Raw genomic sequence first — 56,399 nt, forward strand, 5'->3', positions numbered from 1 at the left:
GGTCGAGCTCGACCTCGTCCGCCGGTGCCTCGGGGTTGACGATGACCTCGCCACCGGCCGAGGAGATGAGCGCGTTGATCCACACGGTGAGCGACTCGGCCTTGGCGCCCTGGACGCCGAGCAGCAGGTCCTGGTCGGTGGCGGCCTCGATGAGCTGCTCCCAGGTGACGGGTTGCTCCATGTCGAGCCCGGCCTCCTCGGCGACGGACTTCCGGTACCAGAGGAGCTGGGTGTTGGCCCAGAAGGGGACGGAGACGAGCTCCCCGTCCCACGTCGCCGAGTCGACGGCGCCCTGGACGACGTCCTCGGTCTCCTGGAGCTCGCCAGGGACGGGGGCGAGGAAGCCCGCGGCCGCCATCTCGGGGATGAACGGCGGGTCCAGGCTCATGATGTCGATCGACTCGTCCGAGGCCGCCAGGCGGCGGGCCAGCTGCTCGCGCTGGGAGGCGGCGTCGCGGGGGAGCAGCGAGGTCTCGATGCGGTACTCGCCCTCGGCCTCCTCGGTGCACGTCTGGGCGAGGGCGTCCTGGCCGCCGTCGTCGGGGTTGATGTACCAGGTGAGCACGGGGGGTCCGGACTCGCTGGCGCAGGCGCTGAGGCCGGCGGCCAGGGCGAGCGCCAGGACCGTGATCGTCGTCCGCGGTCGTCGCACGTGCCCTCCTCGGCATGACGGTCGGCCTGCGTCGGCCGACGTGTGGGCCATAGACAACACCGAGAGCGCGGGCTTCGCATCCCGAGAGCCCCGCCCCTCCGGCGAGAGCCGACTTGTCGCCGACAGCCGACTTACCGGCGACAGCCGACTTGTCGTCGAGAGCCGACTTGTCGCCGACAGCCGACTTACCGGCGACCGCCGCTCGCCGGGCCGGTGTGCCGCTCGGGCCCCACCGGGCCCGTGGTGAGGTGAAGGAGCAGACCCGCGCTGAGGACGGTGACGGCGGCGACGCCGAGTACGGCGCCGCCGTAGGCGACGAGCAGCTCGGTACGGCTCGCGCCGGACCCGGAAGCCGTCACGACGAGCGAGAGGCCGGCCATCAGCGCGCCGACGCCCGCCCCGAGGAGGAGCAGGCGGCGCGTCACCGTCGTCGGGCGGTCGCCCGCGCGGCGCACGCCGGGCCCCGCGACGAGGACGGCGAGCGCTCCCCAGAGGAGGACGACGAGCATCGCCGCGGCGACGTCGGAGGCACGGTGCCAGCCGTTGACCATCGTCGCGAGCCCGGTCCCGCCGGCGTACGCCCAACCGGCCAAGGTGGCCGCCCAGCGCCAGCGGGGCGGCGCGACGAGGACGGCGACGGCGGCCACCGTTCCCGCCACCGTCGTGTGCCCGCTCGGCAGGGAGTTGGCGACCGCCTCGGAGACCCCGAGGTCGGGGCGGGGCAGGACCTGGTACTTGAGGAGCTGCGTCGTGACGTTGGCTCCGCCGACGAGGAGCGGCACCGCGAGCGCGACGCGCCACTGCCGCTGCGCCACGGCGACGGCGACCCCGGCGACGATGACGACGACGAGGAACGGGACCGAGACGACGTCGAGCACCGTCTGGCTGCCCTCCGACAGGCGCCGACGGCCGATCCGCGAGCCCTCGAGGGCGGTGCTCTCCACGCGCTGGCCCATGGAGGTGACGACGAAGACCCACCACATGGCGACCACGCCCACCGCCGCCAGGACGGCGGTGAGGGCGGCGTCCCGGCGCAGCGTGCCGGCGGAGCGAGCGGCGGCGGGTCCTCCGCTCACGCTCGGGACGGCTCCCCGCCGTCGGCCGCTGCCCCCGGGGACGAGGCCGTGTCGTCCGCCGCCGGCTCCTCTGCCGGCAGGGACGGCAGCTCGGCGGTCGAGTTCGGGTCGGCGTCCTCGTCGTCGGGTGCGCCCGCCGCGTCCTCGGGGACGTCGTCGCCGCCCTCCGCCCAGTCCCCGGGGCGCCCGGGGACGACGACGGGCTCCCGGTGACCGATCGGCTCCGCGTCGGTGACCTGCTCGGCGAGGTCCTCGAGCATGTGGACGGCGTCGGCGACGACCTGCTCGTTGGCGGTGTTGACACCGTGCATGAGCCAGCGGGCCAGGGCGAGCTCCCCGACGAGCTGCGCGCGGTCGAGGAGGTGCGCGTCGGCGTTCTCGGGGCGCGCGAGGGCGTAGGCCTCCTCGATCGCGTCGAGGCACTCCTCGGGGGCGCTCGCGAGCAGCCAGGCGAGGTCCACGGCGGGGTCCCCGACGTGGGTCTCGGAGAAGCTGATGACGGCGCTCACCTCACCGTCCTGGACGAGGACGTGCTCCTCGGCGAGGTCACCGTGGACGGGGGTGGTGCGGAAGCGCCACAGGGCGACGTCCTCCAGGGCACGCTCCCAGCGGGCCAGGACCACGGTGGGCACGTGCCCGGTGCGGGCGGCGGCGTCGACCTCGGCGAGGCAGCGCTTGCGGTACTCGTCGGCGTCGTAGACCGGCAGCCCGGCGTCCTCGACGACGCGCACGGGCAGCTCGTGCAGCGCCGCGAGGCAGCGGCCGAGGTCCGCCGCGAGGCCCGGGCCGGGGCCCAGGCGCTCGAGGTCGAGCGGGCGCCCCCGCAGCTGGCGGTAGACCATGGCGCGCCCGCCCTCGGGCAGGGCGGCGAACCCGGCCGGTTCCGGCACCGCGAAGGGCAGCACCCCCTCGCGCACCTGCACCGCGAGGTTGGCGAGCAGCGCGACCTCCGCCTCGAGCGAGGCGCCGGCCGAGGCGTGCAGCGGGCAGCGGACCACCCAGTGGCGCCCACCGGAGTCGAGGACCCCGGTGACCTGGAAGTCGGCGGTGGTGCTCTGCGGGGAGCGGGTCGCGACGACGTCGAGGCCCGGCACCGCCGCAGTGGCGAGTGCCGCCAGGGCAAGGGGCGATCTCCGTGTCACGCCCCAACCGTAGGACGCGCGGGCCCTCCTCACCCGCGGCGCTCGCGGCGCGCCCCCAGATCGGGGTGCGGATACGGTGCCCGGGTGGCCCTCACCCAGCTCCCTCTCGCCCGGACGACCGTCGACGCCGACGGCGCCTCCCGCGCCCGCCCCGGCCTTCTCACGGAGCTGCGCGCGGACCCGGGCACGCGCGTCGTGCTCGTCCACCGCGGCCTCGTCGGAGCGGGGGAGGACGGTCTCGTCCTGCTTCCCGCGACCGACGTGCCCACCGACGCGTGGACGGTCGAGCAGGTCCACTACCTCGGCCGCGAGGGCGGCACGCGCTTCGTCGCGCTGGTCCTGCCCGGCCACCTCGGCTCGGAGCGGGACCTCGACGGCGCCCCCGTCGACACGGACGCCCCGCTCGTGGCCCTGCTCGCCGGCATGGAGGTGCGCCACCTGCGGGAGATCGGGGACCGACTGAGCGACCGGGACACCGGTCTGGGCACGACGGCGGTGGCGCTCGCGGGGTGGCACGAGCGCAACCCGCGCTGCCCCCGCTGCGGGGAGGCGACCGAGGTGCTCGAGGCCGGGTGGGTGCGCCGCTGCGTCGTCGACCACTCGCTGCACTACCCGCGCACCGACGCGGCGGTCATCATGGCGGTCGTCGACTCCGAGGACCGCCTGCTGCTCGGGCACGCCGCGCACTGGCCCGAGCACCGCTTCTCCACCCTCGCCGGGTACGTCGAGCCGGGGGAGTCGCTCGAGGCCGCCGTGCGGCGCGAGGTGGCCGAGGAGACCGGCGTCGTCGTCGGCGCCGTGCGCTACGAGGGCAGTCAGCCGTGGCCCTTCCCCTGCTCGCTCATGACCGCCTTCCGGGCCGACGTCGCTCCCGGCGCAGGTACGGAGATCGCCGTCGACGGCGTGGAGCTCACCGAGGCGCGCTTCTTCACGCGTGGGGAGCTCACCACCGCGGCCGCCGACGGGACGGTGATCCTGCCCTCGCTCTCCTCGATCGCGCGCTCGCTCATCGAGGACTGGTACGGCGGCCCGCTGGCGGCCGGCCCGTCCCGAGCATGAGACAAGGTGTGGGGTTCTGGACCGCTGAGGTCGAGAACCCCACACCTTGTGAGACGTGGTGACGCGGACGTCAGCCCAGGCGGGTCCTCACCTCGCCCAGGGAGGGGTTCGTCGCGGCGGAGCCGTCGGGGAACAGGACGGTCGGGACGGTCTGGTTGCCGCCGTTGACCTCCTCGACGAAGCTCGCGGCCTGCGGGTCCTCCTCGATGTTGACCTCGAGGTAGCCGATGCCCTCGCCGTCGAGCTGCTTCTTCAGCCGGCGGCAGTACCCGCACCACGTCGTCGTGTACATCGTGATCGTGCCGGGCTCGGGCGTCGTCGTGCTCATCAAGGTCTCCTTCTGTCGGGTTCGCCGACCATAACGCGGCCCCGCGACGGCGTATTTCCCGGCGGTCCTGGGGACGAGCGGGCCGCGTGTCGGCGGGGGCTGAGACACTGGCGGCGATGACGAGCGCGACCACTCCCAGCAGCGAGGAGCTCCTCGCCGCCCTCGACGACGACCAGCGCGCCGTGGCCCAGAGCCTCACCGGGCCGCTGTGCGTCCTCGCCGGCGCGGGCACCGGCAAGACCCGCGCGATCACCTACCGCATCGCCCACGGCGTGCGCGCCGGCGTCTACAGCCCGACGACGGTCCTCGCCGTCACCTTCACCGCTCGCGCCGCGGGGGAGATGCGCTCGCGGCTGCGTGACCTCGGGGTGGGCGGCGTCCAGGCGCGCACCTTCCACGCGGCCGCGCTGCGCCAGCTGTCCTACTTCTGGCCCGCCGCCATCGGCGGTGGGCTGCCGAGGATCCAGGAGCACAAGGCCCCGCTCGTCGCCGAGGCGTCCTCCCGGCTCGGCCTGGGCGTCGACCGCGTGAGCATCCGCGACCTCGCCGCCGAGATCGAGTGGGCCAAGGTCAGCCTCGTCACCGCGGAGGACTACGTGGCGCGTGCCGTCGCCGCCGGACGTGAGGAGGCGGCCGGGCAGGACCGCGCCACGGTGTCCCGCCTGCTGGAGATCTACGAGGACGTCAAGACCGAGCGCGGCGTCGTCGACTTCGAGGACGTCCTCCTCCTCATGGTCGGCATCCTCGAGGAGCGGGAGGACGTCGCCGCGGAGGTCCGCCGCCAGTACCGCCACTTCGTCGTCGACGAGTACCAGGACGTCTCCCCGCTCCAGCAGCGGCTCCTCGACCTGTGGCTCGGGGACCGCAAGGAGCTGTGCGTGGTCGGGGACGTCTCGCAGACCATCTACTCCTTCACCGGCGCCACCCCGCGCTTCCTCACCGACTTCCCGCGCCGCTTCACCGGCGCGGAGGTGGTCCGCCTCGTGCGCGACTACCGCTCCACTCCGCAGGTCGTCTCCCTGGCCAACAGCGTCCTCGAGCGCGCCGGACGCCACCGCTCCAGCGCCGCCGTGCGGCTCGTCGCCCAGCGCCCCTCGGGGCCCGCGGTACGTTTCGAGGCCTTCGACGACGACGTCGCCGAGGCCGCCGGCGTGGCCGCCCGGATCGCGGCGCTGGAGAAGACCGGGGTACCGCGCGGCGAGATCGCCGTCCTCTACCGGACCAACGGCCAGGCCGAGGCGATCGAGCAGGCACTGGCCCAGGCGGACATCGGCTACCTCGTGCGCGGCGGGGAGCGGTTCTTCTCCCGCCGCGAGGTGCGTGAGGCCGTCGTCCTCCTGCGCGGAGCCGCCCGGACGATGGCCGACCACCCCATGCCCGACGCTGTCCGCGACGTCCTCGCCGGGATGGGCTGGGCCCCGGACCCGCCCGCCGCCCGCGGTGCGGTGCGCGAACGGTGGGAGTCGCTCCAGGCGCTCGTCGCGCTCGCGGACGAGATCGCCGCCACCCGGGGCGCGGACCTCGCCGGCCTCGTCGCCGAGCTCGAGGAACGGGCCAGCGCCCAGCACGCCCCGACCGTCTCCGGTGTCACCCTCGCCTCCCTCCACGCGGCCAAGGGCCTGGAGTGGGACGCCGTCTTCCTCGTCGGGGTGAGCGAGGGCCTGCTGCCCATCTCCCTGGCCGAGACCGAGGACGCGATCGCCGAGGAGCGCCGCCTGCTCTACGTGGGGGTCACCCGAGCTCGTGAGCACCTCATGCTCTCCTACGCCCGGGCCCGCACCGTCGGCGGCCGGGCGAGCCGCAAGCCCTCCCGGTTCCTCGACGGCCTGTGGCCCGAGGAGGGCGCCGCCCGCCGTCGCCCTGCCTCCCGCGCGCCCCGGCGCGACCGCATCGCCGAGCTCACCGAGTCCGACCCCGAGGGCGCCGCCCTCGTCGAGCGGCTGCGCGCCTGGCGCGGGCAGGTCGCCACCGCGATCGGCAAGCCGCCCTACACGGTCCTCCACGACACGACCCTCGCCGCGATCGCCGAGGCCAGGCCCAAGGACCTGCGCCAGCTCGGGATCCTGCGCGGCGTCGGCGCCGCCAAGCTCGAGGCCTACGGGCCTGCCGTCCTCGCCGTCGTGCGCGGCGAGGATGTCGTCGTCGAGCCGCCCGGCGCCTGAGCCGGTCCCGGCCGCCGGATCTCGCGGATTCCCGCCCGTCGCGGCGATCGGGAAATTCTGCACGGTAAATACCTTGCCCCCCGTCACAGGGCAGGCGTAATGTCCCTCTCGTCCGTGACCGAGTCGGGGCCCGTGCCTAGCCAGCACACGAGGGCTCCCATGTGCGAAGGGGAGGTGAACCGCAGTGATCACCATCATCTCGATGGAAGCCGCCAGCCGTGAGCTGGGCCGAGCTATGCCCTGGTTCACCGGGGATCGCTCCCGCCTTCGCCCCGCGCCCGTCGGCTACGCCGAGGGCCGCGCGCTCCGGACGCCGTAGAACCGCACACGTTCTCCGCCGGACCGCGCAGCTCCCGACCGCGGTTCGCCCCTCCCGGGGAATGCCGCAGGTCTGTCCAGACCCGGCTTCGCACTCACGGAGACACACGTGCAACTCACCACCCTTCTCGACCGCCTCAACGAGGGGTCCTCGCTGTCGTGGCCGCTGGCCGAGGAGACGGCCGTGCTCGCGCTGGCCGAGCCCACCGCTCCGCTCGCCCCGTGCCAGGACGCTGAGGACCCCGACCTCTGGTTCGCCGAGCGCCAGGCGGACGTCGAGTTCGCCAAGACGCTGTGCCGCACCTGCCCCGTCCGCGAGGCCTGCCTCGCCGGCGCGCTCGAGCGCGCCGAGCCGTGGGGCGTGTGGGGTGGGGAGGTGTTCATCGGCGGCGAGGTCGTCGCGACCAAGCGCGGACGCGGCCGGCCCCGCAAGCACCACCCCGCGGCCTGAGCTCAGGCCCGGGCGACGGGCACCGCCCCCGATCGAGCCGGCAGGCCGGTGCACCCGCAGTCCGGGTGCACCGGCCACTGCTGTGTCCGGGGCACCGGCCGCCGCGCGTCGACGACCAGGCTCGCGCCCGCGACCGCGACCGGCTCGCCGTCGAGGTGGGCCACCAGCTGCCCGACGGTGACGGCCGCCGCGAGCAGGCAGGTGCACGCCTCCACACCACGGGCGGGCGTGCCGAGCAGCTGCGTGGCCACCGCCGGCCAGCGCTCGTCCGCCGCCGTGCGGTGCAGCTCGACGCAGCGCCCGCACGGGCCCGCCCCGGGAATGACGAGCGGACCGACGACGACGTCGACCTCCCGCGTGACGACGAGCAGGTGGACGACGTCCTCCCGCACGAGAGGCCGCAGCCGCACCGGGTCGCTGACGTCCTGCTCGACGAGGACGACAACGTCGGGCCGGGTGCGCGCCGGCGCCGAGGTGCGCAGGTGCGGGTAGGTCAGGCGCAGGACCGCCCGGCCACGCTCACCGCGCTCCTTGCCGACGTCGTGCAACCCGTAGCCCCCCGGGCCCACGTCGTCGCGCCGGACCCGGGCCCGGTCCTCCACGAGCAGCGTCCCCACACCCGCTGCCGCCAGTCCGGAGGCGACGAGCAGACCGAGCCGCCCCAGCCCGAGGACGGCGACGACCGCCCGGCCGCGGCGGGCGACGACGTCGCTCGCGTCCCGCTGTGCCACCCGCGACCAGTGGTCGACCTCCGCGCCGAGCCCCTGGTGGTCGAGGGACGGGTCGCGGGTCCGTTCCAGGGCCCCGCACGCGTCGAGCCGGGCGAGGAGCTCGCGGGCCCGTCCGGCGCGCACCCCGAGCCCGCGGCCGCGGGCGAGGAAGGTGGCCTCGCTCGTCTCCCGCTCCAGGCCGTCGAGCAGCCGCTGCTCCTCACCCGAGAGCCCGTCGAGGACGACAGCAAGGTCCGGGTCCGCGTGGAGCTGGCTGCTGCCCTCCTGGCGCCACAGCACGTGGGTGCCTGGTCGTAGTCGCATCTGCCCTCCCACCCCGAGGATGGCACCGGCGTGCCCGGCACCGCGCGGATACTCCCGCGGGCTGTGGACAGGCCCGCCTGTGGACGGGGACCTCCCGCGCGGCGTGGGTGTCGGCGGCCGGCCGTAGATTGGGAGACATGTCGGAGATCGAGGTCAGGCGCAGCCGTCGGCGCACCCGGACGGTCCAGGCCTTCCGCGAGAACGGCCGCACCGTCGTCGCCATCCCCGACCGCTTCACCGCGGCGGAGGAGGCGGAGTGGGTGGCGCGGATGGTCGAGCGGCTCGAGCGCACCGGCCGCCGGCGGCGACCGTCGGACGCCCAGCTCGCCACCCGTGCCGGGCAGCTGTCCGAGCGCTACCTCGAGGGGAGCGCCCGTCCCCGGTCGGTGGCGTGGGTGGGCAACCAGACCACCCGCTGGGGGTCGTGCACCCCGAGCACAGGCACCATCCGCATCTCGGAGCAGGTCAAGGGGATGCCCACGTGGGTGCTGGACTACGTCCTCGTCCACGAGCTCGCGCACCTGCTCGTCGGAGGCCACGGCCCCGACTTCTGGGCCTGGGTCGAGCGGTACCCCCAGACGGAGCGGGCGCGCGGCTTCCTCGACGGCGTGTCCTTCGCCCGCCGGCTCGAGGGCAACCCCGCACCCGAGCCGGGCGGGACGGAGGACTAGCGCGAGTCGCCGTCGTCGTCCACGTCGGGACGGCTCCCGTCGGTGCCGGTCTCGCCGGGGTCCTGCGGATCCGCGGACTGCTCCGCCTCGGCGAAGATGCTCGCGAGGGCGGCATCGACATCCTCGTCGGCGCTCGCGGCGGCGTCGCGGGCGGCGACGAAGCCCTGGGGGTCGTCGAGCTCCTCGGCCGTGGGCATGAGGTCCGGGTGGGACCACAGGGCGTCGCGCTCCTCGATGCCACGCTGGTCGGCGAGGTGCGTCCACAGCGCCGCGGCCTCGCGCAGCCGCCGCGGCCGCAGCTCCAGGCCGACGAGCGAGGCGAAGGTCTGCTCGGCCGGACCGCCCGCAGCGCGGCGCCGCCGGACCATCTCGCGCAGCGGCACGCCGTGCGGCAGGTGCGGGGCCACGGCCTGGCCGGCCACGACCTCCACCCAGCCCTCGACGAGCGCCAGGGCCGTCTCGAGGCGCACCAGCGCCGCGCGCTGGGCGTCGCTCTGCTCGAGGGCGAACACACCGCCGGAGAACGCCTCGCGCAGGGACTCGGGGTCGCTGGGGTCGAGGCCGCGGACGGCCTCCTCGATCGCCGCCGTGTCGATGGAGATCTCACGCGCGTAGGCCTCCACGGTGCCCAGGAGATGGGCGCGCAGCCACGGCACGTGCGCGAAGAGCCGCGCGTGGGCGACCTCGCGGACGGCGAGGAAGAGGCGCACCTCCTCGGCCGGGGCGTCCAGGCCCTCCGCGAAGGCGCTGACGTTGGCGGGGACGAGGGCGGCGTCGTGGCCCTCGACGAGCGGCAGGCCGGTGTCGGAGGCGCCGAAGGCCTCTCCGGCGAGCGTGCCCACGGCCTGTCCCACCTGCATGCCGAAGACGGCGCCGCCGAGCTGGCGGATCATCCCGCCCCCCGCACCGGCACCCAGGCCGGCGGCGAGCGGGTGGTCGCCGAGCTCCCGGGTCTGCTCCTCCAGGACACGCTCGAGCGCGCGCGCCACGGAGGTGGCGATCGGCTCGGCGAGCGTCTTCCAGGTCGGCAGCGTCTCGCGCGCCCAGTCCGAGCGGGACCACGCCCGGGTCGCACCCCCGCTGGGGCCCAGCTCGGTGACGGCGTCCAGCCACAGGTCCGCCACGCGCAGCGCCTCGGTCACCTCGGCCGCCTGGGCGGCGGTGACGGCGACGTCACCGGTCTGACGCACCACCTGGGTGGCGACGTCGCCGGCGAGGGCCCAGTTGACGGGGTCGCTGCCTCCGGCCGCGAGGATGTGCTGCATCTGGCCGAGCATCATCGCCAGCTGGTTGCGGTCCTGGGGGAGGCCGGCGGCGTTGGCCATCGCCTCGGGGTCGAGGCCCGCGGCGCGCATCGCGGCCATGGCCTCGTCGGCGGCCTGCGGCCCGAGCATGGAGCGCAGCAGCGCCTCCCAGCTCTCCTCACCGGCGGGGTCCTGGCTCATTCGAACAGCTCCGATCCTTCGGGGGGCACCACGGTAACCCCGGCGCGCGACGCGTCCGAGCGCGGCCGGAGCGGTTTCGCCCAGGGCGTGACCACGCCGGACGGTTCGGCGTGCCGCCCGGCGGGGGTGATGATGTGGCGGTGCCCCTGCGACCCGACCAGCCTCCGGAGACCGGTGACGACCGGCCGCTGCTCACCCCCCGGACGGTGACCGCCGCCGTCGCCGGGGCGGTCACCTTCGTCCTCGCCCTGGCGATGCTGTTCGTCACCCCGCCGTACGCGGTCCAGAGCCCCGGCCCGACCCTCGACACGCTCGGGGACGTGCCCGACGGCTCCCCGCTCATCACCGTCGAGGGCACCGAGACCTATCCCAGCGACGGGCAGCTGCGCCTCACCACCGTCTCCACCCGTGGCGGCCCGGGCTACCCGGCCACCGCCGCGCAGGTGATCGGCGGCTGGCTCTCCGGGACGACGACGGTCCTGCCGCGCGAGGCGGCCTTCGACCCCGAGCAGACGCGGGAGGACGTCGAGGAGGAGTCGACCATCCAGATGACCTCCTCGCAGACCAACGCCACCGTCGCGGCGCTCACCGAACTCGGTTACGACGTGCCCACCGAGCTGCGCGTCGCCGGCACCAGCCCCCACGGCCCGACCGCCGGGCTGCTCGAGGAGGGCGACACGCTCGTCACCATCGCCGCCGGCGCCGGTCCCACCGAGCTCAGCTCCTTCGCCGTGCTCAGCGAGGTCCTGGCCGACACCCCGCCCGGGTCCACGGTCACCCTCGGGGTCGAGCGCGCGGGGCGGGAGACGCCGGTGGAGGTCGTCACCGCCGACGACGGCGACGGCGGCAGCCTCCTCGGCGTCATGATCTCCCCGGAGGTCGACCTGCCCGTCGACGTCGGCTTCGCCATCGAGAACATCGGTGGCCCGAGCGCGGGCCTCATGCTCACGCTCGGGATCGTCGACATCCTCACCCCCGGCTCGCTCACCGGCGGGGCCGTCGTCGCCGGCACCGGCACCGTCGACCTCGCCGGCGACGTCGGACCGATCGGGGGCATCGCCCAGAAGATGGCCGGCGCGGTGCGCGACGGCGCCGAGTGGTTCCTCGCGCCGGTGGAGAACTGCGGTGAGGTCACCGGCGCCGTGCCGGACGGGCTGGAGGTCGTCGCCGTCGACACCGTCGCCGACGCCGTCGCGGCGCTCGAGGCCGTGACGGAGGGACGGACCGGGGATCTCGAGCGCTGCCCGGCGGCCCCCTGAGCGGCTAGGAGAACGTCGCGCGCAGCGCCTCGACGAGCCCGGGCACGGCGTCCGGGGAGCCGCCCACGGCGTCGTCGGAGTCGTTGTTGCGCGAGCGCAGCGCGCACCACGACTCCCCGGTGCGCAGGACACCCGCGACGATCCGCACGTCCTGCCGGTCGGGGTGCGCCTCGAGGTAGGCGACGGCCTCCTCGGGGTCGCGGGGCATGTCGGTCTCCGCCTCCGGCGGGACGACGATGCGCTCGACGACGATCGCGGCGCCGTCGACCTCCTCTGGCCAGCCCAGCTGCGCGAGGAGCTCCTCGAGGGTGTCGGCCTGCGGCAGGCCGTCCTGCTCGATCGACAGCAGGTGCTCGGGGTCCAGCCGCGCCGACTCCTCCGCGCCGTCGGGCAGCTCGGGGGCGAGCGCGGGGTTGACCGCCAGCGCCGAGGCCGTGCGCACGAGGGAGAAGACGAGGACCGGGGAGTCCCATCCCAGCGAGCCGACGTGGCGCTCGATGTCGAGGACCGCCTCGGCGAGGGCGCGCTGGCGGGGGGTGGGGTCGGTGGGGGAAGCCGTCATGCGCCCATGATCGCGCACGTCAGGACGGGGAGGCGAGCGGCGCATGTGGGAACCTAGGAGGTGGGCGGCGCGTTGTCCCGACAGGGGCGACCTCACGCCGCCTCCCGACAGCTCCACGACCGAAGGTGCCACCACGTGACGACTTCTTCCGTCCCACGACCACCGCGGCCCGCCGGAGGCCGACGACGGGGCGCGCTCGTGCCCACACTCGTCGTCCTCGCGGTGCTCGCGGCGATCCTCATGCTCACCGCCCAGTTCTGGACGGAGGTGCTGTGGTTCTCGCACCTGGACTTCGAGGAGGTCCTGTGGCGGGAGTGGACGACCCGAGCCGTCCTCTTCGCCATCGGGTTCCTCGTCATGGGCCTGTCCGTGTGGCTCGGCCTGCGCCTGGCCTACCGCTCGCGCCCCATCTACGCGCCGGTCACCCCTGAGCAGCAGAACCTCGACCGTTACCGCGAGAGCGTCGAGCCGCTGCGCCGGATCGTCATGATCGGTGCGCCGATCGTCCTGGGCGTCTTCTCCGGCATCTCCGCGAGCGGGAACTGGCGCGCGGTGCTCATGTGGCTCAACCGTGAGCCCTTCGGCACGACCGACCCGGAGTTCGGGATCGACATCGGCTTCTTCGTCTTCACCCTGCCGGTGCTGCGCACGCTCATCTCCTTCCTCATGACGGTCGTCCTCATCACCCTCGTGGCCTCGCTCGTCACGCACTACCTCTACGGGGGCATCCAGCTCGCCGGCCGCCCCGAGCGGGTCACGCGGGCGGCGCGGGTGCAGCTGTCGATCATGGCGGCCGTCTTCGTCCTGCTGATCGGCGCGAACTACTACCTCGACCGCTACTCGCTGCTCGTCGGGCAGAACGACCGCTTCGCCGGTGCCTCCTACGCCGACATCAACGCCAACCTCCCCGCGCGCACCATCCTCGCGGTCATCGCCGTCCTCATCGCGGTGATGTTCGTCGTCGCCGCCTTCCGTGGCAGCTGGATGCTGCCCGCCGCCGGCGTGGGCCTCATGATCCTGTCCGGAGTCGTCATCGGCGGGATCTACCCGGCGATCGTCCAGCGCTTCCAGGTGACGCCCAACGCCGTCGAGTCGGAGTCGCCCTTCATCCAGCGCAACATCGACGCGACGCTCGCCGCCTACGGGCTCGACAGCATCGAGAGCCAGACCTACGACGCCGTCACCGAGGCCGAGGCCGGGCAGCTGCGGGACGACACCGAGTCGACCGCCAGCATCCGCCTGCTCGACCCGAACATCGTCAGCCCCACCTTCCGCCAGCTCCAGCAGAACCGGCAGTACTACGACTTCAACTCCACGCTGTCGGTGGACCGCTACGAGATCGACGGCGAGAAGCGCGACACCGTCATCGCCATCCGTGAGCTCAACCAGGAGGGCCTGGGCAACGACCAGCGCACCTGGGTCAACGACCACACGGTGTACACCCACGGCTTCGGCGCCGTGGCGGCCTACGGCAACACCGTGTCGGGCGACGGCCAGCCGGCGTTCTTCGAGTACGGCATCCCCTCGATCGGTGAGATCGGGGAGTACGAGGAGCGGGTCTACTTCGGTCAGAACACCCCGAGCTACTCGATCGTCGGCGCCCCGGAGGGCACCGAGCCGTGGGAGCTGGACTACCCGAACGACGCCGCCCCGCAGGGGCAGGTCAACACGACCTACACGGGCGACGGCGGCCCGAGCCTGGGCAACCTGTGGAACCAGCTGCTCTACGCGATCCGGATGGGCTCGGAGCAGATCCTCTTCTCCGACCGCGTCAACGACGAGTCGCAGATCCTCTACGACCGCGACCCGCACGTGCGCGTCCAGAAGGTGGCGCCCTACCTCACCCTCGACGCCCGGGCCTACCCGGCGATCGTCGACATGGACGGCGATGAGTCGACGCCCAAGGAGCTGGTGTGGATCGTCGACGGCTACACGACGACGAACGAGTACCCGTACTCCGCACGCGAGTCCCTCGAGGACGCGACCACGGACGCCCTCACCGACGAGCTGGGCGGTGTCGTCGTCGGCCCCGCCCCGGAGGAGGTCAACTACATCCGCAACTCCGTCAAGGCGGTCGTCAACGCCTACGACGGTGAGGTCACCCTCTACGAGTGGGACGAGGAGGACCCGATCCTCCAGACCTGGCAGAACGTCTTCCCGGACCACATCTCGCCGATGAGCGACATCAGCGGTGACCTCATGAGCCACCTGCGCTACCCGGAGGACCTGTTCAAGGTCCAGCGTGAGCTGCTCAGCCGCTACCACGTGACCGACGCGGCCTCGTTCTACTCCGGCGGCAACTTCTGGAACATCCCCAACGACCCGACCGCTGGGGAGGGAGTGCCCCAGCCGCCGTACTACCTCACGCTGCAGATGCCCGAGCAGGAGAGCGCGGAGTTCTCGCTGACCTCGAGCTTCATCCCCGGTGGCCAGACGGACCGGAACATCCTCACCGGCTTCCTCGCGGTCGACTCCGAGACCGGGAACACGCCCGGCGAGGTGAGGGACGGCTACGGGCAGCTGAGGCTGCTCGAGCTGCCCTCGGACGTCACGGTGCCCGGACCGGGCCAGGTGCAGAACACCTTCAACTCCAACCCGACGATCTCCACCGAGCTCAACCTGCTCCAGCAGGGTGGCTCGCAGGTGCTGCACGGCAACCTCCTCACGCTGCCGGTGGGCGGCGGCCTGCTGTACGTCCAGCCGGTGTACGTCCAGGCCTCGGCCGGTACCCAGTACCCGCTGCTCCAGTACGTGCTCGTCGCCTTCGGTGAGGAGATCGGCTTCGCGCCGACACTGACCGAGGCGCTCGACCAGGTCTTCGGCGGTGACTCGGGTGCCGAGGGCGGGGACGCCGACGTCGTCGACGAGACGCCAGAGGGCGAGGAGCCGACCGAGCCCGAGGGCACCACCGAGGTCGACGCCGGTGCGCAGCAGCGCCTCACCGAGGCGCTGGCGGCCGCGAACCAGGCGCTGCAGGACGGCCAGGCGGCCCTCACGGAGGGTGACTGGACGACCTACGGCGAGGCGCAGGCCCGCCTCCAGGCCGCGCTCGCGGATGCCGCCGAGGCCCAGCAGGAGCTCGATGCCGCGGCGGGCGAGGTCCCGGCGCCCGAGGACGGCGAGACGGCGCCCGCGGGCGAGGAGGGCGAGGCGCCCGCCGACGGCACACCGCCCGAGACCGGCGACGCCGGCGGCGGCTGACCCGGCACGGCGGTCCGGCGGGCGGTGAGTCACCTCACTGCCCGCCGGATTGCCACCGGGGGTCCCCGCCGCGTAAGGTGGTGACTACCGACGCGGGGTGGAGCAGTTCGGTAGCTCGCCGGGCTCATAACCCGGAGGTCGCAGGTTCAAATCCTGCCCCCGCTACCAGCAGAAGGCCCGGACCATCAGGTCCGGGCCTTCTGCGTTCCCCCGGGAAGTCCCCGCTCAGGCGGGGCCGAGCCAGGACAGCAGGAGCAGGCAGACGTCGTCGTGCCCCTCGCCGGGCGGGAGCAGGCGGTCGGTCACGGCGTGCACCGCGTCCTGCGGCTCGAGCGCCCGGGTCTGCGCCCCGACCTCGACGAGCTCGTCGAGGCGGGTGGGCAGTGGGCGGTCGCGGCGTTCGACGAGGCCGTCGGTGTAGAGGAGCAGCCGGTCGCCGGGCACGAGGTCGACCACGGCCTCCGCCCGCTGGCTGCCCGGCCCTGTGAGCCCGAGCGGCGTGGAGCGCCCGTCCCACAGCAGACGTGCGGCGCCGTCCCCGCCGAGGAGCAGGGGCGGGAGGTGGCCGGCGCAGGCGAAGCGGAACCGGCCGGTGAGGAGGTCCAGCTCGCCGTACAGAAGGGTGGCCGCGGTGGAGCCCGGGACGCGCTGGACGAACCTGTCCAGAGCGCCGAGCACCTGCGCCGGGCCGACGCCGGGGCCGGCCACCGCCCGGCCGGCGCTGCGCAGCTGCCCCATCGCGACGGCGGCGTCCAGCCCGCGGCCCACGATGTCGCCGACCGCGACGGCCAGGACGTGGTCGTCGAGGTGGAAGGCGTCGTGCCAGTCCCCACCCACCTCGAGGGACTCCACCCCCGGCCGGTACGCCGTCGTCACGACGACGCGCTCGTCCTGCGGCAGCGGGGCGGTGAGGAGCGCCTGCTGGAGCTGGTGGGCGATCGCGGCGCTGCGGTCGAAGAGACTGGCCCGCTCCAGGGCGGCGCCCGCCTGCTGCCCGACGGCGGTGAGCACCGCCAGGTCCGGAGGCTCGGCCCCCGCGCCGTCGTCGGGCAGCAGGGACAGCACGCCGAGCAGCCCGGACCGCCCGTGGAGGGGGACGAGGACACGGCCGTCGGCGACGAGGGCCGCGCGTGGCCACGACCGCGCCGACAGGGGGGCCGAGGTGCCGGCCTCCTCACCCGTGGCCGAGTGGGCAACCAGCCGGCCCTGTGGGTCGGTGAGCCAGCACGTCGCCGCGCGGGCGGCGAGTGACGGGGTCGCGGCGAGCAGCGCCGCGGCCACCCCGTCCAGACCCACGGCGGCCGAGAGGGCCGCGGTGACGTCCTGGAGCACCTGGGTGCGGCGGGCGGCGGCGTCGGCCTCCTTGCGGGCGGCCAGCAGCTCGCGTTCGTAGCGGGAGCGGTCCCGGGCGCTGGAGACGGACACCCGGACGCCGCCGTCGGGGGCGACGACGGCCGTCACGAGCACGGGCATGCGCCCGCCGGCACTGCGCAGCTCGAGCGCCACCTCGTCGGCCCGCCCCTCCACGTGGAGCAGCGGGGACAGGTGGGTCTCCCAGTAGATCCGGCCGCCCACCGAGAGGAGCTGGCTCAGACGCACCCGCCCGACCACCTCGTCCGCCGGCCGCCCCACCCACCGGAGGAAGGTGGTGTTGGCGTCGAGGACGGTGCCGTCGTCGGCGAGGAGGAGCAGGCCGGCGGGGGCCTGGTCCCAGGCGGCGGCGCGGTCGTTCACGCCGCCAGGTACGTCTTCATCGCCGCGACGAGCTGGTCGGGGGCGCTGAGGTTCGGGCAGTGCCCCACGGCGTCGAGCACGGCGAACTCGCTGTCGGGGAGGTGGTCGCGCACGTACTCGCCCACCTCCATGGGCGCGATGACGTCCTCGCGGCACTGCACGACGAGCGCGGGGGTGGTGACCTCCGCCAGGTCCGCGCGGTTGTCCGACAGGAACGTCGTGCGGGCGAAGCGGCGGGCGAGCGTCGGGTCGGTCCGGCAGAAGCTCGCCGTCAGCTCCTCTCCCAGCTCGGGGCGGTCGGGCACGCCCATGATGACCGGGGCGATGTGGGCGGACCAGCCGAGGTAGTTGTCGTCCATGGTCTCGAGGAGCTCGTCGATCTCCTCCTGGCTGAACCCGCCGCGGTAGTCGCCGTCGTCGATGTAGCGGGGGCTGGGACTCACGAGCACGAGCCGGTCGAAGAGCTCGGGCCGCTCGCGGGCGGCCAGGACGCCGATCATGGCGCTCACGGAGTGGCCGACGAGGACGACCGGCCCGGTGCCGAGCGCGTCGACGATCTCGACGACGTCCTGCGCGTACCCCTCGAGGCGGGCGTGGCGGGCGGCGTCGTACGCGGACGGGTCGGAGGCACCGGCACCGACGTGGTCGAAGAGCACGACCCGGTGGGTGGCCTCGAAGTGCGGGGCGACGAACCGCCACATCTGCTGGTCGCAGCCGAAGCCGTGGGCCAGCACCATGGTGGGTCCCTCGGCCGAGCCGCTCACCCTGACGTTGTTCCGCTTGAGCGCATCCACGAACGGGACACTACGGCACGGCATCCGGCCGTCGTGGCGCGGTTCGCGGACGGGCGCGACTCACGCCGGGGCGGGCAGGGGGAAGGACCGGTCCGCGAAGAAGATGCTCCGTGCCGCCTGCCGTCCCGGCACGGTGCGCAGGCCCGCGAACGCCACCTCCATGGCCGCCGGGGAGCGCACGAGGCCCATGGTGCGCCGCATCGCCACCCGTCCGCGGAAGCGCCGGCGCAGGGCCGCTCCGTCGTACGAGCGCAGGGCTCCGGTGTCGCCGCTCGTCAAGGCCTCGTCGAGGGCGTCCGCGGCGTGCTCGGACAGGCGCAGGCACGGGTCCAGGCCGCCGGCGGTCAGAGGGGACACGGCCCCCGCGGCGTCCCCGACGAGCAGCCCGCGCGGGGAGCTGATGCGTCGTAGCAGACCACCGACGGGAATGGGCCCGCCGCGCCGCTCGACGGCGGCCGGGCGGGGCGGTACGCCCGGCGCCAGCGCGGCGAGCTCCCGCACCGCCCGCCACACGCCCTCGGGGTAGCGGGCGGCGTAGCCGGCCGTGCCGAGGTGGACGTGCTCGCCGTCGTCGACCACCCAGCCGAGGTACCCCGGGGCGAGCCGCGGGTGCAGGACGCAGTGGAAGGTCGGCACGTCGGTACCGGCGCTCGGGACCACCTCCTCCGCGCCGACGAGGAGACGCCTGTTGCGGTCCAGGCCCAGGTCACGCGCCACCCGGGAGCGGGCGCCGTCGGCGCCGACGACGAACCGGGGCCGGATCACGGACGGTGCTCCGTCGGTGCCCACGAGCTGCGCGGCGCCGTCGGCGTACCCCGCGTAGCGGGTGCCGAGGAGCACCCGGGCGCCCGCCGCGCGAGCCCGGTCGGTGAAGGCGGCGTAGAGCCCGGGCATGTCCCCGACCCGGAACTCGTCGCGGTCGCTGACGAGGACGACGGGCCGCCGCAGGCTCGGTGGGTAGAGCGCCACCCGCCGGATGGGTGGGCCGAGGCGGTCCGCCGGGAGCGCGAAGTCGTCGAGGGTGCGGCGCACAAAGATGCCGGTCGTCCGGACCGAGCGGCCGAGGTCGGTGCGCTTGTCGACGACGCTCACCGCGTGGCCGCGCCCGGCGAGCAGCGTGGCCACATGGAGGCCGGCCAGTCCCGCGCCGACGACGAGGACGTCGGCGGCGTGTCCGCCCGGGCCGCTCACGGTGCCGTCCCGTCGGGCTCCCAGCGCAGCAGGTCGCCGGGCTGGCAGTCGAGCGCCTCGCACAGGGCCTCGAGGGTGGTGAAGCGGACGGCCTTGGCGCGGCCGTTCTTGAGCACCGCGAGGTTGGCCGGCGTGATGCCCACCCGCTCGGCGAGCGTCCCCACCGACATCTTCCGGCGGGCGAGCATGACATCGATGTCGACGACGATGGGCATCAGATCACCTCGTCGAGCTCGGAGCGCAGGTGCTCGGCGCGGGTGGCGGTCTCGACCGCCTGGACGAGCAGCGTCCGCATGACGTAGACGACGAGCGCCACACCGGCGACGACGAGCGCGGTGCCGCACAGGAGGCCGACGATGCCGGGTGGGACGACGTCCCCCGCCGTCGTGCGGTTGAGGACGACCGAGACGACGGCGACGGCGAGGACGAGCACCGCGCCCGTCGCGATGGCGCCGATGACGACGTCGACGTAGCGGAACGCGGCGCTGGAGAACACCGTGCCCCTGCGCACCATCCCGAGCAGGCGCAGGATGCACACCGCGATGACCTGGAGGCACACCACACCGAGGAAGAAGCTCGCGGTGAGCGCCACGCGTGGTCCGGTGGCGAGCCCGTCCGTGTCGACCCAGAGCAGCGGCAGCAGGACCGCCTGGACGACGACGGACCCGACGAGCGCGACCGCGATGACGAGCTGGAGCACGCGGATGACGTACCGGTCCATCGGAACCTCCTGTGATCGAGCGACGATGGGAAACTATCGACAATCGATAGGTGTTGGCAAGGGGGCCGTTATTCCGTTGCCTCGCGTCGTCGGTCGGGCGCAGGCTGTGAGACGTCCCCGCGGACCCCCCGCGAGTGTGAGGGACGGACGGCAGAGGACGAGCGATGACAGACCTGCGGAGCGCCGCCCCAGCGCGCTGACGCCCGCACGGGTGCTGCGCGACGTCCCGCCGCCCCGGAAGGTCCCACGTGCCCGGTCCCTCGTCCTCCGTCGTCCTCCACGACCTGTCCTTCTCCTGGCCCGACGGCACCCCGGCCCTCGACCGCGTGAGCGGCGCGTTCGGCCGCGGGAGCACCGGGCTCGTCGGCGCCAACGGCGCGGGCAAGTCCACCCTCCTGCGGCTGATCGCCGGCGACCTCGTCCCCACCCGTGGCACGGTCTCCGTCCGGGGTGCTGTCGACCACCTGCCGCAGCGGCTCACCGCGGCGCCGGACGCGACGCTCGCCGACCTCCTGGGCGTGGGCACCGCTCTGCGGGCCCTGCGCGCGATCGAGGCCGGGTCGACCGAGCCCGCCGACTTCGATGCCGTCGGCACGGACTGGGACGTCGAGGAGCGGGCCACCGCGGCGCTCGCCTCCCTCGCCCTGCCCGTGGACCTGGACCGCCGTGCCACCGCGCTGTCCGGCGGGGAGGCCGTCCTCGCGGCGCTCGCCGGCGTGCGGCTGCGCGCGGCCGACGTCGCCCTCCTCGACGAGCCCACGAACAACCTCGACACCGACGCCCGCGAGCAGGTCTACGAGGTCGTGCGCGGGTGGCGCGGGACGCTCGTCGTCGTGAGTCACGACCTCACGCTCCTCGACCTCATGGGCACCACCGCGGAGCTGCGGTCCGGGGAGGTCGTCACCTTCGGCGGTCCCTACAGCGCGTACCGGGCGTGGCTCGCCACCCAGGAGGAGGCCGCCCGGCAGAGACTGCGGGCCGCCGAGCAGACCCTGCGCCGGGAGCAGCGCGAGCGGGCCCGCGCGGAGGAGCGCATGGCGCACAGCCGGCGGCAGGGCCGCAAGGACCGCGCGGACGGCAAGTACCCGCCGATCGTCCTGGGGGCCCGACGCAACGCCGCCGAGCGGTCCCAGGGCGAGCGGCGGACCGCGGCCGACGCCCGCCTCGCCTCCGCCCGCGCCGCCGTCGAGGTCGCCGGGGCCGCCGTCCGGGACGACGACGTCGTGCGCGTGGACCTGCCCGACCCGCAGGTGCCGCGGGGTCGTCGGCTGGCGGTCCTGCCGAGCAGCGACGGGCGCGCCGTCGTCCTCCAGGGCACCGAGCGGATCGCCCTCGTGGGGGCGAACGGCGTGGGCAAGACGACGCTGCTCCGCGCGCTCCTCCCCACCCTCGCGGTGCGCGTCGGCTACCTGCCCCAGCGGACCGAGCTCGACGACGGCGCCACCGTCCTCGACACCGTGCGCGCCGCGTCGCCGCGGCTGGCGCCCGGGGAGGTGCGCAACCGGCTCGCGCGGCTGCTCGTGCGCGGGGACATGGTCGACCGCGCCGTCGCGACGCTGTCCGGCGGTGAGCGCTTCCGGGTCGCGCTCGCGCGGGTGCTCCTCAGCGACCCGCCGCCCGAGCTGCTCGTCCTCGACGAGCCGACGAACGACCTCGACAACCCGACCGTCGACCAGCTCGTCGCCGCCCTGGACGCCTACCGGGGCGGGCTCCTCGTCGTCAGCCACGACAGCGCCTTCCTCGAGCGGCTCGGCCTCGACGCCGTCGTCCGGCTCACGGCGGACGCCCGCCTCGAGCGCGTGACGTGACGGCGCAGGCGACGCTACGAGCGGAGGTCGCCGACGAGGAGCCAGAGGAGGGGAGCCAGCGCGCCGACGGCGAGGACCGCCAGCCACGGGACGGGCGCGGCGCCGTCGAGCAGGACGGCGACCACGACGGCGGCCTGCGCGACCGCCTGGACGGCGAGGAAGCCGGGCAGCGCGTCGCGCAGCACCGCGACCTCGACCCGCCCGCGCCACGCGACGGCGTCGGCGAGCGCACCGACACGCAGGACCGCGTGGGTGAGCAGCGCGAGGAGCGCCAGCGACCACCACGGGCCGGGGGAGAGCGCGAGCATCCCGACCAGCAGCGCCGCCGTGATCGCCAGGAACGCGGCGTGCGGACGGACGGTCACGACGACGCCGAGCACCACCGCGACCGCCAGCTGCGCCGGGCTGGTGGCGACGACGGCCCCGGCCCCGACGACGAGCGTGAGCAGCACGGCGCGCAGGACGAGCGCGGGCGCGGTGGGGCCGGTCCGCAGGGCCGTCCGCGGGCGCCGGGGTGCGCGCCGCGGGCCCACGGTGAGCGCGCCGTCGGGCCGGGGGAGGACCGCGTGCATGCGCTCGAGCAGCCGCCGCAGCGCGCTCATCGCGGCGCCCCGTGACGGCGCCGGGCGAGGGTGGCGAGCTCGGCGCGCCCGCCGGCGGGCGGCGGCCCGTCCGCCGCCCAGCGCACCACCTCCACACCGCCGCGGCGGAGCCTCGTGAGCCGGTCCTGCCGCTGCAGCGACACCATCCGGTAGGCCATGAGCAGCCGCACCGACATCTCGGCGCCCCGCACCGGGGGCAGCACGTCGACGGCGACCACCCGGTGGCCGGCGTGGCGCCACGTCAGCGCCATCGTCGCCGCCTCGTCGTCGAGGAAGGTCGACAGCACGACGACGAGCGCACCGGACGGTACCTGCGGGGGGCGGACGCGCGGGCGGGGTGTGCCCTCGGGGGCCGACAGTGCCAGCCGCCGCACGACCCGCTCGAGGTGCCGGCGCCCGCCCCCGGGGCGCACGGGCCGCCGGCGCAGGCCGAGGTCCTCCAGGCCCACGCGGTCGCCCTGTCCGAGGTAGACCCGCGCGAGGGAGGCGGCGGCCTCCCGGGCGATGTCGAGGGAGGTGACGTCGCTCGTGAGCACCTCCCGGCCGCCGGCCCAGGTGGCGACGTCCGGCCCGACGTCGTCGCGCGAGTCGATGACGAGGACGACGGTCGCCTCCGCCGTCGACTGCGTGCGGCGCACGTACAGGTCCTGCAGCCGGCCGTCCTGCACGCCCCGACGGGCGCTGGTGCGCCAGTCGATCCGGCGCAGCCGGTCGCCCGTGGTGAAGAGGTTGACGTCGTGGAGCTCCTCGCCGTCCCCGATGCGACGGGCGGCGTGCGGGCCGACGAGCCCCTGCAGACGAGGCGGGAGAGGCAGCCGGTCGAGGGGGCGCTGGCCGGGCAGGACGAGGACGGGGGTCGGGCCGACCGTGACGACGTCACCCGTCGTGAGGTGCGCACCGCCGAGGCCGGCGGCGTCGAGGCGGAAGAGCTGGTTCTCCCCGGTGCGTACGCTCGTCGTCGCGAGCGTGACCTCGCGGGTCCCGCCGGGAGGGAGCCGCACGAGGCACTCGTCGGGCTCGGTGCCCGGGCTCGAGGCCCGCAGCCGCACCGCGACGGCCCCCTCCGGGCCACGCAGGAGCGCCGGGGCCCGCAGCTCCGCGCTCGCGGTGAGCTGTCGAGGGGCCCGCACCTCGACCGCGAGCGGGCCGCGGGGACGGCGGCTCCAGGCCCACACGGCGGTGAGGAGCGGGGCCACGCCGAGTGCCGCGACGTCCGCCCGGCCGCCGAGGGCACCCGCGGTGAGCGCCCCCGCCCCGAGGACGAGCGCGGCGGTGAGATGGGTGAGCGGCGCCCAGCGGCCGGTCACCGGGTGCTGGCCGGGCCGGGGACCGAGGACAGCAGCGTCGTGACGACGCTGCTCGGCGGGGTGCCGCCCGCCCACGCCGCCGCGGTGAGGGTGAGCCGGTGCGCGAGGGCGGGCACGGCCACCGCCTTGACGTCCTCCGGGAGGACGAAGTCGCGGCCGTCGAGCACGGCCAGCGCCCGCCCCACGAGGAGCAGCGCCTGCGAGCCGCGCGGGGAGGCGCCGACCTCCACGGCGCTGTGCGTGCGGGTGGCCGCCGCCAGGGCGACGCAGTAGGCGACGACGTCGGGCTCGACGGCGACGGCCTCGACGCCCGCCTGCATGGCGAGCAGCTGGTCGGGCGTGACGACCTCGCGCACGTCCGCGCGCTCGCGGCGCCGCCCCAGCCGCCGGTGCAGGACGTCCTCCTCGGCCGCCGCGCTCGGGTACCCGACGGCCAGGCGCACCATGAACCGGTCGAGCTGGGCCTCGGGCAGCGGGTAGGTGCCCTCGTACTCGACGGGGTTGGACGTGGCCATGACGTGGAAGGGCTCGGGCAGCGGGAAGCTCGTCCCCTCGACCGACACCTGCCGCTCGGCCATCGCCTCGAGGAGCGCGGACTGCGTCTTGGGCGCGGTCCGGTTGATCTCGTCCGCGAGGAACAGCCCGGTGAAGACGGGGCCGGGACGAAAGGTGAAGCCCGCCGTCGCGGGGTCGTAGACGTAGGAGCCGGTGATGTCGGCCGGCAGCAGGTCCGGCGTGCACTGCAGCCGCCGGAAGTCCAGGCCCAGCGCCGTCGCCAGGGACCGGGCCGCCAGCGTCTTGCCCAGCCCCGGCACGTCCTCGAAGAGCACGTGCCCACCCGCGAGCACCGCCGCCAGCGCCAGGCGCAGGGGCTGGGCCATGCCGACGACGGCGGTGCCGACCTCGCGCAGCACCTCACCGCCCAGGGTGGCCACCTCGGCGACGGGCAGCGGGGCGGGGGAGAGGGTGGTGGACTCAGTCACGGGGGCTCCGGGTCTCGAGGGCGGTGAGGCAGGCGTCCAGGGCCCGCACGGGCTGGGGCGTCGTGGCGCGCAGGGTGCGCCACGCGCGCTCGCCGAGGTGGGCGCGCACGGCGTCGTCGTCCGCGGGGTCGATCCCGGCGAGGGCGAGGCGGCCGGCGGCGACCTCCCGCAGCTGGCGTAGCCCGCGCTCGCCGATGCGTCCGTCCCGGTCGGTGAGTGACCAGGACAGCTGGGAGACCTCGTGGCGGTGGCCGCCGCGCCGCTCGCCCGGCAGCTGTGGCAGGGCGTGATCGCGGCCGAGGTCGCGGTGCCCCACGACCGCCGCGGCGACGGCGGTGGCCGCGGCCGCGAGGGCGACGTTGACGCCGTCGAGGCCGATGCCCCACAGGGCGGCGGCGACGGCGGCGACCGCGAGGACCGCGCCGGCGGCCCGGGCCCCGCTCACCGCTCCTCCCAGGAGGCGGCGAGGAGCTCGAGGCAGCGGCCGGCCTCGGTGACGTCCTCGGCGGTGAGGACCGAGTGCGGGGCGAAGCGGGCGCGGTGGTACAGCCGCAGGAGGCCCCGGGTCGCGCCGGCGTCGGCGCTGGTGGCGTCGAGCACGGCGGTGGTGAGCTCGGTGGGGGTGTCCGACGGTGCGCGCTCCACCCCCGAGCTGGCCGCGGCCGCCTCGAGCTCGAGCCAGGCGGCGATGACGGCGTCGCCGGGCTCCCCGCCGGAGGCGAGCACGGCGCGCGCGGCGACGACGCCGCGGCGCAGGGCCGGCAGGTCCGGCTCCGGCTCGGCGGCCACGGGTGCGACAGCGGTGCCGAGGGCCGGTTCGTGGGCCGCGGCGGTCGTGCCGCGGGCCAGCGTCGCCCGGCGGAGGAGGGCGCGGAGGAGGAGCGCGAGGAGGAGGCCGCCGAGGACCGCGAGGACGAGGGTCACGGGGATGCCCCGCTCGCCGGCCTGCGGGGGTGGCTCCTCCTCGACCTCCTCCGCCGTCGGGCGCGTCTCCTGCTCCACCGGAGCCGGGGCGGGCTGGACCTCGCGCGGCGCGACGTGCCACGGCCCGGCCAGTGCGGCCCCCGCGACGACGGCGAGCGCGACGACGGCCACGAGCAGGGGGAGCAGCAGCGGCCGAGCGGCCCCGGGGGCACGGCGCTGCGCCGTCGCCTCCCGCCCGCTCATGGCCTCACCGTATCGGCCGCCGTCCCCTAGCGTGGGGAACATGGAGCGACGCGTGCGCAGGGGCCGCCTCACCTTCGACGTGCGCGACGAGGGCAGCGGCCCGGCGGTCCTGCTCCTGCACGGCTTCCCGCAGGACGCGACGAGCTGGCGGCACGTCGTGCCGCGTCTCCACGCGGCCGGCCTGCGCACGCTCACGATGGACCAGCGCGGCTACTCCCCGGGCGCCCGGCCGGCGCCGCGGGGGGCCTACCGGCTGGAGTTCCTCGTCGCGGACGTCCTCGCGGTGCTCGACGCCGCGGGGGTGGACCGGGCCCACGTCGTCGGGCACGACTGGGGCGGCGCGGTCGCGTGGGTGGCGGGGTCGCGGCACCCGGACCGGGTGGCGTCGCTGACCGTCGTCTCCACCCCGCACCCCGCGGCGCTGACGGCGGCGCTGCCTCGCTCGGACCAGGCGCTGCGCTCCGCCTACATGGCCGCCTTCCAGCTGCCCGGCCTGCCCGAGCGGGTGCTGCGCCGCCGCCTCGAGCGGCTCCTCGTCTCGGCCGGTCTGCCACCGGAGCAGGCGCGGCACTACCAGGTGCGGATGCGCGAGCCGGGAGCCGCGCGCGGCGCCCTCAACTGGTACCGCGGCGTGCCGCTCAGCCGCGAGGGTGCCGGCCGCGTCCGGGTCCCGACGACGTACGTGTGGGGCGAGCAGGACCCCTACCTCGGCCGCCGCGCCGCCGAGCTCACGGGGGACTACGTGGACGCCGAGTACGAGTTCCTCCCGCTGCCGGGAGGGCACTGGCTGCCGGAGCTGAGCCCGGACGCCGTCGCCGGCGCCGTGCTGCGGAGGGTCGGCGTGCCGGCCTGAGCGGGCTCTGCCCCTCGTGCGCGGGTGGACCGGCCGGGGTGTACTGGGTGGAGACCGTGCCACCGACGCCCGGAGGGTGCCGTGCGAGTCCACGATCGCGTCACCGTCGTCACCGGCGGGCCCAGCACCGGGCCGCGCCGGCACCGACGAGACGACGGGGGCCGTCCTCGTCACCCGCACCCACCTGCCGCGACGCGCAGCGCCCCGCCCGGGTGACCGGGGGCTGGGGCGGCCGACGGCACGCGGCCGCGGGAGACAGACGAACCACCATCGAGGAGATCGAACCGTGACGAAGTCGCCCACCATGTCCCCGCCCGACGCCGCCCGTGCCCTGCTCAACGTCCTGCTGCCGATGGCGGCCGGCGGCGCGATCGCCCGCCGCCCGCGAGTCATGGGGGTGGCCCAGCGGCTCGACCTCGACAGCCGGGCCGTCAGGGAGATGCAGCGGCTGCGGGACCGCTACGGCGCCGGTCCCGTCCAGGTGCTGCCGGGACGGGGGATGGCGCTGGTCCTGGACCCGGGCGACGTCCACCGTGTGCTCAACGGCTCCCCGCAGCCCTTCAGCCCGGCGAGCCGTGAGAAGCGCGGCGCCCTGGGCCACTTCCAGCCCGAGGGAGTGCTCGTCTCCAGCCCGGAGGAGCGCACCCACCGCCGGCCCTTCAACGAGCAGGTGCTGCAGGCCGGACGGCCCGTCCACGACCACGGTGAGCACATGGCCGCGGTGGTCACCGAGGAGGTCGAGGCGCTCCTCGGGCACGTCGACGTCGCCGGCGAGCTCACCTGGGACTCCTTCTCCCGCGCGTGGTGGCGGATCGTGCGCCGGGTCGTCCTGGGAGACAGCGCCCGCGACGACGAGCAGGTCACCGACGACCTCCTGCGGCTCCGCAAGGACGCGAACTGGTCCTACCTCAAGCCCCGGCGCACGGCTCGCACGCGCCGGTTCCTACGCCGCGTCCGCGAGTACGTCGACCGCGCGGAGCCCGGCAGCCTCGCGGAGATGACGGCCACGACTCCGGCCCGTCCCGGCACCGAGCCCCACCAGCAGGTGCCGCAGTGGCTCTTCGCCGCGGACGCCGGCGCCTGGGCCTCCTTCCGCGCGCTCGCGCTGCTCTCCACGATGCCGGGAGCCGCGGCCCGTGCGCGTGCGGAGCTCGACCGCCTCCCGGACCTGCCCTACCTGCGGGCCAGCGTGCTGGAGTCCCTGCGGCTGTGGCCGACCACGCCGCTCATCCTGCGGGACACCACCGAGGACACCGAGTGGGCGCGCGGCACGCTGGCCGCGGGCTCCTCCGTCGTCATCTTCGCGCCGTTCTTCCACCGCGACGACCGCCACGTGCCCGAGGCGCACCGCTTCGCGCCCGAGCTGTGGTCGCGCGAACGCACCGATGAGGACTGGCCGCTCGTCCCCTTCAGCGGCGGGCCGGCGATGTGCCCGGGGCGCAACGTCGTCCTGCTCCTCGCCAGCACGGTGCTCGGGCGCCTCCTCGCCGAGCGCGAGTACGTCGTCGAGGGCGGCGCGCTGGACCCGGACGGGCCCGTCCCCGGCTCGCTGAGTCCCTTCGCCCTGCGCTTCCGCACCGGCAGGTAGCCGTGAGTGCCGTCCCGCCGGCCGAGGCCTTCCCAAGCATGTAGCAGTCCTGCTACATTTCGACCCACCACTACGACGGGAGGTGGGGTGTGGGCAGCAACCGGTCCACCGTCATCGAGGCGACGGACGTGCGCATGCGTTACGGGACCACGGACGTCCTCGACGGCGTGACCTTCCGTGTCGACCGCGGCGAGGTCGTCGTGCTGCTCGGACCCAACGGCGCGGGCAAGACGACGACGATCGAGATCCTCGAGGGCTTCCGGCTCCCGTCCGGGGGGAAGGTCCGGGTGCTCGGGCAGGACCCCGTGCGCGGGGACGAGGCGTGGCGCGCCGACGTCGGGGTGGTACTCCAGTCCTGGCGCGACCACGGCCGGTGGACCGTGCGGGAGCTGGTCGAGCAGTTCGGCTCCTACTACCGGCCCAACTCCACCTCGGGGCGTCCGCGGCCCTACCCGACGGCGGAGCTCCTCGAGCGGGTGGGCCTCACCGAGCGTGCCGACCAGCAGGTCAAGAAGCTCTCCGGCGGCCAGCGTCGCCGGCTGGACGTGGCGATCGGGATCGTCGGCCGGCCCCGGCTCCTCTTCCTCGACGAGCCGACGGCGGGGTTCGACCCCGTGGCCCGCCGCGACTTCCACGACCTCATCCACCGGCTCAGCGACCTGGAGGACACGACGATCCTCCTCACCACCCACGACCTCGGCGAGGCCGAGAAGCTCGCTGACCGCATCCTCATCCTCGACGGCGGGCGGATCGTCGCCGACGGCAGCGCGGAGCAGCTCGCCCGGCAGGTCGCCGGACGCACCGAGGTGCGCTGGGCCGCGGACGGCGAGCGGCACGTCCACGCGACGTCCGACGGCACGGCGTTCGTCCGCGACCTGCTCGCCCGGTTGGGTGAGGAGGTCAGCGACCTCGAGGTCCGCCGCACCACGCTGGAGGACACCTACCTCGCGATGGTCGCGCGCAGCGACGGGCCGCAGCGCCACGGGGCCGCCGTCCCCGGCCCGAGCGCCGTCCCCGGGAAGGACACCCGATGAACCCCACGACCAACGCCGTCCGCGCGGGTGCGCGCCGCGGGTGGATCGAGTTCCGCAACGCCATGCGCGCCCCCGAGGACCTCACGTACTACGTCCTCGGGACGGGCATCTTCCTCGTCGTCATGTGGCTCAACCGCGCCAACGAGGTCGAGGGCACCGGCATCTCGCTCGCACTCCTCATCCTTCCCGGCGTCCTCGCCTTCACGACGATGTTCTCCGCCTCCTACGGGCTGGCGACGCTCGTGGCCGCGGAGCGCGAGGACGGCACGCTGCTGCGCGCCAAGTCCGTCCCCCACGGGATGCGCGGGTACGTCACCGGGCAGAGCGTCCGCTCCAGCCTCGAGGTGGCCTTCAACGTCCTCATCCTCACCGTCCCGGCGACCCTCGTCGTCCCACGTCTGTGGTCCGCCACCGGACCCGCCGACGTCCTCCTCCTGGCCGCTGCGCTCGTGCTCGGCCTGGCCGCCTGCCTGCCGATCGGCTTCGCCGTCGGGTCGGTGTTCCGCAGTCCGCGGGCGGTCGGCGGCTGGGGGATGCTCGTCATGGGCGGGCTCGTCTTCGTCTCCGGCGTCTTCGTCCCCGCCGCCCAGCTCCCCGGGTGGGCGCAGGTGGTCGGCCAGCTCACCCCGATGTACTGGATGGGGCACCTCATGCGCCGTGCGGTCCTGCCCGAGAGTGTCGTCGCCGTCGAGATCGGCGAGACGTGGCGCACCGTGGAGGCCCTCGGCGTCCTCGGTCTGTGGGCGCTCGTCGGCGTCCTGCTCGCCCCCGTGCTCCTGCGTCGGATGGCCCGGCGCGAGTCGGGCTCCGTCGTCGCCGCCGGGCGGGAGAAGCAGCTGCAGCGTGTCTGAACCGAAGATCCCGGACAGCGTCCACAACCGCATCGCCACCCTCCGCGTCGACCGCGGCGTCACCCGCCGCGAGCTCGCCGATGCGCTGGGCGTCCACTACCAGACGGTCGGGTACCTCGAGCGCGGCGAGTACGCCCCGAGCCTGCACCTCGCCCTGCGGATCGCCGCGTACTTCGACGTCCCGCTCGAGTTCGTCTTCTCCCTCGAGCGGTTCCCGCGGATGGGGCCGGGCTGAGCTCAGCCGCGCCGGTAGGTGAGGATCCGGAAGCGCATGCCGTTCTCAGCGACGTGCCAGCCGCCGTCGTCGGGGTCCTCCTCGACGACCTGCCACTCCGGTCCGATCGGCGGCGCGTAGGTGTCGCCCTCGACCGCGTGGTCGATCTCGGTGACGACGAGGAGGTCGGCGTGCGCGATGGCCGCCTCGTAGACCTGGGCGCCGCCGCAGATCCACGCGTCCTCGTCCGCGACGAGCGCGAGGGCCGCCGCGAGGTCGCCGACCACCTCGGCGCCCGGCGCCTCGAACTCGGGGTTGCGGGTGAGGACGACGTTGCGTCGCCCCGGCAGCGGGCGGATCTTCTCCGGCAGCGACTCCCACTGCCGACGGCCCATGACGACGGCGTCACCGGCGGTCGTGTTGCGGAAGTGGCGCAGGTCCTCGGGCAGGTGCCACGGGAGGTCGTTGTCGCGGCCGATGACGCGCTCGTGGGCCTGTGCCCAGATCATCCCGAGGGTCATACCGCCACCGGCGCCTTGATCGCGGGGTGGTGCTGGTAACCGTGGACGACGACGTCCTCGTCGGTGTAGTCGAACAGGGAGGGTGCCTTGCGCAGCTCGAGGCGGGGCAGCGGGTAGGGCTCGCGGGAGAGCTGCTCACGGACCTGCTCGACGTGGTTGTCGTAGACGTGGCAGTCCCCGCCGGTCCACACGAAGTCCCCGACCTCCAGGCCCACCTGCTGGGCGACCATGTGGGTGAGCAGGGCGTAGGAGGCGATGTTGAACGGCACACCGAGGAAGAGGTCCGCCGAGCGCTGGTAGAGCTGGAGGGACAGGCGCCCGTCGGCGACGTAGAACTGGAAGAAGGCGTGGCAGGGGGCCAGCGCCATCGCGTCGAGGTCGGCGACGTTCCACGCCGAGACGATCATCCGGCGCGAGTCCGGGTTGTTGCGCAGCGTCTCGAGCACCCCGGAGAGCTGGTCGACGTGCCCGCCGTCCGGGGTGGGCCACGAACGCCACTGGTAGCCGTAGATCGGGCCGAGCTCACCGTCGTCGGCCGCCCACTCGTCCCAGATGTGGACGCCCCTGTCCTGGAGAGGGCGGGCGTTGTGCTCCCCGCGCAGGAACCACAGCAGCTCCTCGACCACACCGCGGAGGAAGACCCGCTTGGTCGTGACGAGCGGGAAGCCGGCGCGCAGGTCGAAGCGCATCTGGTGGCCGAACACGCTGCGCGTGCCGGTCCCGGTGCGGTCGGACTTCGCCGTGCCGTGCTCGAGCACGTGCCGCAGGAGGTCCTCGTAGGGCGTCGGGACGAGCGGTGTGGTCACGGCGCCATGGTAAGCCGAAGGGCCGCCGTCCGACTCGGACGACGGCCCTGTGAGTCCGGCTCGAGCCGTCAGGCGTTGGCCGGCTCCTGCTCGCTCTGCTCGATGGTGCGCGGCGTGTGCGCCACCTGGATCTTGCGGGGCTTGGCCTCCTCGGCCACCGGGATCGTCAGGGTGAGCACGCCGTCGGCGTAGTCGGCGTCGATGCGGTCGACGGCGAGCCCGGTGCCCAGCGCGAGCTGTCGCGCGAAGGTGCCGGTGGGACGCTCGTGCGAGAGCCACTGGATGTCCTGGCCGTCGATGCTGGTGCGCTCGGCGCGGACGGTGAGCGTGCGGTCCTCGACGTCGATGTCAATCGTCGACGGGTCGACACCCGGCAGATCGATCTGGGCGACGAAGGTCTCACCGCGCCGGTAGAGGTCCAGCGGCATCGCCGTGGCCGCGGGGGCCTGGCGCAGCACCGTGTTGAACACGCGGTCCATCTCGTGGAACGGGTCGGTGAAGTGAGCCATCAGGGGTACCTCCTTCTCGGTCAGGCGCCCGATCCGACCGGGCGCCGCTACCGCCGATTTTGGCACTCGGAGGGTGAGAGTGCCAGCGTCGTTCGCCCAGGGCGAAGAGTTGAGTGCCCTCCGCTCAACTAGGCACCCACCTGGGACGACGTCACGCTGCGGGTGCCGTGCCGAAGGCGTCACGAGCCCCGGCGACCACCTGGCCGGCGAGCCGGCGACCGAGGAACCACCCGACGACGGCACCGATCCCGAAGGGCGCGAGGCGCCCGAGCATCATCGCCCCGCCCTTGGCGGCGACGGTGCGCACGAGGCGGCGGGAGAGCCCCCTGTTGACGGCGCGCACCGTGCCGAGGGGCAGCCGGGTGAGCAGCCCGCGGCCCCAGTAGAGGGTGCTGACGCCGAGCTCGCCCCGCAGGGCCCGGGCGCCGTCCTCACCGAGGAGCGCGGCGAGCAGCAGGGTGCGCCGGCGGGCGACGTCCTCGACGTCCACGCCGTGCACGTGGGCGACCGCGCCGACGAAGGTCGTGCTGGCGCGCAGGAAGCTGCCGAGGTTCACGGTGGTGAGGAGGGCGGCCACTCCCGTGCCCACCCCCGGCACCGCCGCGGTGAGGCCGACGGCGGCGCTGAGCACGCTCACCCGGCGTCGGTAGCGCCGCTCGAGAAGGGCGACGACGTCGGCCGGCGAGGCCCCGGGGTGGGCGGCGGCCACCTTCTCGGCGAGGGCTCGGGACCGGCCGGCCCCGCTCGCCAGGGCCTTCTCGACCCGGCGCTCGAACGCGTTCGCGGCCGGCTCGACCTCGCCGGCGCGCTGGGTGGTGGCGGGGCGGCGGCTCACGCCTGCCCCCGCAGCGGCTCGTGGACGACGGCGACGTCGTAGGTGGCGCCGGCCTTGATCGTGCGCCCCACCGTGCACTGGCGCCCGGAGGTGCGGTCGACCCGCTCGGCGAGCTTCTCCCGCTTCTCCTCGTCGAGCTCGGCGAGGTCGAGGAGAAGCTCGACGTCGAGGTGGCCGTAACGGTTCTCGTCCTCCACGCCCACGGAGGAGACACCGACGACGGCGGGGAAGTCGTCACCGAGCCTGCTGCGCAGTACGTGGTCGGCGGACAGCGCGGTGCACGCCGCGAGGGCGATCTTGAGGAGCTCCCCGGGGGAGAAGACGCCCTCGGCGTCACCGCGGCCGATGCGCACCTGCGCCCCACGGCCGTTGTAGGCGATGTACTCCGGTCCGCCCTGGCGCTCGGCCCACAGGGCGCGTGCGGGGGTGACGGTCTCCTCGGGGGTGCTGGTCGGCTCGTCCGGCGTGGTCGTGTCGGTCATGCCCCCGATCGTGGCACGCCCCGCCGCCCCCCGACACCGGCAGCGTACGGTCCGCCTCCCGGGACGAGCCCCGGATACTCCGGTGGAGGGCTCCGGCTGCCGGCGGGACGGGTCAGGGGGCGACGGGGTGGGCTCGGCGGCCGGGCAGGAGGGAGCCGAGCTGGGCGCGTCCGCTGCTGGGCAGCAGCGTGGCGAGCAGGCGACGCCGACGGGTCACCCGGGCGCGCTGCCACTCCATCACCTGCCGCACGTCCTCGCGCATGGTCCCCACGTCCGGGGTCTGCGCGGCGTACCGGGCCGACTCGAGCCGGTCCGTGGCCCGGTCCAGGGCCTCACGGGCAGGAGCGTCGGGCTGGAGCTCGCGCGCGTAGTGGTCCCGCAGGGCGCGAGGCGTCGCCGCGGGCGGCGCAGCGACACCGAGGTCGGCGAGCCCGTCGACGAGCGCGACCCACTCGGCCTCGATCCGCGCGGCAGGGCCGTGCCGGCGCCGGGACGTCCAGTGCCGCCAGTGGCCGGCGACGGGGACGACCGACGCGAGGGCGAGGACGACGGCGAGGCCCAGCGCCGTCCACCCGACCGTCTCGGCGTGGCGCTCGAACCAGCCCTCGGCGCCCGTGCCGCCCTGCCCGCCGGGGGTGTCGGGCAGGGCCGGGGCGACGCTCGGCTCCTCCGTCGAGGGCACCTCCTGCGGGGTGGGGACGGCCTGCTGCTGGCCCTCGGTGGCGAAGCTCGGCGCCGTGCCGCTGCGTTGACCGGGCGTGGGCTCGAAGCGCGTCCAGCCGAGCCCGGTGATGAAGAGCTCGGGCCACGCGTGGGCGTCGGCGGCGACGACGGTGCGGGTGCCGTCCAGGCCGCGCGAGCCGGGGAGGAACCCGACGGCGAGCCGGGCCGGGATGTCCTGGGCACGGGCGAGCATGACCATCGCGGTGGCGAACTGCGTGCAGTAGCCCTGCTTCGTCGTCAGGAAGTGGGAGATGGGGTCGAGCGGCTGGCCGTCCTCGTCCGCGACGGGGTCCGCCAGGGTGAGGGAGTAGGTGAAGTCCGGTCCGCGCAGGTAGCGCTGCATCTCCAGGGCGACGTCGATCTGGTTGGTCCGGTCCCCGGCGAGCTCGGCGGCGAGCTCCTCCACGAGCGGCCGGGACGCGGGGTCGACGGTGAGGGCCTCGGGCTCCGGGACGGGCGACTCCAGCCGGACGCGTCCGTCCGGGTCCTCGACCTCGTAGCTGCCGTCGGTGCGGAACCACTGCGTGTGGCCGTCGGAGAAGGTGATCGCGACGGTGTTCCCGTCGGGGGCGAGGAGGAAGGCGGTGCCGTCGTCGGCGGTCTCGGTGGTGAGCTCGTCGGCCGGGTACCGTCCCACCAGGCGGGCGGGCGGCGCCCCGATCTCCTCGGGAAGCGTGGTGAGCGGCCCGATCTCGAGGTAGTCCACCTCGTAGGTGCTCGGAGCCGCTCCGACCGTCATGCTGTCGCCGATGGGGGTCCACAGCCACTCGACGGAGCCGAGGTCGACGGCGGTCGGGGGGTAGGGCATCGCGAGCTGGGGGGCCCGCAGCCCGTTCTGCGTGACGGTCATCGTGCGGGGGGTCGCCTCGAGCTCGGGTGCCGTCAGCGCGGAGCCGGAGGCCGTGAAGATCTCGGGGACCTGGTACTGGGTGACGGTCGCGGGGCCGAACGGCGTCCACCGGCCCTCCGAGTAGAGCGTCGTCGAGGTCACGCGCAACGGGGGCGGGGAGCTGTCCTCGGTCCGGAAGCGGATGACCGGCGCGTTGGAACGGTCGGCGAGGTCCTGGCTGAGGTCGAGGGTGTCGGTGAAGCTCACCGTCCCGGGCGCGCCCTCGCCCGAGCGGCCGTCGACGAGGACGGTCGGCGGCAGGTGCGGCAGGACGCCGGGGAGGACGACGGCGAGGACGAGGGCCGACAGCCCCATGACCCGCGCCGTGACCCCGAGCCGGTGGTGGTTGCCCTGCGCCGCGGCGACGCGGTCGACGCTCACGTCGACGTCGCGCCCCTCGTCCCACTCCTCCAGCCGGGACCGGCCCTGCTGGGCGAGGAGGACGAGCCAGGCCGCCGCACCGACGAGGAAGTAGCGCGGGTCCAGCGCCTGACCCGAGCCGGAGGCCGCACCGGCGGAGACGAGGAGGAGCGGGATGCCGGCGAGCGCGCCCGCGCGCAGCGTGACCCCGAGCCCCTCCACCACGAGGGCGAGCGCGGCGATCGAGGCGAGGACGACGAAGGTGAGGCCGGGAGTCGCGGGCGCCGGCACGGCGTAGGTCTGGATGGTGACGACGCCCTCCCGCACGAGAGCGCTCATCGCGACGACCGCGGACTCGTCCGTGGGCCGGTGTTCCTGCGCCCAGGCCGCGAGCCCGCCGAGGAGTGCCAGCACCTGGACGAGGAGGACGAGCCAGGCCGGCACCCGGGCCATGCGGACGAGCGAGCCGGCGACGACGACGAGCAGGAGTACCCCGACGAGCGGTCCGAGCCACGACCGCGTCGAGACGAGCTCACCCAGGGGCCAGGACACGGCGACGAGCGCCGTGACGGCGAGCGCGGACTCCACCCACCGGCCGCGGAGCAGGGCGGTGACCCAGGGGTCGTTCACCGCAGGCCTGCCAGGTCGGCACGGCGCCCGCGGGCGGGTGGGACGGCGGCGGCCCACACATCGGCGACGGTGTCGCCGTCGCGGACGGTGCGGGTGCGCCAGCCGGCCGCGGTGAAGATCGGGACGAGCTCGCCGTCGCCGGGGACGGCCCACCCGCGTACCTCGGGGTCGTCGGCGAAGGAGGTGGTGTCAAGGACGAGCGCGACGCCGAGGCTGCCGGGGGAGCGCACGGCCGGGACGGGGAGGACGGCCTCGGGGTCGTGGTCGGCGACGACCGCGACGACGACGGCGCCGTCCGCCGTGAGTGCGTGCGCGTCGCGGACGTAGGCGGTGAGGGCGTCGGCGGTCGGCTCGACGAGCGCGAGGGACCGCAGGACGGCGAGGAGGTCGGTGCGGCTCGGCTCCGCGGCGCCCACGACGTGCACGGCGTACCCGTCCTCGGTGAGGTGGACGGCGAGGGAGGCCACAGCGCGTACCGCCCACTCGAAGGCCTCGGCGGCGCCGCCGTAGGCACCTGCCCGGGGGTCGAGGAGCAGGACCGCGCGGCGGCGGGCGGGGCGGTCCTCCTGGCGCACCATGAGCTCACCGCGGTGGGCGGTGGTGGGCCAGTGGACGCGGCGCAGGTCGTCGCCGTCACGGTAGGCGCGGATGCTCACGTCGTCCTCGCCGTGCAGGGCGACCATGTGAGGAACCTGCCCCTCGCGGCCCAGGCCGCCGCCGTGGACCCGGCCGGGCCCGAGCGGTTCGATGCGGGGCAGCACGAGCAGCTGGCTCTGCCCGGGGAGGTGGACGCTCGCCGTCGTCATCCCGAAGGCGTCGCGCCGCTCCAGGTGCAGCGGCCCGAGTCGGTGGGCGCCGCGGGAGGTCGAGGAGACGCGGTAGCGCACCGTGTGGCGCTCGCCGGGGTCCATGCGCGGCAGGAGGAAGCGTGGGCCGGTGCCGAGCAGCGGGTCGAGTGCCTCCTCGGCCACCTGGAGCGGGCTGGGGCGGGTGCCGCGCCCGCGCAGGACGAGCTCGACGTGCGCGGGCTGGTCGGGCGCCACGAGGGTGGGCGAGACGAGCCGCTGGAGCGTGAGGGGCGGTGCCGGCCGCCACCCCGCGACGACGGCGAGCACCGGGAGCCCGGTGACGAGGACACCCGCCCGGGTGATGTCGGGGTAGCCGAGCAGCGTCCCGAGGGCGACGACGACGACCCCCAGCGCGAGGAAGACCTGTCCCCGGCCGGTGAGACGCGGGCGTCGGCTCATCGCGCCCCCACGGGCACGGGCACCTCGGAGAGGAGGCCGGCGACGACCTGCTCGGGCGTCTCCCGGGCGAGCTGCGCGTCGTTGCTGAGGATGACTCGGTGGGCGAGGACGGGGACGGCGAGCGTCTGGACGTCGTCGGGCAGGACGTGGGTGCGCCCGTCCAGCGCCGCGTGGGCGCGGGCGGCACGCACGAGGTGCAGGGCCGCACGCGGGGAGATGCCCAGCCGCAGGCGCGGGTGGCGGCGCGAGGCGGTGGCGAGGTCGACGACGTACTGGAGGACGGCGGGGCTCGCGTACAGCGTGCGTACCGCGGCCACGAGCCGGGCCACGGTCAGGGCGTCGGTGACCGGCCGGAGGGTGGCGAGCGGGTCGGTGCGCGAGTGTGCGCCGATCATGTCGAGCTCGGCGGCGGGGTCGGGGTACCCCATCTCGATACGTGCCATGAAGCGGTCGCGCTGCGCCTCGGGCAGCGGGTAGGTGCCCTCCATCTCGATGGGGTTCTGCGTCGCCATCACCATGAAGGGCTCCTCGAGCCGGTAGGTCGTGGCGTCGACCGTCACCTGGCCCTCGGCCATCGCCTCGAGCAGCGCCGACTGCGTCTTGGGCGAGGCCCGGTTGATCTCGTCGCCGACGACGATGTTGGCGAACACCGCCCCGGGCCGGAACTCGAAGGTGCGGGCGTCCTGGTTGAACACGCTCACCCCGGTGACGTCGCTGGGCAGCAGGTCGGGGGTGAACTGGATGCGCTGGACGCTGCAGTCGATGCTCCGTCCCAACGCCTTGGCCAGCATGGTCTTGCCCACGCCGGGGACGTCCTCCACGAGGAGGTGGCCCTGGGCGAGCAGGACGGTGACCACGGTCCGGACGACGTCGTCCTTGCCGGCAATGACGCTCGACATGGCGGTCTCCACCCGGTGGGCGACCTCCTGGAGCTCCTCGAGTTCGTTCACCACCCGATCCTCCCTCATGGACCGTGGTCCGGGGAGGGGATCGGGTGGCTCACCTGCCGGCGAGGAAGTCCAGCCCGATGGAGCGCTCGACGGCGAGGACCTGGTCCACGGCACCGGCGGCGGCCTTCTCGATGGGCTTGCCGAAGAACGGGATCGAGGCGGTGATGTCGCCCGAGAAGGACTGCACCGTCCCGCCGTCGGGTCCGGGCTGCAGGGACATGCGGCCGTTGACGCGCACGGGTGCGCCGACGATGTCGAGGGACAGGGTGCCGGCGCGGCTGCCGTCGGCGTGGGGGGCCTCCCAGGCCTCGACCAGGCGCACGTCGAGGCTCTGGCCCACGAGGGAGCGGAAGGAGGAGGGCACCTGGTCGGTGGGCATCTGCCGGCGGGTGGTGATGGTGAAGGCCTCGCCCTCGCGGAGGACCTCCTGGGTGGAGTCGAGCGCTCCGGTGGCGGCGATCTTGCGCCGGACGAACTCCTCGTCGGCGAGCATCGCGGCCACTGCCTCCACGTCGGCGGGGTAGTCGATCGTCGCGTCGAACCGCACGTTGCTCCTTCAGTCGCCGGAGGTCCCAGCCTAGCGGTGACCGGCGACGGCGCACGGGCGGGCTATACGCTGACGGGGTGTCGACGCTCAGCGAACTCATTCAGGACCGCTCACGGCTCGACCCGCACAGCATCGAGCGGCTGCACCAGCTCGTCGGTGACTGGCAGGTCGTCTCCGACCTCTCCTTCGCCGACCTCCTCCTGTGCATCCCCATGGGCGAGGAGGACTTCCTCATCGTCGCCCACTGCCGCCCCTCGACGGGCGCGACCGTCTACTACGAGGACGTCGTCGGCCGGCTCATCCCCGCCGGGCGACGCCGGCTGCTGCGGCAGGCGATGGAGCGCCAGGTGCCCGTGCGCGCCACCGAGCCGCGCTGGATCGGTTCCCACGCGGTCCGCGAGGACGCCGTGCCCGTCGTCCACGAGGGCCGCACGATCGCGGTCATCTCGCGCCAGGCCAACCTCGGCATCACGCGCACCTCCAGCCGGCTCGAGCTCAACTACGTCGAGGCGGCCGACGCGATCTGCGCGATGGTCGCGCGCGGGGAGTTCCCCCAGCCCGGCTCGCCCACCGGCTCCCGGCGCGGGGCGCCGCGCGTGGGGGACGGGCTGTTCCGGCTCGGGCTGGACGGTGAGGTGCTCTACGCGAGCCCCAACGCGCTCTCGTGCTTCCACCGGCTCGGGGTCATCGGCGACCTCACCGGCAAGGTGCTCGTCGAGGCCGTCACCGACGTCCTGGACGGCGAGAGCCCGGTGGACGAGTCGTTGCCCGTCGTCATGACCGGCAAGGCCGCCTGGCGCTCGGAGATCGACGCGCACGGCGTCGTCGTCTCCTTCCGGGCCATCCCCATCACGGAGAACGGTCAGCGGCGGGGGGCGGTGCTCCTGTGCCGCGACGTCACCGAGGTGCGCCGCCAGGAGCTCGAGCTCCTCACCAAGGACGCGACCATCCGGGAGATCCACCACCGGGTGAAGAACAACCTCCAGACCGTGGCGGCGGTGCTCCGGCTGCAGTCGCGCCGCTCGAGCAGTGCCGAGGTGCGCGACGCGCTCGGCGAGGCGATCCGGCGCGTGTCGACCATCGCGCTCGTCCACGACATGCTGTCGCAGATCATCGACGAGATCGTCGACTTCGACGCCCTCTTCGTCCGGGTGCTGCGCCTGTCCGCCGACGTCGCGGCGGGGGAGGGACACGTGCGGACCGAGGTGCAGGGCAGCTTCGGTCAGGTCCCGGCGGACGACGCCACGGCGCTCGCCGTCGTCCTCACCGAGCTCGTGACCAACGCCGTCCAGCACGGGCTGGGGCCGACGGGCGGCACGGTCGTCGTCACCGCGCAGCGCGAGGGGGAGCAGCTCGACGTCACCGTGCGCGACGACGGCGCGGGGCTCGCGGAGGGCAGCGTCCTCAGCGGGCTCGGGACCCAGATCGTCTCGACGCTCGTGCGCGGCGAGCTCGGGGGCACCATCGACTGGCGCCCCGCCCCGGGCGGCGGCACCGAGGTCGCCGTCCGGGCGCACATCGCCGACGCCCGCTAGTCCGCGGCGCGATCCTCGCGGCGCCGCCTGCGGGCGCGGTCACGGCTGCCGGTGCGGCTCCACACGAACCAGGCGACCGCGCCGACCACACCGGCGATGACGACCCACTGGAGGATGCCGGCGTACTGCTCGACGACGTGCCAGCTCTCGCCGAGCAGGTAACCGGCACAGACGAGCACGGTGTTCCAGATGGCCGAGCCCGCCGTCGTCAGCCCGACGAACACGGGCAGCGACATGCGCTCGATGCCCGCCGGGATGGAGATGAGGCTGCGGAAGATCGGCAGCATGCGCCCGAAGAACACGGCCTTGGCGCCGTGGCGGTCGAACCAGCGCTCGGTGTCGTCGATGTCGCCGGCGTCGACGAGCGGCAGCCGCTGGGCGATGGCCTTGAGGCGGCGGATGCCGAGCGCGGCGCCGAGGCCGTAGAGGACCAGCGCGCCCACGACCGAGCCGAGGATCGTCCACAGGATGACCCCGACGAGCGAGAGCTCGCCCTGGCTGGCGGTGAAGCCGGCCAGCGGGAGGATGACCTCGCTCGGGATCGGCGGGAAGAGGTTCTCCAGCGCGATGGCCAGCGCGGCCCCCGGCCCGCCCAGGGTCTCCATGAGGTTGACGGCGAAGTCGGTGACCCCGCCGAAGAGCCCGCCGTCGCCCGACACGGAGGAGGCCCCCGGTGCCACGAAGGGCGCCGGGGGCCTGCTCAGCAGTGCGGTGTGGCTCAAGAGGCGCGACGAGCGCGGGCAGTCCGGCGCTTGAGGGCGCGGCGCTCGTCCTCGGACAGCCCGCCCCAGACTCCGGCGTCCTGACCGTTCTCCAGGGCCCACTTGAGGCACGTGTCCACGACGGGGCACCGGCGGCAGACCGCCTTGGCCTCCTCGATCTGCAGGAGAGCGGGCCCGGTGTTGCCGATGGGGAAGAAGAGCTCGGGGTCCTCGTTGAGGCAGGCAGCAGTGTGGCGCCAGTCCATGGCAACTCCTTCTTGGGCGCGACGGTGGGCCGTGATCGTCGAGGGGGGAAGTCCGACGCGGCCGGTGACTGCCTCCAACCCTCACACGGCCCGGACGTGCCCGACAAGGGGGTCGGGTCGGTGAACTGCAGGTGAAGTGGAGTGGTGTTGGTCACACGGCGGCGTCGGTCACAGCGAGGGGCGACGTACGCTGGCCCGGTGACCACCGAGCGCCCCGCGCGACCGCCGCTGCCCCTCGTCCTGGCCCTCCTCCTCGTCCTCGTCGAGGTCGGCGCGATGGCCGCGCTGGCGGTGGGGATGCTCGCCGAGGTGCTCGGCGGGGCCGCCGAGGGCGGTGCCGTCACGGCCGTGCTGGCGCTCGCCTTCCTCGGCCTGTGCGTCCTGCTCGTCGTCGCGTCGCGCGCCCTGTACCAGCGCCGGCGGTGGGGCAGGGCACCCCTCGTCACCTGGCAGCTCCTCGTGCTCGCGACGGGAGTCTCCCAGTCCGGCGTCATCCCGGGGCTGGTGGTCGCGCTCCTCGTCGTGCTCCCCGTCGCGGTCACCGTCGGGCTCCTCATCCCCCCGTCCGTGGCCTGGACCGACCGGACCACCCCACCCCGCGCGGTCGTCTAGCCCCCGCCCCGCGTGGTGGGCGGGCGGAGGCGCCTCGTCAGGGGCGAGCGGGCAGGACGAGGACGGCGTCGCCGACCGGGCGTTCGCCGGCAGCGTCGGACGGGACGGTGAGCAGGCGGTCCTCCACCACCATCGCCGTCGACCCTCCGCCGTCGAGGTTGAGCGCCTCGCGCAGACCGAGCCCGACGGCGACGTCCGCCGCCTCGGGGATCGACAGGCCCAGGGCGTCGGTGCTGCGCCCGTCCGCCGTGGCGAGGACGAGCCGGCCGCGCTCGTCGACGCCGGCCAGCGTGCGCGGGTTCCGCTTGTGGGCCCAGCCGTAGTAGAAGCTCGGGTTGTCCGCGTGCACCATGCCGTCCGCCGCGGCCGTGACGTGCCGCCGACCGTCACGGACGAGCTCGGGGCCGCCGTTGACGACGGACGGGTAGCGGCTCGGGTGCACGGTGCGGCCGTCCTCGTCGGTGAGGGAGGTCCTCACGTCCAGACGGGTGCCCTCGGGGGCGAGCGCCCGCAGGACGGGGACGAGGTCACCGGTGGCCTGCACGGTGCTGCCCCCGGCGGGGACGGGCCCGCCGCGCGCGTCGCGGACCTCGGTGACCCGGCCGCTGCGGTCGAGGACCACCTCGACACCGTCACCGGCGGGGGTCCGCTCCGCGTAGGCCGGGGTGAAGACGACGATCTCGTCGGGGTCGGTGCACGTGACGTCGTGCAGCGGCAGGGAGGTGGGGACGTCGTCGAGACCGCCGCAGTTGCGGACGAGGCCGGGGACCCGGTTGAGGCCGTCGAGGGGCAGGCGTGTGCCGCCCGCCCGCAGCTCCCCCTCCCAGTCGAGGCGCTCCACCTCGGTGCGCCGGGCGTCGGGCCGGAGGAGGAGAGCGGGACGGTCACCGACTGGCTCGCTGAGGAGCTCGCCGTCGACGACGGACACCCCGGCGGGGTCGCCGGGTGCGCCGGCCTGCGGGTCGAGGACGAAGAAGCCGCCGTTGACGGCGGCGAGCGCGCCGGACAGGGCGGCGAGCTCGGAGGTGGTCTCCCGCTGCTCGACGTCCGGGCCGAGGGACGCGGCGACCTCACCGCGGAAGTGGCGGGGGTCCACGGTGAGGACGTCGATGCGCCACGGCCCGCGGTCGTCGTCGCCGTCGGCGTCCCAGGCGGTGGAGAGCGTGGAGCCGCGGTGGCCGGCGGCGATGACGCGCTCGCGGGCGGCGTCGGCGGACGCACGGTCGGGGAAGGAGCCCACCCGCACCCGCCAGCCGAGGCTGCCGCCGGGGAAGTCGGCGACGGCCTCGGTGCGGACCTCCTCGACCCGGGCGTCCAGGCCGGCGTCACGGAGCTCGGCGGCGACCTCCTGCGCGCTCGCACGGTCGCGCAGCGCGGTGGGCGGGGCGTCCGGGTCGGGCGAGCCGGAACCCGCCGGCACCGAGACCTCGACCGTCCACGGGTAGGTGGCCGTCGTCTCCCCGCGCACGATGCGGGTGAGGGTGACGCCGGGGGCGAGCCGCTCGGTCTCGCGCGTCTCCGGGAGGCCCGCGGCGCCCAGGGGGAGCGTGGGGCCGGGGTCCGCCGCACGGGGTGGCTCGGCGAGCGCGACGAGCGGCAGGGCGAGCACGGCCGCCGTCGTCGCGGCGAGGACGACGGCGCCGCGGCGGGCACGGTGCTGGGGCATGAGGGGCCTCCCGGGTCGGTGTCGCCCGTCGGCGGGCGCGGCACCGCCAGTCTCACCGTCGTGCGCGGGCGGCGCCACAGCACACGTGGACCCCGTCACGTCCGGGGACGTGACGGGGTCCGTCGTCGTCGGGCGCCGGCCCCTCCAGCCCGGCGCCCGACGGGCTACTCGGCCGCGAGCGCGGCCACGGGCGGCGTGCGCACGGCGCTGCGGGCGGGCAGCACCGAGGCGGCCAGGCCCGCGAGGAGAGCGACGACGACGATCGCGGCGAGGTGGGTCCAGGGCACCGCGAGCTCGAGCTCCCCGGACGGACCGAGCAGGACCGCCGTCCCGGCCCAGCCGTACAGCAGGCCGAGGACGGCACCGATGAGCACGCCGGCCAGGGCGAGGAAGACGCCCTCGACGGCGAGCATCCGTCGCAGCTGGCCGCGGGTCAGGCCCATGGCGCGGAGCAGGGCGGACTCGCGGCGCCGTTCGATGACCGACAGCGACAGCGTGTTGGCGACCCCGATGAGGGCGATGACGACGGCGACGGCGAGCAGCCCGACGACGATCGCGAGCAGCGTGTTGATGACCTGCTCGAAGACCTCCCGCTGAGCGGCCGGGCCGTCGACGTACGGCGTGCTGTACATGGCGTCGGGGTCATCGTTGCCGGCGGCCGACTGCGCCTCCGTCAGGCGGTCGGAGACCGCCGTGATCGTCGCGGCGTGCTCGCTGCCGGACAGGCGTGCCCACAGCTCCGTGACGGGCGCGTCGGGGGCGATCGCCTCGCGCAGCCCGGCCGGGGCGTAGGCCCAGTCGCCCGGGCCGTCGACGGAGACGGTCAGCTCCGCCCCGCCGAGGGTGAGCGACTGCCCGTCGGTGACGCCCGCCGTGCGCGCCCAGCCCGACCCGACGAGGAGCGTGTTCGAGCCGAGGCCCTCGAGCAGCGACTCGTCGAGCACGACGCCCTCGGCGGCCTCCTTGTCGATGAGGCTGACCGTGGTCTCGATCTCGCCGTCGGGTGTCGGGAAGGTGACGACCGCCTCGGAGACCTCGAAGGTCTCGGCGACGTTCTCCGTGCGCTCGACCGTCTCGAGCTGGGCGGGGGTGAGGGCGCCGGCCCGGCCGGTCTCCGGGTCCCAGGCGCTGGACGTGACGACGAGGTCGACAGGGAACTCGCTGCGGAGCATCGCGTCGAGGCTGGCGCGGGCACTGACCGCCCCGGTCGACATGAGAGCGACGAGGGTGACGCCGATGACGAGCGCGGTGGCGGTCGCGGCGGTCCGGCGTGGGTTGCGGACGGCGTTCGCCGTCGCGATCCGGGCCGGGGTGCCGCCGCCCAGGCGCCGTGCGACGGCACCGAGGGTCCGGACGACGGACGGGACGACGAAGACCATGCCGAGCATGACGCCGGCGAAGGACACGAAGCCGCCGAGGATCCCGAGCGCGAGACCGCCGAGCAGGGCGGTCTCCTCGCCGAGGTCGGAGGCCGCGAGGAAGGGGGCGACGGCGACCATGACGCCACCGGTGACGATGAGGAGGAGCGAGGCGACGACCCGCCGGCGGGAGGCGCCCCGGGGGTCCGGCGGCTGCGGCGGGCGCAGCGCGGCAAGGGGCGAGACCACCGTGGCTGCCCGTGCCGGCGAGAGCGCGGCCAGCACGGTGACAAGGGCTCCGGTGACGACCGGGACGATGACGGCGGCGGGGGTGATGCTCACGCTCTCGGGGATCGCGAACGGCAGGTCCTGGGCGCCGAGCACCCACAGGGCGCCCTGCGCCAGGGCGGTGCCGAGGAGGAGGCCGCCGACCCCGGCGACGACGCCGAGGATGAGCGCCTCGGTGAGCACCGAGCGGCGCACCTGCCGCTTGGTCGCCCCGACGGCACGCAGGAGCGCGAGGGTGTGGGTGCGCTGGGCGACGAGCACCTGGAAGGTGTTGGTGATGACGATGGCCGCGACGAACATGGCCAGCGCGCCGAAGGCGAGGATGACGGCGCTGAGGACGTAGGCCTGGCCGGTGAGCTCCTCCAGCCGCTGCTGGGCGAAGGACTCGCCCGTGTAGACGGACGCCTCCGGCAGCACCTCGGCGACGTCCGCGGCCAGCACCTCGGGGGAGACGCCGTCGGCGGCGCGCACGAGGACCTCGTCGAAGGCGAGGGCGCGGTCGGTCGCGCCCACCCACGCGTCGCGCTGGGCCTCGGTGACGAGCACGGTCGAGCCGGCACCGACGAGTGGGGAGGGGTCCTGCAGGAGCCCGACCACGGTGAGCTCGTCCTCGGTGACGGGGTTGGTCTCCTCCACGCCGGCCGGCGCGGGCAGGTAGACGTCCGCGGACAGGGTGAGCGTGTCACCGAGACCGATCTCCAGCCGCTCGGCGGAGGAGGCGCTGAGCGCGGTCTCGCCCGGCGCCGTCGGGAACGCGCCGTCGAGGAGCGTGGCGCCCGAGAGGCCCGGCGAACCGACCGTCTCCACCGAGGACCAGTCCTGACGTCCGCCCGCCACGAGCGAGCCGAAGATGGTGAGGTGGCCGTCGGCGACGGTGACGCCGGGCAGTGCGCGCACCTCGTCGAGCTGGTCGGGGGTGATGAGCTCGGCGCCGGCCGGGACGACGACGTCCGCGTCGGCGATGTCGGCGGTGACGGCGCCGTAGGTGGTGTCGCGGATGACCGCGGTCCCCAGGAGGGTGGCGGCGATGAAGGCGGTGCCGAGCACGATGGCCAGCCCGGCGGCGAGGAGGCGGCCGGTGCTGCGCCGCATCTGGGTCAGGGTGAGGCGCAGCATCAGGCGTTCACCGTGCGCAGCGCGTCGAGGCCGGCGAGGACCGACTCGGGGGTCGGGCTCTGGATCGTCCCGGCGATGCGGCCGTCGGCGAGCAGGACGACGCTGTCGGCGTAGGACGCCGCCGCCGGGTCGTGGGTGACCATGACGACCGTCTGGCCCAGCTCGCGGACGCTGGTGCGCAGGAAGGAGAGCACCTCCGCGCCGGAGCGGGAGTCGAGGTTGCCGGTGGGCTCGTCGGCGAAGACGACCTCGGGGCGGGTGATGAGGGCGCGGGCGATCGCCACGCGCTGCTGCTGACCACCGGACAGCTCGCTGGGCCGGTGAGTGAGGCGCTCACGCAGGCCGAGGGTGTCGACGAGGGTGTCCAGCCAGCCCTGGTCCGGGGTCGTGCCCGCGAGCTCGCAGGGCAGGGTGATGTTCTGCAGCGCGGTGAACATCGGCAGCAGGTTGAAGGACTGGAAGACGAAGCCGACGCGCTCGCGGCGCAGGAGGGTGAGCGCGGTGTCGCCCAGGCTGGTGAGCTCGGTGTCACCGAGCACCACCTGGCCGTCGGTCGCGGTGTCGAGGCCCGCGAGCAGGTGCATGAGCGTGGACTTGCCCGAGCCGGACGGGCCCATGATGGCGGTGAACTCACCGGCCGCGAAGGCCACGTCGACGCCGCGCAGGGCGTGGACGGCGACGTCTCCGCTGCCGTAGACCTTGCTCAGGGCACGAGCGCGGACCGCTGCTCGGCTGGGGGAAGTGCTCACAGGGGGTTCTCCTCGGTGGGGCGGCGGTGGGCCGCGTCTGGTGATGTCACCGACGCTACGAGCGCCGCCCCCGGCACCGCGTCGTGCCGTGGACCCGTTCTCGGGTCATCCCGTGGTCGTACGCCGGGCGGACCGTGTCCGCCCACCGGCGTGCCCTGCTAGGAGCCGGGGGTGACGAGGCCGGTCTCGTAGGCGACGACGACGGCCTGGACGCGGTCGCGCGCGCCCAGCTTGGCCAGCACGCGCCCGACGTGGGTCTTGACCGTGGCCTCGGCGACGTAGAGCTCCGCCGCGATCTCGGTGTTGCTGCGCCCGCGCGCCATGAGGACGAGGACCTCGCGCTCGCGGTCGGTGAGGGTGTCCAGGACGGCGGGAGGTGCCTTCTGCTCGTCCGGCAGGATCTGGGCGAGGTGCTCGATGAGCCGCTTGGTGGAGGAGGGGGCGATGACCCCGTCGCCCGCGTGGACGGTGCGGATGGCGTCGAGCATGTCCTCCGGTGGCACGTCCTTGAGGAGGAAGCCGCTCGCCCCCGCCTTGATCGCGCGCATGACGTACTCGTCGAGGTCGAAGGTCGTGAGGATGACGACCTTCGGGCCGTCGCTGCCGCGGCTGGTCAGCTCCTCGGTGGCGGTGAGCCCGTCCATGCCCGCCATGCGCACGTCCATGAGGACGACGTCGGCGGCGTAGGACTCGAGCATGCGCAGCGCCTGGGCGCCGTCGGAGGCCTCGGCGACGACCTCCATGTCGGGCTGGGAGTTGATGACGAGCGCGAAGCCGGCGCGCACGAGCTGCTGGTCGTCGACGAGGGCGACGCGGATGCGGATGGGGGAGGGCTGTGGGGGAGTGCTCACGGCGTTCCGTTCTGCTGGGGCTGCGGCCATGATGCCGGAGCCAGCGGAGCGCCGTCGCCCGCGCCGAGGAGGAAGGCCGGTGACTGGCCCCCCGGCAGCGGGATCTCCGCGCGCACCCGGTAACCACCCCCGGGCTTCGCCCCCACCTCCAGGGTGCCGCCGAAGAGCGCGACGCGCTCCTGCATGCCGACCAGCCCGTGCCCGGCGCCGTCGCTCGTCGCAGCGGCGCCGCGGCCGGTGTCGTCGACCTGGATCGAGAGGCGCTGGGTGGACCACTGGAGCATCACGGTGGCGCTCGCGGTGGGCCCGCCGTGCTTGAGCACGTTGGTCAGCGCCTCCTGGCAGATCCGGTAGACGGTGAGCCCGAGGCCCGGGGGCAGCGGACGGGCCTGGCCCACGCGCACGAGGGAGACGTCGAGACCCGAGGAGCGCACCTGCTCGACGAGCGTGTCGAGATCCGCGTCGATGGGCTGCGGGGTGGTGGTCTCGGGCTGCCCGTCGGTGCCGGGCGCGCGCAGGACACCGAGGATCTTGCGCATGTCCGCGAGCGCGGCACGGCCCGTCTCGCTGATCGTCGTCAGAGCCCGGACGGCGGCGTCGGGGTCGGCGGTGGCGGCGTAGCGACCGCCGTCGGCCTGGGCGATGACGACGGACAGGGAGTGGGCGACGACGTCGTGCATCTCGCGGGCGATCCGCGAACGTTCGGCGGCCGTGGCGATCTGCGCCTGCTGGTCACGCTCGATCTCGAGGCGGCGGGCACGCTCGGACAACGTCTCGGTGTGGGCGAGCCGGCTGCGCCGCACCAGCCCCATGGCCCAGACGAACAGGGACACGACGCCGAGGAGTGCGCCGATGACGGTGATGAAGATGAAGTCGTTGAGGGAGAACCGGAGATCCAGGGAGCCGCCGCCGCCCGCCACCCCGGGCCCGGAGGACGCGGCGAGCCACCCCGCCAGGAGCAGCCCCCCGAAGATCGCGCTGACGAGGGCGAGCCGGCCGGCCCACACGGGGCCGTGGACGGTCACCGAGTACAGGGCGACGAAGATGAGGACGTCGGCGACGACGAGGGGTGCCCCGCCGAGGAAGTGGAGGAGCGCCGCCGCATAGACGACGACGGCCGAGGGCACGGGCCGCGACCGGCGCCAGTAGAGCGCGGCCGGCATGACGATCGAGGCGACCGTCGCGAGGAAGATGCTCGGGGCGCTCGGGTAGGACGCCCCGGAGAGCAGTGAGGGCAGCGCGACGAACACCGCCAGCCCGAGGGCCAGGAGCAGGTCGGTGGTGCGGCTGCCGCCGCGCAGTGCCGGCGCGGGCGCGGTGGGTGCGCCCGTGAAGGTGGGCTGTGTGGCGCCCTGCCACGGTGGGGTGCGGACCCGCTGGCCGGGCTGCGGAGGCGGCGGGGGGTAGGGCCCCGAGGGGGAGCCGGGCGCGCTCGGCGGGGTGCTCACCGGCTCAGTCCACCGGTTCGATGAGGGCCGGGGAGTCCACCCGGACGTTGCCGACCTGCGGGCCGACGCGGTGGAACTCCATCCGGGGCCGCTCGGGGGCGATGGCCGCGAGTGCCTCCTCGGGCGCGGTGACGGAGGGGTCCAGCCACTGTGCGACCGCGGCGCGGCGCAGGACGACGGGCTCGCGGTCGTGGATGCCGGCGAGCTGGGAGCGGGCGGGCTGGGTGAGGATGGTCGTGGACAGGAGCCAACGGCTGGGGTCGTTCTCGTCCTTGCTCGGGTCGCGCCAGAAGGCGTAGAGCCCGGCGAAGGCGAGCGGGGCGGCGTCGGCCCGGTGGATGAAGTGGGGCGTCTTCGAGCCGTCGGGGTTCTTGCGCCACTCGTAGTAGCCGTCGGCCGGCAGGATGCAGCGGCGGGTGCGCAGGGACTTGGCGAAGGCGTTCTTCTCCGCGACCGTCTCGATGCGGGCGTTGATCATCCGCGCACCGATCTTCGGGTCGCTCGCGAAGGGCGGCACGAGGCCCCAGCGGGCGGCGTGCATCTGTCGGCCGGCGTCGGCCTCGGCGCGCTCGAGCACCACCCTGACCTGGTCGGTGGGCGCCACGTTGAAGGAGGGGTGGACGCCGATCGCGTCCTCCGCGATCTCGGCGACGTCGAAGGCGTCAGCGAGCTCCTGGGCCTGACGGAAGGAGGCATAACGTCCGCACATGGTCATAGCGTGCCAGGGGCCCCTGACACCCGGCGTCCCCCGTGGGTCTGACCTCCCGGGTCCACCCGCAGGTGGACCTCGACGGGCGTGGGCCGGCGGCCAGCAGCCGGGCGAAGGCCTGCGGGTCCCCCGGCCGTCGGCCTCCCGGACCAGGCCCGCAGCGAGCAGCGTGTCCGGTGCCCGACGTCGGCGGGGGGCCCCGCCCCGCACCGGGCAGCACGGCGCCATGCTGTGCCGGTGTCGGTGCGGCCGGGCATGATGCCTCGGTGAGCACTCCCGACGCCGACCTCCCCGTCACCGCCCCCGCCGAGCCCGCGCCGCAGGCGCCGCCGGAGGCGCGCGAGCGCTGGACCGATCTCGCCGAGCAGGTCGAGGCGGCACAGTTCGCCTACTACGTCCGGGACGCGCCCACGATCTCCGACGCCGAGTTCGACGCCCTCTTCCGGGAGCTCGAGGAGCTCGAGGACCGCCACCCCGACCTGCGCGGACCGGACTCGCCCACCCAGCGGGTCGGGGGCACCTTCTCCACGGAGTTCGCCACCGTCGAGCACCGCCAGCAGATGATGAGCCTGGAGGACGTCTTCTCCCTCGAGGAGCTCGCCGAGTGGGTCGCGCGCGTCCAGGGCGAGATCGGCCGCACCGACGTCGCCTTCACCGCCGAGCTCAAGATCGACGGGCTGGCGGTCAACCTCACCTACGAGCACGGCCGGCTCGTGCGGGCCACCACCCGCGGGGACGGCCGGGTGGGGGAGGACGTCACGCTCAACGTCCGCACGATCGAGTCGGTGCCCACCGAGCTCACCGGGGACACCCACCCCGCCCTCATCGAGATCCGCGGCGAGGTCTTCTTCCCGGTCGCGGCCTTCGAGGAGCTCAACGCCTCGCTCGTCGCGGCCGGCAAGGCGCCCTTCGCCAACCCCCGCAACTCCGCCGCCGGCTCGCTGCGGCAGAAGGACCCGCGCGTGACGGCCTCACGGCGCCTCGACGTCATCGCCCACGGCGTCGGCGCCGTCGACTGGGGCGGGGTCCCGGCCGAGGCCCGGCCCACGACCCAGCACGGGATGTACGAGCTGGTCGCCTCCTGGGGGCTGCCGGTCTCGCCGCAGACCCGCCGCGTGAGCAGCCGCGCCGAGCTCGAGGAGATGATCGCCCACCAGGGCGAGCACCGGCACGACGGCGTGCACGAGATCGACGGCATCGTCGTCAAGGTCGACGACCTCGCGCTCCAGCGCCAGCTCGGCGCCACCTCCCGGGTGCCCCGCTGGGCGGTGGCCTACAAGTACCCGCCGGAGGAGGTCAACACCCGGCTCCTCGACATCCGGGTCAACGTCGGGCGCACCGGGCGCGTCACCCCGTACGGCGTCATGGAGCCCGTCCTCGTGGCGGGCTCCACGGTCGCGATGGCCACGCTCCACAACGCCAACGAGGTGCGCCGCAAGGGCGTGCGCATCGGGGACACCGTCGTGCTGCGCAAGGCCGGTGACGTCATCCCGGAGATCGTCGCCCCCGTGGCGGACCTGCGCGACGGCACCGAGCGGGAGTTCGTCATGCCCACCGCGTGCCCCTCCTGCGGCACCCCGCTGGCGCCCGCCAAGGAGTCGGACGTCGACCTCCGCTGCCCCAACGCCCAGCACTGCCCCGCGCAGCTGTCCGCCCGGGTGGAGTTTATCGCCTCCCGCGGCGCGCTGGACGTCGAGGCGCTGGGGGAGGAGGCAGCCCGCGCGCTGACCAACCCCGACGCCCGGCGGCAGGCGGCGCTGGACGCCCTCGCGGCGGGTGGGGTGATCGAGACGGAGGACGGCGCCGTCGAGCTGCCCGAGGGACAGCCGCTCCCGCACGACGACGACGCCCTGGCCACCCTGGGCGTGCCCCGCCCCCAGCGCCCCGTGCTCACCTCCGAGGCCGGGCTCTTCGACCTCACGGTCGACGACCTCGCCGACGTCCGCACCTGGTACGAGGTCCGCAAGGACGGCGAGCCGACCGGCAGGTGGGCGCTGCGCCGCTACTTCTGGACCGAGGACAAGCACCTCCCGGCGACCCGCTCGCGGGCGGCCCGCACCGAGCCCGGTGGCCCCAAGGCCAACACCGTCCGCATGCTCGAGGAGCTGGAGAAGGCCAAGGCACAGCCGCTGTGGCGGGTGCTCGTCGCCCTCTCGATCCGGCACGTCGGGCCGACCGCCGCCCGCGCCCTGGCCACCGAGCTGGGCTCGATCGACGAGATTCGCTCCGCGACGCTCGAGCGGCTCGCCGCGGTCGACGGCGTCGGCCCGACCATGGCCGAGGCGGTCAAGGACTGGTTCGCCGACCCGGACGACGGTGAGGAGGCGAACTGGCACCTCGAGGTCATCGACTCGTGGGCGCGTGCCGGTGTCCGGACGGCCGACGACCGCGACGAGTCCCTGCCACGGACCCTCGAGGGCGTGACGGTCGTCGTCACCGGCTCGCTGGAGCACTTCTCGCGGGACAGCGCCAAGGAGGCGATCATCGCCCGCGGCGGCAAGGCCTCCGGCTCGGTGTCGAAGAAGACCGACTTCGTCGTCGTCGGCGAGAACGCCGGTAGCAAGGAGGACAAGGCCCGCGAGCTCGGCCGGCCCATCCTCGACGAGGCCGGCTTCGAGGCGCTCCTCGCCGGTGGCCCCGCGGCCGTCACGCCCGACGGCGGTGACCGGTGACCGCGCCCGTGGGCACCGTCGCTGTGCGCGCCGTCGACCCCACCGACGCCGACCGGCTGGGGCGGGTCCTGGCCGACGCCTACGTCACGGGCGAGGTCATCGGCCCCGAGGACGGGTACGCGCGGGACCTGCGCGACGTCGCCGGGCGGCTGCCGCACGCCGTCGCCGTCCTGGCCGCCTACGACGGCGGAGAGGTCCTCGGCGGTCTGACGCTCGTCGAGGCGGGCACACCCGAGGCGGAGGTGGCCGTCCCCGGCGAGCTGGAGATCCGGATGCTCGCCGTCGCGCCGCAGCACCAGGGGCGCAAGGTGTCCCTCGCGCTCCTCGCCGCCGCCGAGGAGCTCGGACGTGCCCGCGGCTACGACGCCCTCGTCCTGTCCTCGCTGCCCGCCATGTCGGCGGCGCACCGCGTCTACCACCGGTACGGCTTCGACCGGGTGGTGGAGCGGGACTGGGTGGCCGACTGGGACCCCCGGGCGCTCGCCGACGGCACCGCCCCCATGCTCAGTGTCTACCGCCTGCCCCTCGAGGAGACCCCGTGACGAGCTTCGGACTGTCCGCCTACTTCCGCCACCTCGACGTCGCGGAGCAGGTCTGCGCCACCGCCCGCGAGGACGGCTTCACCATGCTCTTCGGCTCCCTGCACGTGCCCGAGGAGCCCGACGGCGACTTCCGCGCCCGCATGCAGCGGGTCGGGTCGATGGCCCAGGACGCCGGCCTCGGTCTCGTCGTCGACATCTCCGGCCCGTCCCTCGCGGCGGTCGGGCTGGACGTGGCGACAGCGGGAACGATGCGTGAGTGGGGCGTCAGCGCCCTGCGGGTGGACTACGGGCTGAGCGACGCGGACATCGTCGCGCTGTCCCGCTCGATCCCGATCTGGTTCAACGCCTCCACCGCCACGGCGGGGGACTTCGAGCGCCTCGTCGGGATGGGGCTGCGCACCGAGGGCATCGGCATCTCCCACAACTTCTACCCCAAGCCGTGGACCGGGCTGGCCGACGAGTTCCTCGACACCCAGACCCGGATGTTCCACGAGCTCGGCTTCACCGTCCAGGCGTGGGTGCCCGGTGACGGCCTGCGGCGCATCCCGCTCGGCTTCGGGCTGCCCACCCTCGAGCGCCACCGCGACGTCCACCCGCTGGCCGCGGCGCTGGACCTGCGTCGTGCCGGCATCGACGACGTCTTCGTCGGTGACCCGTCCCTGTCCGAGCGCACGCGCCGCGCCTGGCGGGCGTGGGCGCTGGAGGACGTCGTCGAGCTCGAGGTCGAGCTCACCGCGCCGGTCCCGCAGGCCGTCGCGGAGCGGCTCACCGTGCTCGACCGCAACCGCACCGACGACGCCGCCGCCATGGTCCGTCTCGAGGGCGCCCGGGGCGCGCTGGCCGACGTCGCGATCCCCGCCGGCCCCACCGTGGGGCGCGCGCTGGGCTCGGTGACCGTCGACAACGACGCCGCCGGCCGGTACAAGGGTGAGATCGCGATCCAGCGGGTCGACCTCCCGGCCGACGCGACCGTCAACGTCGTGGGCCACGTCGTCGCCCAGGACCACGACCTCCTCAGCCGCATCGCCCCCGGCCAGCGGGTCCGCCTCCGCCTCCGCTGACCCGCACGTCCCTCGCACGCCGACGGACGAGTTCATCCGGGGCGTGGGCGACCGTCCTCCTCAGAGGATGACGACGACCTGCACGAGGAGGATCTTGGTGATCATCCCGACGGCGAAGAGCGCGGCGTAGCCCGCCTCCACCCGTTCGTCGGTCACCCGGGAGCTGGCGTAGGCGAGGATCGCCGGCTGCCCGACGAAGCCGGCGAGCCCGCCCGCCGTGCGTGCCGTGCTCTGCCCGAGGAGGCGAGCGGCGAGCACGAAGCCCGCTCCGGCCAGCGCCGTCAGCACCGCCCCGGCCAGGACCACGCGCAGCCCCAGCCCGGTGAAGGCCTGCGCGACGAAGGCCTGCCCCGAGGCGAGGCCGGTCGCCCCGAGGAAGAGCAGCAGACCGAGCTGGCGGATGGTGAGGTTCGCCGAGCTCGGCAGCGTCCACACGATGGGTCCGGTCCGGTCCAGCCGCCCCAGCACCATCCCGACGACGAGCGGTCCGGCCGCGGAGCCGAGCGCGAAGGCCACGCCGCCCGGCAGCGGGAGGGTGAGTAGACCGAGGAGGAGCCCGACGGCGACGCCGGTGCCCAGGGAGAGCGGGTCGATCTCGCTCACGCGCCGTTCGGAGTCACCGAACAGCTCGGACAGGGCGGTGAGCTGCCCCCGCGGGAAGACGACCCGCACCCGGTCCCCGAGCTGGAGGACGAGGTCCTCGTGCGCGAGCAGGTCGGTGTCCCCCCGTCGCACGCGGGTGACGACCCCGTCGAAGCGCCCGGGGATGTCGAGCTCGTGCACGGTACGACCCGCGACCCGCTGGTCGGAGACGACGAAGCGCCGGAAGTGGACCACCGAGCGGTCGTGGGCCAGGTGTCGGTGCACCCGCCGGCCCAGGTGCGCGACGGCGTCGTGCACGGCCTGGCGCGACCCGACGACGACGACCCGGTCACCGGGCCGCAGCTCCTCGTCCTCGTCGACCACGCCCATCCGCCCCTCCCGCTCGAGGTAGGACAGGCGCACCGTGCCCTCGCGGTAGCCGGGGATGTCCCGGAGCGGGCCGGGGTGGAGCACCTCGGCACTCACGTCGACGAGCCCGATCCCCGCCCGGGGCTCCGGGTCGCGCGCCGAGGTCCACGGACGGGAGACGACGACGGCGACGAGCAGGATCGTGACGACCACGCCGAGCGGGTAGGCGAGGGAGTAGCCGATGGCGGGCTCCTGGGTGCCGGTCGCCGTCGTCGCGGCGGCGAGGGCCGGTGTGGCGGTGAGCGATCCGGCGAAGACCCCGCCCACCATGCCCGCCGGGATGTCCAGGACCCGGCCCAGGACAACGGCGCCGCCGGCCACGACCGCGAGCACCCCCGCCGCGGCCGCGAGTGTCGGCAGCTGGGGGCGCAGGTCGCGGAAGAAGCGGCCCCCGGCCGCGAGGCCGACCATGTAGACGAAGAGCACCAGCCCCAGGGTCTGGACCAGACCGAAGCCCTCGCCGAGCCGCGGGTCCAGCGCCCCGACCGCCAGGCCGACGAACAGGGCCCCGGCGGCGCCGAAGCGCACCGGGCCGAAGGGCACCATGCCCAGCAGCGTCCCCGCCGCCACGACGAGCATGATCGTCAGCAGCGGGTTGGCCGCGAGGAGGTCGACCACGCGCCGGCCCTCAGAACAGCCAGCGCAGCGGGTGGAGGAGCTCCTCGCCGACGCGCGCGAGGTGGGACCGCTGCTCCCACTCCTCGATGGTCAGCTGCCGGGCGTTGGTGAGGTCGGTCGCGAAGACCTCCTCCATGTGCGCGGCGAGGTCCTCGTCATGGATCTCGAGATTGATCTCGAAGTTCCCGAGCATGGACATCCGGTCGATGTTCGTCGTGCCGATGGTCGTCCAGCGGCCGTCGACGGTCGCGGTCTTCGCGTGGACCATCGCGCCCTGGTAGAGCCAGATCGCCACGCCGCCGCGCAGGATCCTGTCGTAGAAGGACCGGGCCACCCAGTCGGCCAGGACGTGGTTGGACACCTCGGGGATGAGGACCCGCACGTCCACGCCGCGCCTGGCGGCGCCGAGCATGGCCTCGAGGAACTCGGGGTCGGGGATGAAGTAGCCCTGGGTGATGTAGACGTGCTGGACGGCGCGGTCCATCGCGTC

At 74.7% G+C, this 56,399-nt stretch carries 54 protein-coding genes and 1 tRNA gene (1 of these 55 running past the window's edge); 19 read left to right on the forward strand and 36 right to left on the reverse strand.

Annotated features, from left to right (window positions below):
* The 3 genes from GD632_RS14600 to GD632_RS14610 form a co-directional block, all read right to left on the reverse strand.
* A partial coding sequence (locus tag GD632_RS14600; RefSeq protein ID WP_226924899.1) for an extracellular solute-binding protein occupies positions 1-652 on the reverse strand: 652 nt, incomplete at its 3' end.
* A gap of 185 nt (positions 653-837) precedes the next feature.
* Positions 838-1,728, reverse strand: coding sequence for a phosphatase PAP2 family protein (locus GD632_RS14605; RefSeq protein WP_152192953.1), 891 nt, complete (start codon positions 1,726-1,728; stop codon positions 838-840).
* A complete protein-coding gene (locus GD632_RS14610) occupies positions 1,725-2,870 on the reverse strand; it encodes a phosphotransferase (RefSeq protein ID WP_152192954.1) in 1,146 nt (381 codons plus the stop codon). The genes GD632_RS14605 and GD632_RS14610 overlap by 4 nt, the downstream gene beginning before the upstream one ends.
* An 84-nt stretch (positions 2,871-2,954) precedes the next feature.
* Between GD632_RS14610 and nudC the strand changes: the two genes are divergently transcribed.
* Positions 2,955-3,929: an NAD(+) diphosphatase gene (gene nudC, locus GD632_RS14615; protein ID WP_152192955.1), complete on the forward strand. Its 975-nt coding sequence runs from the start codon at positions 2,955-2,957 to the stop codon at positions 3,927-3,929.
* Between the two features lie 70 nt (positions 3,930-3,999).
* Here nudC and GD632_RS14620 read toward each other — a convergent pair whose 3' ends face one another.
* Positions 4,000-4,257 (reverse strand): mycoredoxin, encoded by a 258-nt coding sequence (locus tag GD632_RS14620; RefSeq protein ID WP_152192956.1) that lies wholly within the window; start codon positions 4,255-4,257, stop codon positions 4,000-4,002.
* Between the two features lie 116 nt (positions 4,258-4,373).
* Here GD632_RS14620 and GD632_RS14625 point away from each other — a divergent pair, with 116 nt between their 5' ends.
* The 3 genes from GD632_RS14625 (at position 4,374) to GD632_RS14630 (ending at position 7,188) form a co-directional block, all read left to right on the forward strand.
* On the forward strand, positions 4,374-6,419 hold the full coding sequence (locus GD632_RS14625) for an ATP-dependent helicase (protein WP_152192957.1): 2,046 nt from the start codon (positions 4,374-4,376) through the stop codon (positions 6,417-6,419).
* Positions 6,420-6,603: 184 nt separating this feature from the next.
* The gene (locus GD632_RS16430; RefSeq protein ID WP_264371894.1) at positions 6,604-6,738 is read left to right on the forward strand and encodes a hypothetical protein; all 135 of its coding nucleotides are present in this window, start codon (positions 6,604-6,606) and stop codon (positions 6,736-6,738) included.
* A 108-nt stretch (positions 6,739-6,846) separates the two neighbouring features.
* Positions 6,847-7,188, forward strand: coding sequence for a WhiB family transcriptional regulator (locus GD632_RS14630; protein ID WP_152192958.1), 342 nt, complete (start codon positions 6,847-6,849; stop codon positions 7,186-7,188).
* Between the two features lie 2 nt (positions 7,189-7,190).
* Here GD632_RS14630 and GD632_RS14635 read toward each other — a convergent pair whose 3' ends face one another.
* Positions 7,191-8,222 (reverse strand): thiamine biosynthesis protein ThiF, encoded by a 1,032-nt coding sequence (locus tag GD632_RS14635; protein ID WP_152192959.1) that lies wholly within the window; start codon positions 8,220-8,222, stop codon positions 7,191-7,193.
* Positions 8,223-8,359: 137 nt separating this feature from the next.
* Here GD632_RS14635 and GD632_RS14640 point away from each other — a divergent pair, with 137 nt between their 5' ends.
* On the forward strand, positions 8,360-8,893 hold the full coding sequence (locus tag GD632_RS14640) for a M48 metallopeptidase family protein (RefSeq protein ID WP_152192960.1): 534 nt from the start codon (positions 8,360-8,362) through the stop codon (positions 8,891-8,893).
* On the opposite strand, the gene GD632_RS14645 is transcribed toward GD632_RS14640, so the two are convergent.
* On the reverse strand, positions 8,890-10,338 hold the full coding sequence (locus GD632_RS14645) for a zinc-dependent metalloprotease (RefSeq protein ID WP_152192961.1): 1,449 nt from the start codon (positions 10,336-10,338) through the stop codon (positions 8,890-8,892). The genes GD632_RS14640 and GD632_RS14645 overlap by 4 nt on opposite strands.
* Positions 10,339-10,478: 140 nt before the next feature.
* On the opposite strand from GD632_RS14645, the gene GD632_RS14650 reads away from it, so the two are divergent.
* Positions 10,479-11,597: a YlbL family protein gene (locus GD632_RS14650; protein WP_226924900.1), complete on the forward strand. Its 1,119-nt coding sequence runs from the start codon at positions 10,479-10,481 to the stop codon at positions 11,595-11,597.
* Positions 11,598-11,601: 4 nt separating this feature from the next.
* On the opposite strand, the gene GD632_RS14655 is transcribed toward GD632_RS14650, so the two are convergent.
* Positions 11,602-12,159: a PPA1309 family protein gene (locus GD632_RS14655; RefSeq protein ID WP_152192962.1), complete on the reverse strand. Its 558-nt coding sequence runs from the start codon at positions 12,157-12,159 to the stop codon at positions 11,602-11,604.
* 135 nt (positions 12,160-12,294) lie between these two features.
* On the opposite strand from GD632_RS14655, the gene GD632_RS14660 reads away from it, so the two are divergent.
* On the forward strand, positions 12,295-15,360 hold the full coding sequence (locus tag GD632_RS14660) for a UPF0182 family membrane protein (RefSeq protein ID WP_152192963.1): 3,066 nt from the start codon (positions 12,295-12,297) through the stop codon (positions 15,358-15,360).
* 91 nt (positions 15,361-15,451) lie between these two features.
* A tRNA-Met gene (locus GD632_RS14665) sits at positions 15,452-15,528 on the forward strand.
* A gap of 57 nt (positions 15,529-15,585) precedes the next feature.
* Here GD632_RS14665 and GD632_RS14670 read toward each other — a convergent pair.
* The 5 genes from GD632_RS14670 to GD632_RS14690 form a co-directional block, all read right to left on the reverse strand.
* Entirely contained in the window at positions 15,586-17,094 is a 1,509-nt protein-coding gene (locus GD632_RS14670; protein WP_152192964.1) for a SpoIIE family protein phosphatase, read from the reverse strand.
* A complete protein-coding gene (locus tag GD632_RS14675) occupies positions 17,091-17,831 on the reverse strand; it encodes an alpha/beta fold hydrolase (RefSeq protein ID WP_152193000.1) in 741 nt (246 codons plus the stop codon). The genes GD632_RS14670 and GD632_RS14675 overlap by 4 nt, the downstream gene beginning before the upstream one ends.
* A 117-nt stretch (positions 17,832-17,948) precedes the next feature.
* Positions 17,949-19,079, reverse strand: a complete 1,131-nt coding sequence (locus GD632_RS14680) for an NAD(P)/FAD-dependent oxidoreductase (RefSeq protein ID WP_152192965.1) — start codon at positions 19,077-19,079, stop codon at positions 17,949-17,951.
* Entirely contained in the window at positions 19,076-19,294 is a 219-nt protein-coding gene (locus tag GD632_RS14685) for a helix-turn-helix domain-containing protein (protein ID WP_152192966.1), read from the reverse strand. Before GD632_RS14685 ends, GD632_RS14680 begins: the two co-directional genes overlap by 4 nt.
* Positions 19,294-19,800 (reverse strand): DUF2975 domain-containing protein, encoded by a 507-nt coding sequence (locus tag GD632_RS14690; protein ID WP_152192967.1) that lies wholly within the window; start codon positions 19,798-19,800, stop codon positions 19,294-19,296. The genes GD632_RS14685 and GD632_RS14690 overlap by 1 nt, the downstream gene beginning before the upstream one ends.
* Positions 19,801-20,048: 248 nt before the next feature.
* On the opposite strand from GD632_RS14690, the gene GD632_RS14695 reads away from it, so the two are divergent.
* Positions 20,049-21,608 (forward strand): ATP-binding cassette domain-containing protein, encoded by a 1,560-nt coding sequence (locus GD632_RS14695; protein ID WP_152192968.1) that lies wholly within the window; start codon positions 20,049-20,051, stop codon positions 21,606-21,608.
* A gap of 14 nt (positions 21,609-21,622) precedes the next feature.
* Here GD632_RS14695 and GD632_RS14700 read toward each other — a convergent pair whose 3' ends face one another.
* From GD632_RS14700 to GD632_RS14720, 5 genes are read right to left on the reverse strand one after another with little or no spacing between them, the layout of a single operon-like run.
* Complete coding sequence (locus GD632_RS14700) at positions 21,623-22,210, reverse strand: hypothetical protein (RefSeq protein WP_152192969.1); 588 nt, start codon at positions 22,208-22,210, stop codon at positions 21,623-21,625.
* A complete protein-coding gene (locus GD632_RS14705) occupies positions 22,207-23,592 on the reverse strand; it encodes a DUF58 domain-containing protein (RefSeq protein ID WP_193311502.1) in 1,386 nt (461 codons plus the stop codon). The genes GD632_RS14700 and GD632_RS14705 overlap by 4 nt, the downstream gene beginning before the upstream one ends.
* On the reverse strand, positions 23,514-24,500 hold the full coding sequence (locus GD632_RS14710) for an AAA family ATPase (RefSeq protein WP_152192971.1): 987 nt from the start codon (positions 24,498-24,500) through the stop codon (positions 23,514-23,516). Before GD632_RS14710 ends, GD632_RS14705 begins: the two co-directional genes overlap by 79 nt.
* Positions 24,493-24,945: a hypothetical protein gene (locus GD632_RS14715; protein ID WP_152192972.1), complete on the reverse strand. Its 453-nt coding sequence runs from the start codon at positions 24,943-24,945 to the stop codon at positions 24,493-24,495. The genes GD632_RS14710 and GD632_RS14715 overlap by 8 nt, the downstream gene beginning before the upstream one ends.
* The gene (locus GD632_RS14720) at positions 24,942-25,667 is read right to left on the reverse strand and encodes a DUF4129 domain-containing protein (protein ID WP_152192973.1); all 726 of its coding nucleotides are present in this window, start codon (positions 25,665-25,667) and stop codon (positions 24,942-24,944) included. Before GD632_RS14720 ends, GD632_RS14715 begins: the two co-directional genes overlap by 4 nt.
* Before the next feature lie 40 nt (positions 25,668-25,707).
* On the opposite strand from GD632_RS14720, the gene GD632_RS14725 reads away from it, so the two are divergent.
* The 5 genes from GD632_RS14725 (at position 25,708) to GD632_RS14745 (ending at position 30,228) form a co-directional block, all read left to right on the forward strand.
* Positions 25,708-26,520, forward strand: a complete 813-nt coding sequence (locus tag GD632_RS14725; RefSeq protein ID WP_152192974.1) for an alpha/beta fold hydrolase — start codon at positions 25,708-25,710, stop codon at positions 26,518-26,520.
* A 286-nt stretch (positions 26,521-26,806) separates the two neighbouring features.
* Positions 26,807-28,108: a cytochrome P450 gene (locus GD632_RS14730; protein WP_226924902.1), complete on the forward strand. Its 1,302-nt coding sequence runs from the start codon at positions 26,807-26,809 to the stop codon at positions 28,106-28,108.
* A 134-nt stretch (positions 28,109-28,242) separates the two neighbouring features.
* Entirely contained in the window at positions 28,243-29,142 is a 900-nt protein-coding gene (locus GD632_RS14735) for an ABC transporter ATP-binding protein (protein ID WP_152193002.1), read from the forward strand.
* The gene (locus GD632_RS14740) at positions 29,139-29,993 is read left to right on the forward strand and encodes an ABC transporter permease (protein WP_152192975.1); all 855 of its coding nucleotides are present in this window, start codon (positions 29,139-29,141) and stop codon (positions 29,991-29,993) included. The genes GD632_RS14735 and GD632_RS14740 overlap by 4 nt, the downstream gene beginning before the upstream one ends.
* 7 nt (positions 29,994-30,000) lie before the next feature.
* Positions 30,001-30,228: a helix-turn-helix transcriptional regulator gene (locus GD632_RS14745; RefSeq protein ID WP_152193003.1), complete on the forward strand. Its 228-nt coding sequence runs from the start codon at positions 30,001-30,003 to the stop codon at positions 30,226-30,228.
* A 2-nt stretch (positions 30,229-30,230) separates the two neighbouring features.
* Here the strand turns inward: GD632_RS14745 and GD632_RS14750 are convergent, their stop codons facing one another.
* From GD632_RS14750 to GD632_RS14790, 9 genes are all read right to left on the reverse strand, one after another.
* Entirely contained in the window at positions 30,231-30,716 is a 486-nt protein-coding gene (locus GD632_RS14750; RefSeq protein ID WP_319633121.1) for a dihydrofolate reductase, read from the reverse strand.
* 8 nt (positions 30,717-30,724) lie between these two features.
* A complete protein-coding gene (locus GD632_RS14755; RefSeq protein ID WP_152192977.1) occupies positions 30,725-31,534 on the reverse strand; it encodes a thymidylate synthase in 810 nt (269 codons plus the stop codon).
* A 68-nt stretch (positions 31,535-31,602) separates the two neighbouring features.
* On the reverse strand, positions 31,603-32,043 hold the full coding sequence (locus tag GD632_RS14760; protein ID WP_152192978.1) for an Hsp20/alpha crystallin family protein: 441 nt from the start codon (positions 32,041-32,043) through the stop codon (positions 31,603-31,605).
* Between the two features lie 151 nt (positions 32,044-32,194).
* Positions 32,195-32,878, reverse strand: a complete 684-nt coding sequence (locus tag GD632_RS14765) for a hypothetical protein (protein ID WP_152192979.1) — start codon at positions 32,876-32,878, stop codon at positions 32,195-32,197.
* On the reverse strand, positions 32,875-33,360 hold the full coding sequence (locus GD632_RS14770; protein ID WP_152192980.1) for an OsmC family protein: 486 nt from the start codon (positions 33,358-33,360) through the stop codon (positions 32,875-32,877). The genes GD632_RS14765 and GD632_RS14770 overlap by 4 nt, the downstream gene beginning before the upstream one ends.
* 112 nt (positions 33,361-33,472) lie before the next feature.
* On the reverse strand, positions 33,473-35,962 hold the full coding sequence (locus tag GD632_RS14775; protein WP_152192981.1) for a transglutaminase family protein: 2,490 nt from the start codon (positions 35,960-35,962) through the stop codon (positions 33,473-33,475).
* Positions 35,959-37,209, reverse strand: a complete 1,251-nt coding sequence (locus tag GD632_RS14780; protein WP_152192982.1) for a DUF58 domain-containing protein — start codon at positions 37,207-37,209, stop codon at positions 35,959-35,961. Before GD632_RS14780 ends, GD632_RS14775 begins: the two co-directional genes overlap by 4 nt.
* Positions 37,206-38,177, reverse strand: a complete 972-nt coding sequence (locus tag GD632_RS14785; protein ID WP_152192983.1) for an AAA family ATPase — start codon at positions 38,175-38,177, stop codon at positions 37,206-37,208. The genes GD632_RS14780 and GD632_RS14785 overlap by 4 nt, the downstream gene beginning before the upstream one ends.
* Positions 38,178-38,208: 31 nt before the next feature.
* Entirely contained in the window at positions 38,209-38,706 is a 498-nt protein-coding gene (locus GD632_RS14790) for a DUF2505 domain-containing protein (RefSeq protein WP_226924905.1), read from the reverse strand.
* Positions 38,707-38,783: 77 nt separating this feature from the next.
* Here GD632_RS14790 and GD632_RS14795 point away from each other — a divergent pair, with 77 nt between their 5' ends.
* A complete protein-coding gene (locus tag GD632_RS14795) occupies positions 38,784-40,241 on the forward strand; it encodes a sensor histidine kinase (RefSeq protein ID WP_152192984.1) in 1,458 nt (485 codons plus the stop codon).
* Here GD632_RS14795 and GD632_RS14800 read toward each other — a convergent pair.
* Together GD632_RS14800 and GD632_RS14805 are read right to left on the reverse strand one after the other, a co-directional pair.
* A complete protein-coding gene (locus tag GD632_RS14800) occupies positions 40,238-40,963 on the reverse strand; it encodes a DedA family protein (RefSeq protein ID WP_319633122.1) in 726 nt (241 codons plus the stop codon). The two genes, GD632_RS14795 and GD632_RS14800, sit on opposite strands and share 4 nt — an antisense overlap.
* Positions 40,960-41,208 (reverse strand): WhiB family transcriptional regulator, encoded by a 249-nt coding sequence (locus GD632_RS14805; RefSeq protein ID WP_152192985.1) that lies wholly within the window; start codon positions 41,206-41,208, stop codon positions 40,960-40,962. The genes GD632_RS14800 and GD632_RS14805 overlap by 4 nt, the downstream gene beginning before the upstream one ends.
* A 198-nt stretch (positions 41,209-41,406) precedes the next feature.
* Between GD632_RS14805 and GD632_RS14810 the strand changes: the two genes are divergently transcribed.
* Complete coding sequence (locus GD632_RS14810) at positions 41,407-41,820, forward strand: hypothetical protein (RefSeq protein WP_152192986.1); 414 nt, start codon at positions 41,407-41,409, stop codon at positions 41,818-41,820.
* Between the two features lie 37 nt (positions 41,821-41,857).
* Here the strand turns inward: GD632_RS14810 and GD632_RS14815 are convergent, their stop codons facing one another.
* The 6 genes from GD632_RS14815 to GD632_RS14840 all read right to left on the reverse strand — a co-directional run bounded on the left by GD632_RS14815 (position 41,858) and on the right by GD632_RS14840 (position 50,005).
* Positions 41,858-43,486 carry a phosphodiester glycosidase family protein gene (locus GD632_RS14815; protein WP_152192987.1) on the reverse strand — a complete coding sequence of 543 codons (1,629 nt, stop codon included), beginning with the start codon at positions 43,484-43,486 and terminating at the stop codon, positions 41,858-41,860.
* A 164-nt stretch (positions 43,487-43,650) separates the two neighbouring features.
* Positions 43,651-46,248 carry an ABC transporter permease gene (locus GD632_RS14820; protein ID WP_152192988.1) on the reverse strand — a complete coding sequence of 866 codons (2,598 nt, stop codon included), beginning with the start codon at positions 46,246-46,248 and terminating at the stop codon, positions 43,651-43,653.
* Positions 46,248-46,997 carry an ABC transporter ATP-binding protein gene (locus tag GD632_RS14825; protein WP_152192989.1) on the reverse strand — a complete coding sequence of 250 codons (750 nt, stop codon included), beginning with the start codon at positions 46,995-46,997 and terminating at the stop codon, positions 46,248-46,250. The genes GD632_RS14820 and GD632_RS14825 overlap by 1 nt, the downstream gene beginning before the upstream one ends.
* Before the next feature lie 158 nt (positions 46,998-47,155).
* Positions 47,156-47,848, reverse strand: coding sequence for a response regulator (locus tag GD632_RS14830; protein ID WP_226924906.1), 693 nt, complete (start codon positions 47,846-47,848; stop codon positions 47,156-47,158).
* Positions 47,845-49,296 (reverse strand): sensor histidine kinase, encoded by a 1,452-nt coding sequence (locus GD632_RS14835; RefSeq protein WP_226924907.1) that lies wholly within the window; start codon positions 49,294-49,296, stop codon positions 47,845-47,847. Before GD632_RS14835 ends, GD632_RS14830 begins: the two co-directional genes overlap by 4 nt.
* 4 nt (positions 49,297-49,300) lie before the next feature.
* Positions 49,301-50,005 (reverse strand): SOS response-associated peptidase, encoded by a 705-nt coding sequence (locus GD632_RS14840; RefSeq protein ID WP_152192991.1) that lies wholly within the window; start codon positions 50,003-50,005, stop codon positions 49,301-49,303.
* A 266-nt stretch (positions 50,006-50,271) separates the two neighbouring features.
* On the opposite strand from GD632_RS14840, the gene ligA reads away from it, so the two are divergent.
* Genes ligA through GD632_RS14855 form a run of 3 tightly spaced genes read left to right on the forward strand, consistent with a single transcriptional unit; the run spans position 50,272 to position 54,280 of the window.
* Entirely contained in the window at positions 50,272-52,677 is a 2,406-nt protein-coding gene (ligA, locus tag GD632_RS14845) for an NAD-dependent DNA ligase LigA (protein ID WP_152192992.1), read from the forward strand.
* A complete protein-coding gene (locus tag GD632_RS14850) occupies positions 52,674-53,219 on the forward strand; it encodes a GNAT family N-acetyltransferase (RefSeq protein WP_152192993.1) in 546 nt (181 codons plus the stop codon). Before ligA ends, GD632_RS14850 begins: the two co-directional genes overlap by 4 nt.
* Positions 53,216-54,280 carry a MupG family TIM beta-alpha barrel fold protein gene (locus GD632_RS14855; RefSeq protein WP_193311503.1) on the forward strand — a complete coding sequence of 355 codons (1,065 nt, stop codon included), beginning with the start codon at positions 53,216-53,218 and terminating at the stop codon, positions 54,278-54,280. The genes GD632_RS14850 and GD632_RS14855 overlap by 4 nt, the downstream gene beginning before the upstream one ends.
* A 60-nt stretch (positions 54,281-54,340) precedes the next feature.
* Here the strand turns inward: GD632_RS14855 and GD632_RS14860 are convergent, their stop codons facing one another.
* Complete coding sequence (locus GD632_RS14860) at positions 54,341-55,870, reverse strand: aspartate-alanine antiporter-like transporter (protein WP_152193008.1); 1,530 nt, start codon at positions 55,868-55,870, stop codon at positions 54,341-54,343.
* 49 nt (positions 55,871-55,919) lie between these two features.
* Positions 55,920-56,399: the end of a phospholipase D-like domain-containing protein gene (locus GD632_RS14865; protein ID WP_152192994.1), read on the reverse strand. 780 nt of this gene lie beyond the right edge of the window; only the last 480 of its 1,260 coding nucleotides appear in the window; its start codon lies beyond the right edge, outside the window; its stop codon occupies positions 55,920-55,922.

Origin of the sequence: Georgenia satyanarayanai (genome assembly GCF_009193135.1) — a bacterium.
GTDB lineage: Bacteria > Actinomycetota > Actinomycetes > Actinomycetales > Actinomycetaceae > Oceanitalea > Oceanitalea satyanarayanai.

Excerpts from the sequence above, each read along its gene's own strand:
- GD632_RS14620 (WP_152192956.1), bottom strand. The coding sequence starts at position 4,257 with ATGAGCACGACGACGCCCGAGCCCGGCACGATCACGATGTACACGACG.
- GD632_RS14785 (WP_152192983.1), bottom strand. The coding sequence starts at position 38,177 with ATGAGGGAGGATCGGGTGGTGAACGAACTCGAGGAGCTCCAGGAGGTC.
- GD632_RS14675 (WP_152193000.1), bottom strand. The coding sequence starts at position 17,831 with ATGGTGCTGGCCCACGGCTTCGGCTGCGACCAGCAGATGTGGCGGTTC.
- GD632_RS14685 (WP_152192966.1), bottom strand. The coding sequence starts at position 19,294 with ATGCCCATCGTCGTCGACATCGATGTCATGCTCGCCCGCCGGAAGATG.
- GD632_RS14725 (WP_152192974.1), top strand. The coding sequence starts at position 25,708 with ATGGAGCGACGCGTGCGCAGGGGCCGCCTCACCTTCGACGTGCGCGAC.
- GD632_RS14700 (WP_152192969.1), bottom strand. The coding sequence starts at position 22,210 with ATGAGCGCGCTGCGGCGGCTGCTCGAGCGCATGCACGCGGTCCTCCCC.
- GD632_RS14860 (WP_152193008.1), bottom strand. The coding sequence starts at position 55,870 with ATGCTCGTCGTGGCGGCGGGGACGCTGCTGGGCATGGTGCCCTTCGGC.
- GD632_RS14740 (WP_152192975.1), top strand. The coding sequence starts at position 29,139 with ATGAACCCCACGACCAACGCCGTCCGCGCGGGTGCGCGCCGCGGGTGG.
- GD632_RS14735 (WP_152193002.1), top strand. The coding sequence starts at position 28,243 with ATGCGTTACGGGACCACGGACGTCCTCGACGGCGTGACCTTCCGTGTC.
- GD632_RS14640 (WP_152192960.1), top strand. The coding sequence starts at position 8,360 with ATGTCGGAGATCGAGGTCAGGCGCAGCCGTCGGCGCACCCGGACGGTC.
- GD632_RS14820 (WP_152192988.1), bottom strand. The coding sequence starts at position 46,248 with ATGCTGCGCCTCACCCTGACCCAGATGCGGCGCAGCACCGGCCGCCTC.
- GD632_RS14750 (WP_319633121.1), bottom strand. The coding sequence starts at position 30,716 with ATGATCTGGGCACAGGCCCACGAGCGCGTCATCGGCCGCGACAACGAC.
- GD632_RS14635 (WP_152192959.1), bottom strand. The coding sequence starts at position 8,222 with ATGCGACTACGACCAGGCACCCACGTGCTGTGGCGCCAGGAGGGCAGC.
- GD632_RS14815 (WP_152192987.1), bottom strand. The coding sequence starts at position 43,486 with ATGCCCCAGCACCGTGCCCGCCGCGGCGCCGTCGTCCTCGCCGCGACG.
- GD632_RS14625 (WP_152192957.1), top strand. The coding sequence starts at position 4,374 with ATGACGAGCGCGACCACTCCCAGCAGCGAGGAGCTCCTCGCCGCCCTC.
- GD632_RS14645 (WP_152192961.1), bottom strand. The coding sequence starts at position 10,338 with ATGAGCCAGGACCCCGCCGGTGAGGAGAGCTGGGAGGCGCTGCTGCGC.
- GD632_RS14770 (WP_152192980.1), bottom strand. The coding sequence starts at position 33,360 with ATGACCGACACGACCACGCCGGACGAGCCGACCAGCACCCCCGAGGAG.
- GD632_RS14690 (WP_152192967.1), bottom strand. The coding sequence starts at position 19,800 with ATGGACCGGTACGTCATCCGCGTGCTCCAGCTCGTCATCGCGGTCGCG.
- GD632_RS14780 (WP_152192982.1), bottom strand. The coding sequence starts at position 37,209 with ATGAGCCGACGCCCGCGTCTCACCGGCCGGGGACAGGTCTTCCTCGCG.
- GD632_RS14720 (WP_152192973.1), bottom strand. The coding sequence starts at position 25,667 with ATGAGCGGGCGGGAGGCGACGGCGCAGCGCCGTGCCCCCGGGGCCGCT.
- GD632_RS14805 (WP_152192985.1), bottom strand. The coding sequence starts at position 41,208 with ATGGACTGGCGCCACACTGCTGCCTGCCTCAACGAGGACCCCGAGCTC.
- GD632_RS14655 (WP_152192962.1), bottom strand. The coding sequence starts at position 12,159 with ATGACGGCTTCCCCCACCGACCCCACCCCCCGCCAGCGCGCCCTCGCC.
- GD632_RS14760 (WP_152192978.1), bottom strand. The coding sequence starts at position 32,043 with ATGGCTCACTTCACCGACCCGTTCCACGAGATGGACCGCGTGTTCAAC.
- GD632_RS14840 (WP_152192991.1), bottom strand. The coding sequence starts at position 50,005 with ATGTGCGGACGTTATGCCTCCTTCCGTCAGGCCCAGGAGCTCGCTGAC.